Source organism: Curtobacterium sp. ISL-83, assembly GCF_018613895.1.
In the GTDB taxonomy this organism is placed as follows: Bacteria; Actinomycetota; Actinomycetes; order Actinomycetales; family Microbacteriaceae; genus Curtobacterium.
In genome coordinates this window covers 1-56162 of sequence record NZ_JAGGPH010000013.1, presented here as the reverse complement: position 1 = coordinate 56162, position 56162 = coordinate 1, and the positions used below count along the sequence as shown (strand labels likewise).

The window sequence follows — 56162 nt, the reverse complement described above, 5'->3', positions numbered from 1 at the left end:
GATGCTCCTGTCCGTCACGGCAGGCACGCATCACCGGCCGAGACCTCGGCCGATCATCGATCTCGATCAGGAGTGAACGACCATGAACAAGAACGTCTGCAGAGGGCTCTGGTTCGCCCTCTTCGTCGGCGGGCTGACGCTCGGAGGGACGGCTGTCGCGAACGCGGCGACCACCTCCGGCGCGGACGGCATCGCCTCGGGCACACAGGTTGCCCCGTCCGTCACTGCACCGGTCTCCGTCGCGGGCACCGCCCTCGGGGTGGTCGGCAACGCCGTCTCGTCGACGGCTCCGGCCGCCACCGCCCCGGCTCCCTCGCCCACGAGCACGACCGTCCCGACCACGTCCGGGACGGGAGGCACGGCATCCGGCACGCAGGTCGCCCCGGACGTCGTCGCCCCGGTCCGCGTCGCGGGCAACGCGGTCGCCGTCGCGGGTGACGCGACCAGCGCAGCGGCCCCCGCGGCAGCTGCTCCGGCCGCCGCCGCCCCGGCGGCCACGGCGCCGTCGACCTCCGGGACCGGTGGGACCGCCTCCGGCACGCAGGTCGCCGGAGCCGTCAGCGCACCGGTGACCGCGAGCGGCAACGCGATCGCGGCCCTCGGGGACGCGACCTCGTCCTCCAGTGCAGGGTCCGCCGCTGCTCCCACCACCTCCACCCCCGCGGCTGCCGCGCCGAGCACCTCCGGTACGGACGGCACCGCGTCGGGAACGCAGGTCGCGCCGGTCGTGTCCGTCCCCGTGACGGTGGCCGGCAACGGCATCGGCGTCCTGGGTGACGGTGCCGCGACGGGGACCTCGTCCTCGCCGGCGGCGACGCCCACCACCCCGGCTGCCGGGTCGGGGAGCACCTCCGGTGCGGGCGGCCTGCTCGCGGGCACGCAGGTGCTCGGCGGGGTGTCGGTCCCGGTCAGCGTGTCGGGCAACGGGCTCGGTGTCGTCGGTGACGGCACGAGCACGGGTACGACGGGCTCTGGTTCGACTGGTTCTGGTTCGACGGGTTCGGTCCCGGCGGCTGGTGGGACCACGTCGGGTGCGAACGGCACGGGTTCGGGCACGCAGGTGACCCCGGTGGTCAGCGTCCCGGTGACGGTCGGTGGCAACGGCATCGGTGTCCTCGGTGACGGTGCGAGCACCGGCACGGCCGGGTCGACGGGTTCTGGTTCGACTGGTTCTGGTTCGACGGGTTCGGTCCCGGCGGCTGGTGGGACCACGTCGGGTGCGAACGGTACGGCCTCGGGTACGCAGGTGACCCCGGTGGTCAGCGTCCCGGTGACGGTCGGTGGCAACGGCAACGGCATCGGTGTTCTCGGTGACGGTGCGAGCGCCGGCACGGCCGGGTCGACGGGTTCTGGTTCGACTGGGTCTGGTTCGACGGGTTCGGTCCCGGCGGCTGGTGGGACCACGTCGGGTGCGAACGGCACGGGTTCGGGCACGCAGGTGACCCCGGTCGTCGGCGTCCCGGTGACGGTCGGTGGTAACGGCATCGGTGTTCTCGGTGACGGCACGAGCACCGGCACGACCGGTTCGACTGGTTCTGGTTCGACCGGCACCGTCCCGGTGACCGGTGGCACCACGTCCGGTGCCGGCGGGACCGGTTCGGGTACGCAGGTGACCCCGGTCGTCAGCGTCCCGGTCACCATCGGTGGCAACGGCGTCGGAGTGATCGGGAGCGGTGCGACCACCACCCCCGCCGACCCCGGCACGGGCACGACCCCGACCGGCCCGGGCACGGGCACGACCCCGACCGACCCCGGCACGGGCACCACGCCGACCGACCCCGGCACGGGCACCACGCCGACCGACCCCGGCACGGGCACCACGCCGACCGACCCGGGCACGGGCTCGACCCCGACCGACCCCGGCACCGCGCCGTCCGGCTCGGGTGACGGCAGCCTCCCGGTCGTGGTGACCACCCCGACCACCAGCACCGGCGGTGCGGCGGTGACCACGGCCTCCCGTCCGGCGGCCACGGTCACGGCGACTGCCGGCATCGCGACGGTCGCGACCGGCGGCCAGACGGCCGTCGCCGGTTCCACGCAGTCGACGCTCGCCTACACGGGTGCCACCTCCCCGGTGGTCCCGCTGGGGATGGCACTGCTCCTGCTCCTCGCCGGAGCGGGGACGCTGGTCCTGCGTCGTCGAGCCTGACGACCGCGTGACGGAGGGGCACCGCTCGCGGTGCCCCTCCTCACCATGCCCGGCGAGACCGCAGCTGAGATGACGCCGAACGATCCCTGGGAGCGTGCGATGCCGAGCCTGTGAACAGCAGAAGCGGTTCGGGGGGCGGAGGGCAGCGCCGCGGCACCACGATGACACTGTGCTCCACGACCTGCTCCACCTCACCATCACCGGCCGCGACGTCCTCGTGCCGGTGTACGTCATCGCCGGCTTCCTGACGCTGTGGACACTCGCCGGACCGTTGCGTCGCCGTCCCGCGGACCGAGCAGCCCTGTTCGCCGTCCTGGTGCGGCTGGGAGCGCTCGTGGCGGGCGCGGGGATCGGGCTGCTCCTGGTGTGGTGGGTCGGCGACGTGCAGGACGCGTTCGGCGTCGCCTTCACCCCGGTGACCCGCGGGTGGTTCGCGTTCGGGTGCGCCGTGATCGCGATGTGGCTGGTCGTGCTCGTGCAGGGCGGCTGGTCTCGCCGGATCGTGGGCCTGACCGCCGTGTGCGCGGTCGCGCTCTCGGTCGGGCTGGGCATCAACGTGGACTTCGGGTTCTACAAGAACATCCAGCAGGCGATCGCCACGAACCCCTACCCGTCGCGGACGCTCCCGTTGAAGCCGGCCACGGTGCCCGATGGCTCGGTCGTCGAGCCCGCGAGCTGGCACGCCCCGGCCGGCATGCCGACACGGGGCGAGGCGGTCAGCGTCCGCATCCCGGGGACCGTGTCGCACTTCCACGGCCGGAAGGCGGTCGTGTGGCTGCCACCGGCGGCGCGGACCGCGAACCCGCCGACGCTCCCGGTGCTCGTGGCGCTGTCCGGTCAACCCGGTCAGCCGGCGGACCTGTTCCAGACCGGTGCGCTCGACCAGGTCCTGAACCGCTACGCGGCGGCGCACGACGGCCTCGGGCCGATCGTCGTCGCCCCGGACCAGCTGGGAGCGCCCGCTCGGAATCCGATGTGCGTCGACTCGCGGCGCCTCGGTCGAGCGGCTTCGTACGTCATGATCGACACCGTGGACTGGGTGAAGCAGCACTTCCGCGTGGCATCGGGGCCGAACGGCTGGGGGGTCGTCGGCTTCTCCGAGGGTGCGACCTGCGCGATGCAGTTCTCGACCGCTCGACCGGACGTCTTCGGCAGTGCCCTGGCGATCTCGAGCGAGCTCGTGCCGACGAACGGCGACGAGCACCACACGATCGCGGTCGGCTTCGGCGGTTCGGCGGCGGCGTACCGCGCGGCCGCCCCGGTCGCGATCATGCAGCGGCACGGGCGGTACCAGGACCACCTCACCGTGTTCGGGGTCGGTGGAGCCGACGCTCCGTACAAGGTCTCGACCGCGACGCTGCGGGCTGCGGCCGAGCACGCGGGCATGCAGACGGCCCTCGTCGTCTCGCCCGGTTCCGCCCACGACTGGAACACGGTCCGCTACGTGCTGCGCAACGGACTGCCCGCCGTCCTGACCCACATGGGACTCCCCGGAACGGGCGCCACGCGATGACCGAAGCATCCCCGCCGCCGGCGGCACGGTCGATCGAGGACCCGCGCGGACCCGGTCTCGGGGCACGGCTGGGCGAACGCGTGGTGTCCTTCGGGCGGACCGTCCGGCGCCGCCCCGTCACGACCGCCATCCTGCTGCTCGTGCTGGCGACGAGCGTCTTCGCCATCGTGGTCCGCGTCGTGCACGGCACCGGCCCGAGCACGTTCGGGCCCTTCCGGGTGTTCGCCGCGTCGACGGGTGTCCTCGCGCTGCTCTTCACCGTGGCGGGCGTCATCCTGCTGGTCGGGACCGCCGAACGGCTGATGGGCTCGTGGCGCACCGCCGTCGCGTTCGTCGTCACGACCGTCGTCGGCACGGGCATCGGGGCGTTCAGCGCGTTCCTCGACAGCGACGGCAGCAACGTCTCACGGTTGCTGCTCGGTCGCGCGACGAGCTTCGACCCGTGGACCGCGATCGTCGGCACGATCGTCACCGCGAGCGCGTTCGCCGGTCCGCTCTGGCGTCGCCGCATCCGCGTCAACGCGCTCGCAGTGGTCGCAGCGCTCCTGCTCTACGCCGGTCACGCCTCCGACCTGTACGCCGTGCTCGCAGCCGCCACCGGGTGGGTGCTCGGCGAGCTGCTCCGACGGACGCCGAAGCGGCTCGGCTGGATCCGCAGCTCCCACCGCGAGACCCGGGTGCTGCTCGGCACGGTCGTGCTCGTGTCCGCGGTCGGACCGGTCATCGCGCTCGTCTCCCGCGCGCGGGTCGGCATCCTCGCCCCGATCGCCGCCGTGGTGGGCACGGGCCCCGTCAGCTCGGTGTCCGGCTGCCGGACGAACGCCTCCACCGGGGCCTGCCTGCACGGGCTCCTGGCGTACCGGGTGACCGACCCGTGGACCCTGGCCCTCGCCGCCGCACCGCTCCTCGTGCTGGTCGTCGGTGGGCTCGGACTCTTCCGCGGCAGTCGCTTCGCCGTCTGGCTCGTCGTGGCGGTCGACGTGGTCACCGCGATCGCCGCCGCCGTGACGTACGGAGCGGTCCCCGGCCGCGTCGAGCGACTGCACGGCATGGAGGACCAGTTCGTCGTCAGCGTGTCGATCGGCGCCTCGATCGTCGTGCCGCTCGCGACCGCGGTCGTCCTCGTGCTGCTCCGCCGGTCCTTCACGGTCGTGCCGTCCCGTCGTCGGGTCGTCTCGTTCGCGGTCACCACCCTGTCCGCCGCCGTGGTCATCATCGCCGTGATCCTGGTCGTCGCGGCGTCCTCGCCGCGGCACGTCGAGGACCCGCTCCGGCTGGCGGTCGCAGCGCTCGGTCCGCTGTCCCCGGTGACGTACTGGGACCGGCTGCCGTCGCTCGACCCGGTCCTCAGGCTCGTGCTGGGGCTCGCCGGTCCGGCGCTGTGGCTGGTGATCGCACTCGCCGCGGTCCGCCCGACCGGTGCGGTCGAGCCGGACGCCGACACCGACGGCTCCCGCTCGGCCCGGGAACGCGCGCGGGCGCTCCTCGTCGCCGCCGGTGGCGACACCTTCGGCTGGATGACCACGTGGCAGGGCAACGCCTACTGGTTCGCCGCCGACGGTCGCGCCGGCGTGGCCTACCGGCGGAACGGCGGTGTCGCCGTCACCGTCGGTGGTCCGTTCGGCTACCCGGACGCCCGCGAGCAGGCGCTGGTCGACTTCGCCCGGTTCTGCGACGACAACGGCTGGACCGCGGCCTTCTACGGCATCGAGGCCGACACCGCCCGGCACCTGACCGCTCAGGGGTGGGCCACGCTGCCCGTCGCCGAGGACGCCGACTTCGACCCGCGGACCTGGACGACGAGCGGGAAGAAGAAGCAGGACGTCCGCACGTCGGTGAACAAGGCGCGGCGCGAGGGGATCACCGCCACCTGGTCGTCCTGGCACGACCTGCCGGCCTCGACGACCCGCCAGATCGAGGCGATCTCGGAAGAGTGGGTGTCCGAACGCGAACTCCCCGAGATGGGCTTCACACTCGGCGGCGTCGACGAGATGCGCGACCCGGCGGTCCGGACGCTCGTCGCGGAGGACGGCGCGGGCACCGTGCTGGCCGTCACCAGCTGGTTGCCCAGCCACCGCGAGGGCCGCGTGGTCGGGTGGACCCTCGACGTGATGCGTCGGACCGGTGCGGCCCCGAACGGCGTCATGGAGTTCCTGGTCGCGAGCGCGGCCGAACGGATGCGCGAGGACGGCGCGGAGCGGCTGAGCCTGTCCGCCGCGCCCCTCGCCCAGGCTGCCGAGTCCGCACCGTCGAGCGACGGCGTGCAGAACCTGCTCGAACTCGTCGGCGGCGTGCTCGAGCCCGTCTACGGGTTCCGCTCGCTCCTGCGCTTCAAGCTGAAGTTCGGGCCCGATCTGCACCCGCTGGTCCTCGCCTACCCGGATCCCGTGGCACTGCCCGCCATCGGCATCGCGGTCGTCCGGGCGTACCTGCCGGACCTCTCGCTGCGGCAGGCGGTCGCGCTGGCGCGCGGACGCAGCTGACCCGACGGCCGACGGCCCGATGCTCCGCGGCTCTGCGGTGCGCGCAGCACGTGGGGCCGGACGGGAGGCGCGTGGCGGCCCCGCACCGCGCCTCCAGTCCGCCGGTCGGCGGTCGGTGTGACGCGGCGTGTCGTCGGCCGCGCTCGACGGGCGCGACCGCCGTCGGCGTGGGGTATCGTTCCGACTACGCAAGCGCTCCGGGGTCGGTGAAATTCCGAACCGGTGGTGACAGTCCACGAACTGATGACGGGTGCGAACCCGCCAGAGGTTGACCCGGTGGGATTCCGGGACCGACGGTGAGAGTCCGGATGGGAGGAAGCGCTGGCGGGCAGGGCACGTTCCGTGCACCCGTCCGCCGATGCCGACGTCCGTCGAGCACACCCGGAGTCCCGTTGAGAGGACACCAGTGTTCACCGGCATCATCGAGGAACTCGGCACCGTCACCGCCGTCGAGCAGCACGGCGACTCCGTCGCGCTCACCGTCCGCGGCCCCCTCGTGGTCGCCGACGCCCGCCACGGCGACTCGATCGCGACCAGCGGCGTCTGCCTGACCGTCGTCGAGCAGACCCCCGACACCTTCACCGCCTTCGTCATGAAGCAGACGCTCGACATGAGCGCCCACGGCACGCTCACGGTGGGGGACCGGCTGAACCTGGAGCGCGCCGCCTCGGTCGGTGACCGGCTCGGCGGCCACATCGTGCAGGGGCACGTCGACGGCACCGCGACGGTGCTCGCGACCGCGGACGGGGACGGCTGGCGCCGGGTGCGGTTCGCGCTCACACCGGACCTCAGCCCGCTCGTGGTCGACAAGGGCTCGATCGCGATCGACGGTGTCTCGCTGACGGTGAGTGCCGTCTCCACCGAGGACACCGACCCGGCGGACGCCTGGTTCGAGGTCAGCCTGATCCCGGAGACGCTCGAGGCCACGACGCTCGGCGACCGGGTCCCCGGCGACCGCGTCAACATCGAGACCGACGTGCTCGCGCGGCACGTCCGCCGGATGCTCCGGCTGGACGCCGCGGCTGCGTCCGTCGAGGCCGCTGTCGGACAGGAGGCCCGGTGATGGGCACCGAGACGCGCCCCGCCACCGACGTGGTCACCACCGACGTGGCCAACCCCGGCGACGTCGTCACCGGGTTGTCGAGCGTCGAGGACGCCATCGCCGCGATCGCCGCGGGGCGCCCGGTCATCGTCGCGGACGACGAACACCGCGAGAACGAGGGTGACGTCATCCTCGCGGCGGAGCTCGCGTCGCCCGAGTGGATCGCCTGGACCGTCGCACACTCGTCGGGGTTCATCTGCGCACCGGTGAGCGCCGCCATCGCGGACGCACTCGACCTGCCCCCGATGGTGCAGCACAACGAGGACGTCCGCGGGACCGCGTACACGGTGACCGTCGACGCCGCCGTCGGGGTCACCACCGGGATCAGCGCGCACGACCGTGCACGGACGCTCCGGGTGCTCGCCGACCCCGCCTCGGTCCGCGCCGACCTGCACCGACCCGGGCACGTCGTGCCGCTCCGCGCGAAGCCCGGTGGCGTCCGGGAGCGTGCGGGGCACACCGAAGCAGCGATCGACCTCGTCACGGCGGCGGGACTCCGCCCGGCGGCGGCGATCTGCGAGATCGTCGACGAGGACGGCGGCATGATGCGTCTGCCGCGCCTCGTCGAACTGGGGGCGCGCGAGGGCGTGCCCGTCATCACCATCGCCGCGCTCGCCGACTGGCTCGACGCGGCTGACCGGGTGGCGGCAGCGTCCGCGCCCACGGAGGGAACGACACGATGAGCGGTGCTGGTGCAGCGGAGCGCGACCACGTCGACGGCGCGGGCGTCCGGGTGGCGATCGTCGCCGGACAGTGGCACGACGTCATCGCATCCGGCTTGCTCGCCGGTGCGCAGCGCGAGGTCGAGCGGCTCGGTGCGACCGCCGAGGTGATCCCCGTTCCCGGCAGCTTCGAGCTCCCGGTCGTCGCGCGGACCGCGCTCGAGACGGGCTTCGACGCCGCGGTGGCGCTCGGGGTGATCATCCGCGGGGGCACGCCGCACTTCGAGTACGTGTCCGACGCCGCGACGAGCGGACTGACCCGCGTGGCGATCGAGACCGGCAAGCCCGTCGGGTTCGGCGTGCTCACGCTGGACGACGAGCAGCAGGGCATCGACCGCGCCGGGCTGCCGGGGTCGAAGGAGGACAAGGGTGCCGAGGCGGCGCACGCCGCCATCGCGACCGCGGTGACCCTGCGCGGACTGCGCGAGCGTGCCGGGGTCGAGCAGAGCCTCCCGTCCGCCCGGTAGCCGGAACGAGGAACGGCCCCGCACCGGAGGGTGCGGGGCCGTTCGACGTCTGTGGCTGTTCGCCGCCTGCGATCGGTCTTCGGTGACTACCGCTTGCCGAACACGTGGATCGGCAGGAAGAACGAGAGGCTCATGAGGAGCACGCCGGCCATGAAGATGAAGGCCTGGCCCGAGCTCACCTGGAACGCGAAACCGAACAGGTACATCGACACCAGCAGGAGCAAGATCGAGAAGACAGCGGCGAAGATGCGGCCCACGGTGGTACCTCCGGAATCAGCGGGTGGTTCAGAGCACAGTCTATCCCCAGCAGCGGGGCCGGTCGTTCACCGGCCGGGCTTCGTCGCGATCACGCGGTCCACGACGGTGAGCAGTGCCTCCATGTCGATGGTGCTCGGCTTCGGGCTGGTCTGACTCGCCGCACCGAGGGACGCCTGGTGGTACAGGCCGTCGCCGAGCAGCTTGACCGCCTGCGCCGTCGGCACGTCACCGAGGGCGTCGACGAGGGTGACGAGCCACGCGTCCTCGGTCTCGTCGAGGGTGCGACCGGCCTCGTCGTAGCCCGCCTGCTGCAGGCGGCTCGCGGCCAGGAGCGCCAGGTCGAGCTCGCTGCCGACGTACTGGCTGTTCCGCACGAAGTACCGTGCCGCGCCGTCCTCGGCGTCGCGCATGCGGTCGACGTCGAGCGCGGCGAGGTCGGACAGCCGTTCGCAGAGCCCCTCGACCAAGGCCGCCTTGGACCCGAAGTGGTAGAGCAGACCGCCCTTCGAGACACCGGCGCGCGCGGCGACCGCGTCGAGGGTGGCCGGACGCTCGCCCTCCTCGCACACGATGGCGACGAAACTGTCCAGGACGCGATCGCGGGCACTTGCCATGCGCCGAGTCTAGAGAACCGTGCACCCGCTGGTGTACCAACGAGGTCGTGAACGTTCACGAAGTCCTTGTCACGACGACTGTGCGCGGATAGCGTCGCCGTGACCGTGAAGGTTCACGAGACGAACAGGATCCGCATGTCAGCGCAGACCGCGACCACCTCCTCCAGCCCGTCCGACGGCACCGAACGGCCCGGGTGGGCCGTCCTCGGACCCGGGGGGATCGCCCGCCGGTTCCTCTCGCAGCTGCCGTCGAGCGCAGGCACGCTCGTCGCGGCGGGCAGCTCGTCGCCCGAGCGCGCGCAGGCGTTCGCGGACGACGCGGTCGAGCACGGGTTCCCGGACGTCACCGCGGGGACGTACGACCAGGTCCTCGCCGACGCGGACGTCGACGCCGTCTACGTGTCGACGGTCCACACCGGCCACGCAGCGCTGGTGCTCGCCGCGCTCGAAGCAGGCAAGGCCGTCCTCTGCGAGAAGCCGCTCGCCCCGAACCACGGCACCGCGATGGCCCTCGTCGACGCCGCACGCCAGGCCGGCCTGCCGCTCGTCGAGGCCTTCATGTACCGCTTCCACCCGCAGACCGCGGCGCTGCTCGACCTGGTCCGGTACCGCGCTATCGGGGACGTCACCCACGTCGACGCCTCGTTCGCCTTCCGCTCGGGGGAGCGGACCGGGCGGCTGTTCGACGTCGAGACGGCCGGCGGCGGGATCCTCGACGTCGGCGGCTACCCGGTCACGATGGCCGCCGCGATCGTGCAGGCGGCCACCGGCGTCGCGGTCGCGGAACCCACGACGCTCACCGCGACGGGGACGCTGGGGCCGACCGGGGTCGACGAGTGGACCACCGCGCACCTGGAGTACCGCGGCGGCATCACCGCGGCCGTCCGCACCGGCGTGCGCGTGCAGGACGAGAACGCCGTCACCGTGTACGGCTCGCGTGGCCGCATCCTGGTCACGGATCCCTGGACCCTCGGCGACGACCCGACGATCGAGATCCGCACGGTGGACGACGACCCGCGCACGCTCTCCTTCGCCGGGGAGCACCCCTACGCCCGCGAGGCCGACGCGACCACCGAAGCCCTCCGCTCCGGCCGGGTCGACGCCGCGCTCATGACGACGGACGAGACCCTCGCGACCGCGCGGACCCTCGACCGCTGGCGCGCGGCGATCGGTCTCCGGTACCCCTTCGAGGCCGAGACCGCCGACATCCCCACGGTCAGCCGACGCCCGCTGACCGTGCAGCCGGACAACCCGATGCGCTTCGGCGAGATCCCCGGCGTCGGCAAGCGCCTGTCCCGCCTGGTGATGGGCGTCGACAACCAGCCGGACCTGGCGCACGCGAGCGCGATCTTCGACCTGTTCGTCGAGCAGGGCGGCAACGTCTTCGACACCGGCTACATCTACGGCGGCGGGGTGCTCGAGGGCCGGCTCGGCAAGTGGATCCAGAACCGCGGGATCCGCGACGACGTGGTCGTCATCACGAAGGGCGCACACACCCCGTACTGCGACCCGGAGTCCCTGACCCGGCAGCTGCTCGAGAGCCTGGACCGCCAGGGCACCGACCACGCGGACATCTACATGATGCACCGCGACAACCCGGACATCCCGGTGGGGGAGTTCGTCGACGTCCTCGACGAGCACCGTCGCGCCGGCCGGATCCGGGTGTTCGGCGGCTCGAACTGGACCCCTGCTCGCTTCGACGAGGCGAACGCGTGGGCGGCCGCGAACGGCAAGTACGGGTTCGAGGTCCTCAGCAACCACTTCGGTCTCGCCGAGGCGTACGACGTGCCGTGGGACGGGTGCGAGCACGTCACCGATGCCGCATCGAAGGCGTGGTTGGAGGAGCGTCAGGTCCCGCTGCTGCCGTGGTCGTCCCAGGCTCGCGGGTTCTTCACCGGACGGGCCGCCCCGGACGACACCAACGACGCCGAACTCGTGCGCTGCTACTACTCGGACGACAACTTCGAGCGGCTCCGCCGTGCCCGCGAACTCGGCGACCGGTTCGACGTGCCGGCCACGGCGATCGCCCTGGCGTTCGTCCTGCACCAGCCGTTCCCGACGTTCCCGCTGTTCGGGCCTCGCACCATCGCCGAGGCCCGCTCGTCGATGCTCGGGCTCTCCGTCGACCTGACGCCCGAGCAGGTGGCGTGGCTCGACCTGCGCGGCTGACCGCCGTGTCGGCCCAGTCGGGTACGTGTGCGGAGCCGGGGGCGGGGCCTGTGTCGGTCTCCGAGCCGACGGCCGCACCGACCCGCGCCACGATCCACGACGTGGCCGCGGCGGCCGGGGTCTCCCGGCAGACCGTGACCCGCGCGATGAACGGGATGTACGGCATCAGCGTGGCCACGAAGGGGCGGGTCCTGGCGGCGGCAGCGGCGCTCGACTACCGCCCGTCGCGGTTCGGGCGGGGGCTCGTGATGGGCGGCGAGCACCAGCTCGGGCTCGTCGTCAGCGACCTCCGCAACCCGTACTCGCCCGAGCTCGCCGCCGCGGTGCTGCGGCTCGCGGCGGCCAAGGGGTGGAACGTGATGCTCGCCGACGTCGAGCTGTCCGGGGACTCCGACCGCGCGGTGCAGGCGCTGGGTGCGCAGACGGACGTCGTCATCGGGTACCTCGGATCGCGTGCGGCAGAGTGGATCCAGCGGCTCGGGACCGTGCCCGTGGTGGAACTCGACCCGTCCGGCGAGGTCCTCCGTGCAGCCGTCCGGATCGACCCGGGTCCGGCGGTCGAGGACCTCGCCGACCACCTGGTGTCCGTGGGTGTGCGGCACCCCGTGGTCGTCGACGCGTCGGGGGACGGGCGCCCGAGTCAGCGGGGCGTGCTCATGCTCGATGCACTCCGTCGGCGCGGCTACCTGCCGGAGATCGCCGTCGCGCCGTCCGCCACCGCCGAGCACGGCGCAGCCATGACGACCAGGGCGCTCGAGCGGTTCCGCCGACTCGACGCGGTGCTCGCCTTCAACGACGTCACGGCACTCGGGGTACTGGCCGCGTGCCGCCGCGCTGGCGTCGACGTGCCGGGGGCAGTCCGTGTGGTGGGCGTGGACGGGCTGTCGCTCGGCACGCTCGTCGCACCGACGCTGTCGACCCTCGCCGTGGACCTCGACGACGTCGCCCGTCAGGCGCTCGACGTCGCGCTCGGGATGCTGTCGGGAGCGCTCCCGCGGTCCGGCCCGACCGTCCAGCGGACGGTGCACCACCGGCTCCTGCTCCGCGAGTCCGCGTAGCCGTCACCCACCGGCCGGGAGGCGCGTGGCGGATCCCGCCACGCGCCTCCCGGCCGATTCTGTTGCACTTGCAACCATAACCGTCCAGACGGTACACTTACGGAGTCCTGACGGGGCGCGTGCCGACACCGCGTCCCGTCTCGTCTGTCCGCCGTCGACCTGGTCCGGCCCGAACCCCCGGGAGTCACCGTGTCCGCCCTGCTCACCAGCCCCGTCCCCACCAGCTCCGTCCCCATCGGCAGCCGCGCGCGACGGTTCCTGGCCCTCGCCGTGCTGATGCTGCCCGTGCTCCTCATCTCCGTCGACAACACCATCCTGAGCTTCGCGCTGCCGTCGATCACCCGGGCACTCGACCCGAACGCCACCACGCAACTCTGGATCGTCGACGCGTACCCGCTGGTCCTGGCCGGCCTGCTCGTCGTGATGGGCAGCGTGGGGGACCGCATCGGCCGACGTCGCATCCTGGTCATCGGCGCCACCGGCTTCGCGGTCTTCTCGGTCGCCGCGGCCTTCGCCACCGACGCCTGGATGCTCGTCGCCGCGCGCATCGCGATGGGGGTCTTCGGTGCGATGCTCATGCCAGCGACCCTGTCCATCATCCGGAACGTCTTCACCGACGCGCGGGAGCGGCGGATGGCACTCGCCGTCTGGTCCACGATGTTCGCCGCGGGCAACGCCCTCGGGCCGCTGCTCGGCGGGACCCTGCTCGCGCACTTCCACTGGGGCAGCGTGTTCCTCGTCGCCGTCCCGATCCTGGTCCTGATGCTCGTCGGCGTGCCGTTCTGCGTCCCGGAGTCCCGCGACCCCGCGCCCGGCCCCGTCGACGTGCTGAGCATGCTGCTGTCCCTCGGCACGCTCGCCCCGATCGCGTGGGCGATCAAGTCCGTCGTGCACCCCGACGAGCGTGGGCTGGCCCTCGCCATGCTCGCGGTCGGCATCGTGTGCGGCATCGCGTTCGTCCGCCGGCAGCTGCGTTCCCGCACGCCGATGCTCGACCTGCGGTTGTTCCGCACGCGGGCGTTCACCGGCAGCGTGCTCATGAACCTCGCGGCGATGTTCTCGCTCACCGGGTTCCTGTTCTTCATCGCGCAGCACCTGCAGCTCGTCGCCGGTCTCGACCCGTTCATGTCGGGCGTCGTCCTGGTCCCCGGGTCGGTGCTCACCATCGTCGCGGGGCTCGCCGTCGTGCCGATCGTGACCCGGGTCGCGCCGCGGTGGGTCGTCGCCGTCGCGCTGCTGTTCTCGGCCGCGGCCTACGCGATGGTGGCCCTGCTCGGGCACGACGCGACGATCGTGGCGCTCGCCGTGGCGTTCGCGCTGCTCGGCATCGGGATCGGCGCCTCGGAGACGGTCACGAACGACCTCATCATCGCGACGGCGCCGGCGGACAAGGCCGGAGCGGCGTCGGCGCTGTCCGAGACCGCGTACGAGATCGGTGCCGTGCTCGGCACCGCAGTGCTCGGGACGATCCTGGCCACCGCGTACCGGACGCACGTGGTCGTGCCGGACGGGCTCTCGGGCTCGGCGCACACCGCGGCGCAGGAGACCCTCGGTGGTGCGGTGTCCGCCGCGGCGGACCTCGGTGGGTCGGCGGGGCAGGCGCTCCTCGAGTCCGCGCGTGCGGCGTTCGACTCCGGAGTCACGGTGACGTCCGGGGTGGCGGCCATCGTCATGGTCATCACGGCGGTCGGTGCGCTCGTGATGCTGCCGCGGCGTGCCGACGGTGCGCCTCGGCGGTCGGTCCACGAGTCCGCGAGCGGGCACACGGAGTCCTGACGGCCGCGCCGGTCCGCGACGGTCGGCCGTCGGCCGGGCGCGAGCAGCGCGACCAGCGCGACCAGCGCGACCAGCGCGACCAGCGCGACCAGCGCGTCCAGCGCGACCAGCGCGACACGGGAGGCGCGGTGCCAGCCGGCACCGCGCCTCCCGTGTGTGCGGAATGCCGCACCATCCGCGGAACGGCGCGCCCGGGATCGGGTGAACCTGGGAATCGTTGACCTGAACCGGGGTTGAAGTCCTACGTTGGGACATGTCCGCACAGCGGCGGCGCCCCTCTCCCGAAGGAACGACCAGATCCCCATGCCCGACGAAGCACCGGTGAACCTCGCCGACGCGTACAAGGCCGCCTTCCGCGGTCACCCTGCCGGCGTCGCCGTCATCACCGCCGAGGGCCCAGACGGCCCCACCGGCCTGACCGCCTCCAGCGTCGCCAGCGTCGCGGTCGACCCGCCCGTCCTGGTGTTCTCGCTGTCGACGCAGTCCGGGTCGGCGGGCGTCGTGCTCGGCGCGCCCCTGTTCGTCGTGCACCTGGTCGACTCCCTCGGCGTCGCCCTCGCCCGACGGTTCGCCGCGACCGGTAGCCCGGCGGCCGACGACCCGATCTGGTCGACCCTGCCCTCCGGGGACCACTACCTGCCCGGTGCCGCGACGGCCCTGCGCTGCCGTCCGCTCTCCACGACGCCGATCGGTTCGTCGACGGTCGTCGTCGCTGAAGTGCTCGACATCGTCGTCGGCCTCGACCACGGGGAGCCGCTGGTCTACCACAACCGGGAGTTCCACTCCCTGACCGATCGTTCCCGGCTCTCCTGAGCCGCGGAGCCCGTCCCGACCACCGATCGAAAGGAAACTCACATGGCTGAGTACACCCTGCCGGAGCTGCCGTACGACTACGCAGCGCTCGAGCCGCACATCAGCGGCAAGATCATGCAGCTGCACCACGACAAGCACCACCAGGCCTACGTGACCGGTGCGAACACCGCGCTCCAGCAGCTCGGCGAAGCCCGCGAGTCCGGCAACTTCGCGAACGTCAACAAGCTCGAGAAGGACCTCGCGTTCCACCTCGGTGGCCACGTGAACCACTCGATCTTCTGGACCAACCTCGGCCCGGAGACGAAGGTCCCCGAGGGCGAGCTCGCCGCCGCGATCGACGAGTTCTTCGGCTCGTTCGAGAAGTTCCAGGCGCAGTTCGCCGCCGTGGCCAACGGCATCCAGGGCTCCGGCTGGTCGGTCCTGGCGTGGGACGTCGTCGGGCAGAAGCTCAGCACGTTCCAGCTGTTCGACCAGCAGGGCAACATCCCGTTCGGACTCGTCCCGATCTTCATGCTCGACATGTGGGAGCACGCCTTCTACCTCGACTACCTCAACGTCAAGGCGGACTACGTCAAGGCCGTGTGGAACATCGTCGACTGGGAGAACGTCGCGGCGCGCTTCGCGAACGCGCGCTCGCAGAGCTTCGTCACGCTCTGAGCTGACCACTGACGAGCTGACCACTGACACACGGGAGGCGCGGTGCCGGCTGGCACCGCGCCTCCCGTGTGTGCTGCGGCTGCGCTCCTGCTCCTGCTCCCGCTCCCGCTGGTGCTGGTGCTCCCGCTCGTGCGAGGTTGGTGAGTCCGTGCGCGGGATCGACTTCGCACCGAGCGACGATCCCTGCACCACCGAGCGGCTCAGACCAACGCGACCTGGACGCCCGCAGCGAGCCGGTCGGCGATGCGTCGGAGCGCGGGGTCGACGGCCGTCCGCTCCGGTTCGACGATCGCGCCCCACTGCACCCCGCGCGCCGCAAGCACGCCAGCGCGGGCAGCCCGCCGCGCGTCGGACGCGCAGTACCCGTGCGCACGACACCAGGCTGCGAGCAGGGCCACCTGCCGCTGCTGGAACGTGCGCTCCCGATCGTGGCCGTCCAGTGACTCCACGCAGCCGAGCTCGAAGGTCAGCCGCGCCGCGAGTGCTCGTCGTGGGTCGTCGAGGCCGCCGAACACCCGCACCAGGTGGTCGGCCAGCGCGCGGTCGTCACCGTCGGGATCGAGCGTGGAAGCCTCGAGGGGAGTCGTCAGGTGCTCGACGACGGAGTCGATGAGGGCCTCTCGGCTCCCGAAGTGGTACACGATCGGGTAAGCACTGGTGCCGAGCACCCGGCCGAGACTCCGGACGGACACGTCCTCGAGCTTGGTCTCCTGCAGGTGCTCCGCGACCTTCGTCAGGATCGCCGGCTTGAGCGTCGGGTCGGGCTTGCGGGGCATGGCGGTCTCCGAGCAGGTCGAGGGGGACGAGGATCGTGCGGCGATCATGCAGTATGTTACCCACTGTATGCCGCGCCAGCCGACCACGCCACCGCGGGCGGGCGTCGCAGAACCGGAGCATTACTCGGCTACGGGTAGACTGTCCGGTATGTCCGCACCCGCAGAGCCCGCAGCAGCCGCCCCGCGTCCCGTGGGTGCCCGTGCTGACCGGACGGTCGCGGGGCGTCGTCGCGGAGCCGGGAAGCGCTTCCTGGTGGTGGGGGACGTGCTCGACGGCGTGCTCGTGCAGACGACCGCAGCGGAGCCGGGCGACCACGACCCCGCTGCCGTGATCCGGCACCGGCCCGTCGGTGCGGCCGGCAACACCGCGACCTGGCTCGGCTGGCTCGGGGCCGAGGTCGACCTCGTCGCCCGCGTCGGTGTGGACGACCTGTACCGCCACGAGCGGGCCATCGAGGACGCCGGGGTGCGTCCGCACATCCGCTACGACGCCAGGACGGCGACGGGAGCCGTCGTCTCGGTGCGCAACGACACCGGCCGGACCGCGATGAGCGACCCCGCGGCGAGCGGATCCCTGACCGCGGACGACGTCCCGCTCGACCTCGTCGCGCGGGCCGACATCGTGCACCTGACCGGGGCGGCGATGCTCAGCGGTGGAGCGGCACGGATCACCGAGTTCGTCGCGAGGGCACGGTCGGGTCCGGGTCGCATCACCCTCGACCCGTCGTCGGCCGCCGTCGTCCGCGACATCGGGGCCGACGCGTTCCTGGCCGCGATCGACGGGGTGGACGTGCTGTTCCCCGGCATCGACGAGGCCCTCGCGCTGACCGGCGCGACGGATCTGCACCGTGCCGTCCGCGCATTGACCGAGCACGTGCCGCTCGTGGTCGCGACGGCCGGACCCGACGGCGTGGTGGTCGGGCGTGCCGGTCGGAGTCCGCAGCGGGTCCCCGCCACCCCGGCGACGGTGGTCGACACCCTCGGCGCCGGTGACGCCTTCGCTGCCGGGTTCATCCGCGCGTGGGCGACGGACCCGGTGCGCGTGGCCGCGGCCGCGCGCGAGGGGACGCGGGTCGCTGCCCGTGCGCTCGGGTTCGTCGGAGGGCGTCCGCCGGTCTGATGCCAGCGGGTCGGCCTCCGGGCAGCCCGCACCGCGTGCAGCGGCGGCCCGGCGGCAGCGCTTCGGCAGCCCGCTGTGGCCGGGCGTCAGCGCTTCGGCAGCCCGGTGTGGCGTGGCGTCAGCGCTCCACGGGTTCGGCGACCACCGAGAGTGTCTGGACGAGGCCCGCGGCGAGCGGCGCGAGGCGGATCTCGACGCGGAGCCGTCCCGCCGTCCCGGGCAGCCACCACCGCAGGTGCGTCGGGGTCCGGGACTCCTCGGCGATCGGTGCTGCCGACAGGTCCGCACCCACCTCGTCCACCGCGGCCGCGATCGCGCGGCGACGTCGCTCGTACGGCACGTCCATGGCGACGTTCGGCGTGCAGATCCGGTCGGCCAGGTCGTCCTGCCACGCCGCCAGCAGTCGTCCCACTGATTCCTGCGCCGCGCGCGTCGCCGTGACGGCCGGAGCGAGTCCGCGCACCGGGCCGCCACCCTGCTGACGTCCGCCGGCCGGACCCGCTCCGCTCGCCGTCGAGCCCGCCAGCACGAGGTCCAGGGCGCGATCCGCCGCTGCCGACACCTTGGCCTGCGTGGCGTTCTCGAACGCCACGACACCGATGCCGTCCTGCACCGACCACCGCATGTGCGCCGAGAACCCCGGGTAGCCACCGGAGTGCGACACGATCTCCCCGAAGCGGTCGTCCTGCTCGACGAACAGGCCGAACCCGTAGCCCGTGGCGCGGGACGACCCCGGCACCACGGCCGACGGCACGACCCGCATCGACTGCTGCATCAACCGTCGGTCGGCGGGGGACACCGGGCCGGGCTCCGGCGCCGGTCCGGAGGCGGAGGCGAGGTGGGTCGCCCAGCGACTCAGGTCGCGCACGGTCGAGAAGAGCCCGCCGATCGGCGAGAACGCGCCGGGTCCGGTGAGCGCCAGTGGCTCCCACCCGTCATCACCCGGTCGGAAGCCGGTGACGACGTGGCCGCGCGCCTCGGCGGCGCTGAAGACGGAGTCCGCCAGCCCGAGCGGCTCCAGCACCGTCTCGGTCGCCACAGCGGTGTACGGCCGTCCGGTGACGGCGGTGATGACCCGCCCGAGCAGGGCGTAGCCGAGGTTCGAGTAGGCGAACCGTGTGCCGGGGACGGAGTCGAACAGCAGACCGGCCCGGAGCACCGCGTCGAGGTCGTCGTCGGTGATCGATTCCTGGCGGTCGGCCCACGGGTCGTCGGTGGGGAATCCCGCGGCCATCGTCAGCAGCATCCCGAGCGTGGGGACGGGGGAGTCCGGCGTCGGCAGGGCGACCTCCGCGAAGGCCGGGACAAAGTCGGTGACGGGCGCGTCGAGCGCGACGCGGCCGGCGGACACCAGACCGAGGAGGGCGGCAGCCGTGACGCTCTTCGTGCAGGACGCGATGCGGTAGACGGTGTCAGCGTCGGGGGCGAGGCCGTCCCCGCGGTCACCGTGCCCGCCGGAGGCCACCAGCCCCGACCGGTCGAACACGCCCCACACGCTGCTCGGGGCGAGTCCGCGCTCCACGCGCTCGCGGAACACCGCGTCGACCGTCGCGTGCAGGGCGGGATCGACCGAGGTCACGAGTTGCGCATCCGGTCGTACGCGGCGAGTGCGCGCTGCCGGGTCACCTTGAGGTCGAGCATCGGCTCCGGCCGGAGTTCGTCCGACGGCACCCAGCGGTGCACGTACTCGCGGTGCGGGTCGAAGCGCTCGAGCTGCCGGTCCGGGTTGAACACGCGGAAGTACGGTGCCGCGTCGAACCCGGACCCTGCGACCCACTGCCAGTTCGCCGCGTTGTTGGCGGAGTCGGCGTCGACGAGGGTGTCCCAGAACCACTGCTCGCCCACGCGCCAGTCCACGAGCATGTTCTTCACGAGGAAGCTCGCCGTGGCCAGCCGGACGCGGTTGTGCATCGCGCCGGAGTGCCAGAGTTCCCGCATGCCCGCGTCGACGAGGTCGAAGCCGGTCGTGCCGGTACGCCAGCGGTCGATCTCGGCGTCGGAGGCGTCACCCCACGGGAAGGCGTCGAACTCCCGGCGCACGTTCACGGTGGTGATGTCCTCGCAGTGGAAGTACTCGTTCCAGTTGAACTCGCGCCACGCCAGCTGCCGGAGGAACGCCGCGGCGTGCTGCCGTTGCTCGGGCTCGAGTCGTCCGTGCAGCCGGTGCCACACCTGGTACGGGCTGACCTCTCCCCATCGCAGGTGGGGGGACAGGTCGCTCGTCGCTGCCATCGCCGGCTCGTCGCGGCGGTCGTAGTCCTCGAGGCCCTCGGCCACGAAGTGCTCGAGGCGCTCGTGCGCGCCGTGCTCGCCGGGCTGCCACGCGTCGCGCAGGCCGCCCGCCCAGTCCGGGTGCGTCGGGAGGAGTTCCCAGGCGTCGAGGTCGTCGCTCGCGACCCGGGGCGCGGCGGGCAGGTCACGCGGCGACGGCAGCGGGTGCCGGGGCTCGGGCATCGCCTGGACCGCACGCCAGAACGGCGTGAACACCTTGTACGGCTCGCCCTGTCCGGTGAGGACCGTCCACGGTTCCCAGAGCAGGTTGGCGGCGAAGCTGTGCGCCGCGATCCCGCGTTCGGTCAGCCCGGTCTTGATGCCGGCGTCGAGATCGCGCTCGGCACGCCCGTAGCGCCGGTTCCAGAACACGGCGTCCGCGTCCGCGTCGGCGACGAGGTGGTCGATCGCCGCCGCTGCCGGTCCGCGTCGCAGGACGAGGTGCGACCCGCGCTCGCGGAGGTCGGCGTCGAGCGCGACGAGCGACTGGTGCAACCACCACCGGCTCGCGGCTCCGAGCGGTCGGATGCCGGCGGACTCGTCGTCGAGCACGTACACCACGGTCAGGGGGCCGCCGTGGTCGATCCCGGCCCGGAGTGCCGGGTTGTCCGCGAGCCGCAGGTCGTCGCGGAGCCAGACGAGCGCGCCGGTCACGCCGTCGCCGTGTCGGGGACGACGGGCGCCGGGCGGTGGTGCGAGGTCGTGCTGGCCGCGGCCACCCGGAGCTTCGTGCAGAGCTCGGCGAGGGTGCGGAGCTCTGCATCGTCGAGGCCGGCTCCGACCTGTTCGGCGATGGTCGAGGCATGCTGCACGGCGACCTGCCGGTAGACGTCGAACCCGTGCGCGGTCAATGCGACGATCACCCCGCGGGCGTCCGTCGGGTCGGGCTGCTTCTCGACGATGCCGCGCGACGCCAACCGTTCGACCAGTCGACTCACGCTCGGCTGGGTGAGCAGCAGGTGCCCGGTGAGCTCGCGCATCCGGCAGCGCCGCCCGGGCTGGGTCGACAGGTTGAAGCAGACGTCGTACTCGTTGAACGAGATCTCACCGCCCGGGAAGTCGGCGTTCAGGTTGCGCATCACCGTGACCTGGGCGCGGAACAGCGCTTCCCAGGCGGCCACGGCGGCGGCTCGGTCGTTGCGGCGTGACTCGCTCACGGACGCGCTCCCTCCGGTCAGCGGTCCGACCACACTACCGACGGCCGACGACACCGGGCTGCGCTCTGGCCGCGCACCGCTCGCAACGGTCCGCACGGGGAGGACGCCGGACGTGACGAAGGCCGGTCACCCGACTGGGTGACCGGCCTTCTCCCTTGCACCAAGAGTGTCCTGCAATCACATTCCGCAGCCGGTGCCACAGCAAACACCGTCTGCACGCATGACTGTATAACGAAGAGGTAACGGCGCGCTAGCGCTGATCGAGTTCGGTCGCTGGAAGTTCACCAAGAGCACCCGGTGCGCTGCCGGAGTGCGGTCGGCCGGTGCGGCATCCGGGCCGAGCGTGTCTCAGAAGAGGTCGGGCGACGGCGTCGACGCGTAGCGGACCGCGACGTCCGCGTGCCGGTCGAACCGGTAGCCCACACCGCGCACGGTGCGGACGATCTCCTCGAACGCGCCGAGCTTCGAGCGCAGTCGTCGCACGTGCACGTCGATGGTGCGCTCGTTCGGGGTCTCGTCCTCGCCGTCCGACCACAGTCCGTCGATGATCGCCGCACGGTCGACCGTCTGGCCCTCCCGCAGCACGAGGAACTGCAGGAGCTCGAACTCCTTGTACGTCAGGGGAGCAGCCTCGCCGTCGAGGGTGACGCGCTTCCGCGAGATGTCGATGACGACACCGGTCTCCTCGGGCACGGGCTTCTCGGCCTGCTTGCGCGCGGCGACGGCCGAACGGTCCTGCAGCGCGAGGCGCACCACGTCCACGTCACGGCCACCGGAGTGCTCCGCGGCGACGGCGACCGCGGCGTAGGTCTCGGACGTCGGCACCAGCTGCGCGGTCAGGGCCTTCAACTGCTCGACCACGGCCGCGAGGGTCGTCCCGGCGGCGGCGGCCTTCGCCTCGTCGATGCCGACGTACAGCGCGAACCCGCGGGCCTCGGTGCCCTCGGGGAGCGCACGGTTCCGCGGCGGGGCGACGACCGGGCTGGTGGGGACGGTGCCGGCGACGGGCGTCGCCGGAGCCTGGCGACGGGGTCGGATGGGGGTGACGGTGCCGAGGTCGGTCGGCACGGGGGTGCTGGTGCGGAGCGCGGTGCGGGGCTGGGCGATGGTGAGCGACATGGCGGTTCTCCGGGCGGTGTGGCCGCTGCGCGGTGTGGTGCGCGACGGCCGGTGTCGAATGCGTCGACCCGGGTACGGCGGAAGCCGTGGTGCCCTGCGGTCCTGCTGCGGACCGGGGCCGACCCGGGGGATACAGGAGACAGACCTCGTGGCGTGGTGCGCGTCGCCGACGGTGTCCGTCACCCGGGGATCACTCGCGCGCGACGGGGGTGGTGTCGCGGGGGATCCAGCTGGAACGGGTGCCGATCAGGCACACATTCGACAACGCATGACGGCGGTGGCCGGCATCATCATGCCGACGGTCCCCTGGGCCTCGACGAGGACGCGGGCGGACACGGTTGCAGTCATGCCATGAGTATCAGCGGTATACCAAGCGTGTGTCAACCGTCCGGGCGGACGGTTCCGGATGCGGGGCGACCCGCAACGGACGGGAGGCGCGTTGCGGGCTCGCAACGCGCCTCCCGTCCGGCGGGTGGACGGGTCTACTCGGCCAGCCCGTAGAGACGGTCGCCCGCGTCGCCGAGGCCGGGCACGATGTAGCCGTTCTCGTCGAGCTTCTCGTCGAGCGCCCCGAGGACGATCGAGACGTTGCGGTCACCGACGGCGCGTTCCACCATCGCGAGGCCCTCGGGCGCGCCGAGGATGCACACGCACGTGACCTCCTGCGCCCCACGGGCGAACAGGAAGTCGATCGCGGCCGCGAGCGTGCCCCCGGTCGCGAGCATCGGGTCGAGCACGAAGCACTGCCGCCCGGACAGGTCGTCCGGCAGGCGCTCCGCGTACGTCTGCGGTTCGAGCGTCTGCTCGTTGCGCGCCATGCCGAGGAACCCGACCTCTGCCGTGGGGACGAGCTTCACCATCCCCTCGAGCATGCCGAGACCGGCGCGGAGGATCGGCACCACGAGGGGCCGCGGCTTCGCGATCGAGACGCCCATGGTGTGTGCGACTGGCGTGTCGATCGGTGTCGCCGTCACGCGCACGTTCCGGGTCGCCTCGTACGCCAGCAGCGTCACCAGTTCTTCGGTGAGGGCACGGAACGTGGGGGAGGGCGTCGTACGGTCGCGGAGCACCGAGAGCTTGTGGGTGATGAGCGGGTGGTCGGCGACGTGGACTCGCATAGGGTCGAGCGTACCGTGCCGCGTGCCGACCGGCGGTCGCGGGCGTCCCCGACGTGGTCGGCGAGGAGCCGTCCCGTGGAAGAGCCAGCAGCCCGCCCGTTCGTCCCCGCGATGCGGCTCGCGCTCGACGAGGCCCGTGCGTGTCTGGACACCGGGGACGTGCCGGTGGGCGCCGTCGTGCTCGACCGGTCGGGGGCCGTCGTCGCCCTGGGGCGGAACGAGCGTGAGGCACGACAGGACCCGACCGCGCACGCGGAGGTCCTGGCGCTCCGCGCGGCCGCCGCCGTGACGGGCGACTGGCACCTGTCAGAGCACACGCTCGTCGTGACGCTCGAGCCGTGCCCCATGTGCGCGGGCGCGATCCTCGCAGCCCGGGTCCCGCGCGTGGTGTTCGCGGCGTGGGACCCGAAGGCCGGGGCGTCCGGGAGCGTCTACGACATCAGCCGGGACCGGCGGCTGCCCCACCGGTCCGAGGTCCTCGGGGGTGTGCTGGAGCAGGAGAGCGCCGCGCTGTTGGACGCGTTCTTCGCCGCGCGTCGCTGACGCGACCGACCGACGGACGGGAGGCACGTGGCGGCGTCGCCACGTGCCTCCCGTCCGGTGCTGGTGCGGTTCAGTGCCAGAGCACCGCGATGAGGACGTTGACGATGGCCAGCGCGCCCGCCGAGTGGAAGAACGGCAGGGCGGCCGCAGGTTTCGCCTCGCCCCGGTCGGCCTTCCGCTGCCGGGCGCGTGCGACCAGCGCGAGGACCAGGGCGACGACGGCGATCACGAGCTTCACGCCGAGCTTCGCGTGGTTCGCGCCGGTCTCCGTCGTGGCGTCGAGGATCCCCAGCATCCCCAGGCCGGTCACGAGCTGCGTGATCAGACCGGTGATGGTCCAGAAGGTGTCGAAGTGCTCCTTGCGCCGCATCTGCACCAGGAACGCGCCGATCACCGCCGCGAGGCCGATGAAGTGCAGGATGAGCAGGACGTCGAAGAGCACGGTCATGGGCCCATCCTGGAGCATCCGCTCGGCGTGCTGCCACCAAGGGGAGCCTCACCCGGGGGCGTCCGAGGGGGCGCCCGAGCGGGTCAGTCGGCGGCGCGGATGACGATCGCCTCGGTCGGCGGGCGGGGGCCGGTCCGGAGCACGTCCGGTTCGACGTAGATCACGCGGGCGATCGGGACCGCCGTGCGGACCCGCTGCTCGAGCGTGTCGATGCCCGCGGCGACGTCCCCGAGACGTCGGTCGCCGTCGACCGCGACCTTGACCCCGACCATGAGCTCGTCCGGGCCGAGGTACAGGGTCTTGATGTGGATGATCGAGTCGACCTCGGGACCGTCGAGGACCGCGTGCTTGATCCGCTCCACGTCGGCGGCGGTCGCGCCCTCGCCGACGAGCAGGCTCTTCGTCTCGATGCCGAGCACGACGGCCACGGCGATCAGGAGCGCGGCGATCAGGATCGTGCCGATCGCGTCGAACAGGCCGTTGCCGGTCAGGGCGGTGAGCCCGACGCCGAACAGCGCGAACACGAGGCCCAGGAGCGCCGCCGTGTCCTCGAGCATCACGACGGGGAGCTCCGGTGCCTTGGCGCGACGGACGAACTGCACCCAGGACTGGCCGCCCTTCTGCGGTGCGGCTTCCCTCAGCGCCGTGCGGAGCGAGAAGCCCTCGAGCCCGATGGCGATGAGGAGCACGACGACGGGCAACCACCAGTTGTCGAGCGGGTGCGGGTGGGACAGTTTCTCGATGCCCTCGTAGAGCGAGAACACACCGCCGACCGAGAACAGGATGATCGACACGACGAAGGCGTAGACGTAGCGTTCGCGGCCGTAGCCGAACGGGTGCTCCTCGTCGGCGGCGCGACGGGCCTGACGACCGCCGAGCAGCAGGAGCAGCTGGTTCGCGGAGTCGGCGAGGGAGTGCACGCCCTCGGCCAGCATCGACGCGGAACCGCTGATCGCGGCCGCGATGAACTTCACGATCGCGATGCCGACGTTCGCGCCGAGTGCGGCGAAGATCGCCTTCGTGCCTCCGGATGCGCTCACTGCTGGTCCCCTCCTCCTGGCCGACGGCACGGGACTGCTGTCGGCCTGACCCCCGATCCTAGGCGGTGGATAGGGTCGGGGGCATGACCATCGCACTGCCCCGCACCGCGCTGCTCGGCGTCGGCTCCATGTCCGGAGCGGTCCTCGACGGACTGCTCGCCGCCGGCCTCGACCCGGCCGTCGTGACCCTGACGACGAAGTCCGAGGCGTCGGCCGCCGCACACCGCGAGCGCGGGCTCGACGCGCACGCGAGCGACACCGAACCGGACGCGAACCGGGTCGCCGTCCGGGGCGCCGGGCTCGTCGTGCTGGGGGTGAAGCCGTACGCGATCGGGGACCTGCTCGCCGAGGTCGCGGCCGACCTCGAGCCCGGGGCGGTGGTCGTGAGCGTCGCCGTCGGCACGACGATCGCCAGCATGGAGGCCGTGGTCCCGGCCGGCGTCCGGGTGGTGCGGGCGCTGCCGAACACCCCGATCGGGGTCGGGCGTGGCGTGACCGGCATCAGCGCGGGGGACTCGGCTGACGCGGGCGCGGTCGCCCTCGCGTCGTCGGTGTTCGCGGTGTCCGGCGTGGTGATCGAGGTCCCCGAGCAGCAGCTCGACGCGCTGTCCGCCGTGTCCGGATCGGGTCCGGCGTACGTCTTCCTGCTCATCGAGCAGTGGCAGCAGGCTGCGGAGTCCCTCGGTTTCACGCACGAGCAGGCCGAGGCGATGGTGCAGGGCACGCTACGCGGCGCGGTGGAGCTGCTCGCCGCATCGGGCCGGGAGCCCGCGGACCTCCGACGAGCCGTCACGAGTCCCGGGGGGACCACCGAGCGTGCGATCGCGGTGCTGCAGGACGCCGACCTCGACGGCGTGTTCCGCTCGGCGTCGGCGGCCGCGATCGCCCGGGCCGAGGAGCTCGCTGCCGGCTGACCCGCCGACTGACCGTGCCGGGCGTGGCGGTCGTCGTCACTCGACGGCGGCGAAGCGCTCCAGGTCGGCCGTCGCTCCGGACACGATGATGACGTCGTCCTCGCCGATCACGCTCTCCGCGGTCGCCGGGGTGAAGACCTGACCGGGGGTCTTCACGCCGAGCACCGTCAGCCCGAACCGGGTGCGGATCACGGTCGTCGCGAGGTCCTTCCCGCGCACCGACCGCGGCGGGAACATCTTGACCACGGCGAAGTCGTCGTCGAACTGGATGAAGTCGAGCATCCGGCCGGACACCAGGTGGGCCGTCCGCTCACCTGCCTCGCGCTCCGGGTAGACCACGTGGTTCGCGCCGATCCGCGACAGGATCGTGCCGTGCGAGCGGCTGATGGCCTTCGCCCAGATCTGCGGGATGCCGAGGTCGACCAGGTTCGCGGTGATCAGCACGCTCGACTCCAGGTCGCTGCCCGTCCCGACGACGGCGATCGGGAAGTCCTGCGCCCCGATCTGGCGCAGGGCGTCGATGTCCGTCGCGTCGGCCTGCACCGCGTGGGTCACGCGGTCCGACCACTTCTGCACCAGGGCGGCGTCGGTGTCGACGACCAGGACCTCGCGGTCCTGTCGCTCGAGCTGCCCGGCGGTGGCGGCGCCGAAGCGGCCGAGGCCGATGACGAGCACGGGCGCGTCGTGGCTGACGGCGCCGAGCGGGTGCGGCGTACGGGTGCGGTCAGCCAACGATCGGCCTCTCCTCGGGACGGCGGAACAACTGCCGGCTCTGGCTTGCGGCCAGGGCAGCGGCGATCGTCACTGTACCGACCCGACCGAGGAACATGGTGGCGGCCAGGACGTACTTGCCCGACTCCGGCAGGTCCGCCGACACCCCGGAGGACAGGCCGCACGTCGCGAACGCCGAGATCACCTCGAAGAGCACCCGGTCGAGCGAGTCATCGGTGATCTGCAGGAGCACGATCGTCGCGACCGCGACGATCGTGGCGCCCCACAGGACCACGGCGACCGCGACCCGGAGCACGTCCCCGGGGATGCGGCGGCCGAACGCCTCCATGCTCTGCCGCCCCCTGGCCTCGGCGACCGCCGCCAGGAAGAGCACCGCGAGCGTCGTCACCTTGATGCCGCCCGCCGTCGAGGCCGAGCCGCCGCCGATGAACATGAGCATGTCGGTCAGGAGCAGGCTCGACCCGTGCAGCTGGTCGAAGTCGACGAGCGAGAAACCTCCTGATCGGGTCATCGCCGACAGGAACAGGGCCTGGAACGCGGTCCGTCCGGCCCCCTCGTCCCCGAAGGTCCGCGGGTTCGCGGCCTCGAGCGCGATGTACACCACGGCGCCGCCCACCAGGAGGACGGCGCTCGTCGTCAGGGTGAGCTTCACGTGGATCGGCCAGCGGCGCGGGGCGCGGAGCTGCTTCGTCAGCGCGCGGATGACCGGGAAGCCGATGGAGCCGGCGATGACGCCGATCATCAGGAGCGTCAGGAACCAGTAGTCGTGGGCGAAGGGCTCGAGGCCGGTGGCGTTGGGGGCGAAGCCGGTGTTCGTGAAGGCCATCGCCGCGTAGTAGAACGAGTCGCCGACGGCGTCCCAGAACGGGATGCCGAGCACCAGGACGCTCGGCAGCAGCAGGACGCCGAGCACGATCTCGATCGTCAGGGTGCTCACCGCGACGGTCGCGAGCAGCGTGCCGACCTCGCCCAGCCGGACCGCCTGGCCCTCCGGGACCGCACCGTGGTGGGTCCGCAAGGGGTTCGAGTCGCCCGCCGCCATCAGCTTCGCGCGGAGCCCGAGCTTGCGGGTCACGAACAACCCGAGGATCGACGCGAAGGTGAGGACGCCGACGGCACCGATCTGGGTGCCGATCACGACGAGCGTCTTCCCGAACACCGACCAGTGCGTCGCCATGTCGACGGTCGCGAGCCCGGTGACGCAGACCACCGACGCCGCGGTGAACAGCGCGTCCGCGAAGTGCGTCGTCCGCCCGTCCGCGGCGGCCCACGGTGTCATGAACAGCGACGTGAACAAGAAGACCAGTGCGATGAACACCAGGATCGCGAGTCGCGACGGTGAGGAGCGCAGGATCCCTGCGATCTGGCCACCCCGGCGACGCCGCGACCCGGTCGACGTGGTCAACGGCTCCGTGCTGTCGAGCATCGTATGCCTCCGAGGACATGGGCGGGACGGTTCGCATGGTACATCGGCGACGGCGCGGCTAGCCTTGCCCCATGGCCGACATCTTCTCCGTCGTGGCGGATCCCACCAGGCGTGAGTTGCTCGGTGCACTCCTCACCGCGTACGGGTCGGACATGACCGGTGGGGAGCTCAGCGTGGGGCAGCTCGTCGAGAAGCTCGGCGTCAGCCAGCCGACCGTGTCGAAGCACCTGCGGGTCCTCCGCGACAACGGGCTCGTGACGACTCGTGAAGAGGGCCAGCACCGCTACTACCGGCTCGACCCGGAACCCCTCCTGCGCGTGGAGGACTGGGTCATGCCCTTCACGAGCGCCGTCGACGCGGACGGGACCCCGGCGACGACCTCGTGGACCCTGGACGGGCAGCCGGTGTCCTTCCGTCGGAAGGGCGCGTCGGGCAAGGCATCGGTCGAGGTCGGTACGGAGCTCGGCCGGGTGATGGCCGAGGCGTCCCACCGCGCGACGAGTGCGTTCTCCGGGGCGCAGCAGGGCTGGGAACGCGTCGTCGACCGGAGCCGGAAGCGCTTCGGGCGCCGTGGCGACGAGGACTGACCGGATCGAGACCCCAGGCCTGTGGACAGCGATCCCACCGGCCCCTACAGTGTCCAGTGACCACACAGGTCACATCGATCCCGCGCGGCCGGTCCGATCCGGTCCGGCGCGAGTGAGCCATGAAGGCGGACCATGACCGGCAGTTTCGACGACGTGCGCTTCCTCACCGTCGCTGAGGTCGCCGAGATGATGCGGGTCTCCAAGATGACCGTCTACCGCATGGTCCACGCCGGAGAGCTGCCCGCGATCCGGTTCGGTCGCTCGTTCCGCGTGCCGGAGTCCGCCGTCGCCGAGGTGCTGCGCGGCGGCATCGCGGACGTCGGCTGACACGCGCGGCTCGTCCCGGTCCGTTCGACATCGCGTTCCGGCTCCGCTAGACTCGGCGGGGTTGTTTTTCCGCGGTCTCGTTGGCCCGGTGTCCACACAACATCAGTCCGAGTGAGGTCCGTATGGGTTCTGTCATCAAGAAGCGCCGTAAGCGCATGGCGAAGAAGAAGCACCGCAAGCTGCTTCGCAAGACGCGTCACCAGCGCCGCAACAAGAAGTAGGTCCCAGACCTCAGCGTCAAAGCCCCGGTTCGCCGGGGCTTTCGCTGTTTCCGGGGGCGGTACGGGCGTGGCTAGCATGGGGGTATGCCCGCCGTGACGCTCCTGACGAAACCCGGATGCCACCTCTGCGACGACGCCCGCCCCATCGTGGAGCGCGTGGTCGCAGAACACCCGGGTGTCACGTTCGAGGAACGATCGATCCTCGACGACGACGCCCTGCGCGAGGAGTACGCGGAGGACATCCCGGTCGTCCTGGTCGACGGGCGAGTCCACAGCAACTGGCACGTGGACGCCGACCGGCTCCTCCGTGCTCTCGAGAAGGCCGAGGCCCGCGCATGATCACCCACGTCGTCTCCTGGACGGTCCGAGCGGACCTCGACCGCGCCGCGACCATCTCCCGCATCCGCGAGCTGCTGGTCGGGCTCGTCGGCGTGGTCGACACGATCCGGTCCCTCGAGGTCGTCGGCAACGTCGCGTACCCGGGGAAGAACCAGGACGTCGCCGTCGTCGCGACCTTCGACGACCTCGCCGGCCTCGACGCGTACGTCGTCCACCCCGACCACCAAGCTGCGGCAGCGCAGATCCGCGAACTCGTCACGGGGCGGGCGGCCATCGACTGGGAATCGTGAGTCGCGCCTCCAGGCTGGAGCACAGCGGCCCCCTTCCGGACGGAAGGGGGCCGCTGTCGTCAGTGGATACCGTGCCTACGGCGTTGAGAGGACACCGTGCCTACGGCGTGAGGCGCGTGGGGCCGCGGAACAGGTAGGTGACCTCGCGGATGGACGGCTCGTGCAGCGCGAGCATCAGCACGCGAGCGAGCCCCATGCCGAAGCCGCCGTGCGGCGGGACGCCGTACCGGAAGAAGTCCAGGTACCAGCCGAGCTCCGCCGGGTCGAGGCCCTTCTCGACCGCCTGGGCCTCGAGGACGTCGACGCGGTGCTCGCGCTGCGCGCCGGTCGAGATCTCGGCACCGTTGAACAGCAGGTCGTAGCTGTTCGTGAGCGTCGGGTCGTCGGCGTGGCGCATGTGGTAGTACGGCCGGATCGAGGCGTCGTAGTCGGTGACGAACACGAACTCGGAACCGTGGTGCTCCTTCGCCCAGGCGCTCACCCGGCGCTCGCCCTCGGGGTCCAGGTCACCGTCGGCACGGACGACCTCGTACCCGCTGTCGGCCACGATCTTCCGCGCTTCGGCGAGGGTCACCCGGGGGAACGGGGCGGTCGGGACGACGAACTCGAACCCGAAGACCTCCTCGATGTCCTTGCCGTGCTTCTCCTTGACCGCGGTGAACCCGGCGACGAGGAGTTCCTCGTGCATGGCCATGACGTCCGCGTGGGACTCGACCCACGAGAACTCGGCGTCGATGCTCGTGAACTCCGTGGCGTGCCGGCTCGTGAAGGACGGGTCGGCGCGGAAGGCGTCCGCGATCTCGAAGACGGCACCGAACCCGGCGGGCTGGGCCATCTGCTTGAAGTTCTGCGGCGACTGGGCCAGGTACGCGGTCGTCTCGAAGTACTCGAGCTGGAACAGCTCGGCGCGCGACTCGGACGCCGACGCCATCAGCTTCGGCGTGTGGAGCTCGATGTAGTCCCGCTCGACCCAGTAGGTGCGGAACGCGTGCTCCAGCGTCGTCTGGATCCGGAAGATCAGGTTCTGCTTGCGGTTGCGGAGGTCCAGGAAGCGCCAGTCGAGCCGCTTGTCCAGCGAGGAGTCGTCGGCGATCGGCGTCTCGGGGATCGCGGCGCTGACGACCTCGAGCGAGGAGACCTTGACCTCGAGGCCACCGAGCTTGACGCGCTCGTCGTGCTTCAGGGTGCCGCGGACGTGCACGAAGGTGCCGTGTGCGAGACCGGAGATCTCGTTGGTGATGGCGAGGGCTGCCTGCGCGGCGTCGTCACCGTCCTCGGCCTCCCGCGTGGCGGGGTTCACGAGCTGGGTGGCGCCGGTCTCGTCGCGGAGGACGACGAACTGCACCTTCTTCTGGTCTCGGACGGTCTCCACCCATCCTGCGACGGACACGGGGCCGTCGGGGAGTGCGGCGAGGTCGGCGATGCGGGTGCGTTCGATCACGGTCGTCGAGTCTAACCGTCTCCTCCACAGGGACGCTCCGGTCCGCGTTCTCCACCGACCAGGACGGGAGGCCCGTGGCGCCTCCCGCGGATCCGTAGCGTCGTTCCCGTGGCCGGCGTGCGAGTGGAAGGGGCCCGGGTGACGACGGGGACGGAGGGGTTCGGCGGGTGGCCGCCTGCGGCGGTGGCGACGGTCGTCGCGGCACTGCTGACCGCCGCGCTCACGTTGGCGGCCGCCGGCGCCGGCACGCTCTGGGCGATCGTGCGCTGGAGACGCGACGTGTCCAGGGAGCAACGCGACCGGGCGTGGTCTCGGTTCGTGTGGGCGGTCGACCACGTCGCGGACGGGGACGTGGGCAGGGCGGAGATCGGGCGGGTCGCGGCGCGGGCGATGTACAACATGCAGATTCTTCGCGATGACGACGAGGAGATCGGCACCCTCGTCCTCGAACTCATCACGGGAGAGGAACGGACATGACGGAAGTGGATCCGGTGCGGGCCCTGTTCGCGCGCCGGCACGAGGAGTGGAAGGAGAACGTCCGGCGACGGCACCGCTTCCGTCCGTGGCGAGCTCGTCGGATCATCGCTGAGCGTGATCGCCTCCGTGAGATGATGCGCGAGATGGACGAGGCCTTCCGTGAACGCGCCCGCCTCGCTGCGGGTGGGCCGGACACACGGTCAGGGGAGCGTCGCGCCGAGTGAGCCCAGCGTCTCGATGAACTCCTCGGCCATGCCGGCCCGTTCGACGAGCGTGGCATGGCGTGCACGGGCGTCGTCCACGAACTCGTCGAGCCGCGCCGCCAGCACGGCCGAGTCGGATGCGCCAGCGGTCCGCAGGCCGTCGACCACGCGGAGCAGCTCGGCCATCTCGTCGAGCGTGAAGCCGAGCGGCTTCATGCGCCGGATCACGAGCAGGCGCTCGAGGTCCTGCTCGGTGTAGACCCGGAACCCGCCGGCGGTCCGGCCGCTCGGGACGAGCAGGCCCACCTCGTCGTAGTGCCGGATGGTGCGGAGGGACATCCCGGCCCGCTCGGCCAGCTCGCCGATGTGCATCGTGTCCGTGGTGCTCACGCGACGAGACTCTACCCTCACGTGAGGGTAGAGTCTCGTTCCGATGTCCGTGATCACGCATGCCCCGACCCCGACCCGGGTCCTCGATGCCCTCCGCTCGCCTCGACTCCTCACGCGAGAGGTCCTCGCGGGCATCGTCACGGCGCTCGCCCTGATCCCCGAGGCGATCTCGTTCTCGGTCGTCGCCGGCGTCGACCCCGCAGTCGGGCTGTTCTCGAGCGTCGTCATCGCGATCGTGATCTCGATCGTCGGTGGCCGGCCCGCGATGATCTCCGCGGCAGCCGGCTCGGTGGCGTTGGTGATCGCCCCACTCGTCCGCGAGCACGGCATCGCGTACCTCGTGCCGACCATCCTGCTCGGAGGCGTGATCCAGATCGTGCTCGGCTTCCTCGGCGTCGCGCGCCTGATGCGGTTCATCCCGCGGAGCGTCAACGTCGCGTTCGTGAACGCCCTCGCGATCCTGATCTTCACCGCGCAACTGCCGAACCTGTTCGGCCGCGACGTCCCCGTCATCGTGTGGCCGCTCACGGCGCTCGGCGTCGCGATCATCGTCGGGTTCCCGTTCGTGACGAAGGCGATCCCCGCGCCGCTCATCGCGGTCGCCGTGATCACGGTGCTCACCGTCGTGTTCAGCATCGCGGTGCCGACGGTCGGGGACGAGGGCGCGCTGCCGACGGCGCTGCCCGGGTTCAACGGTGTGACCACCCCGTTCAGCGTCGCGACGCTCCAGCTGATCGCGCCGTACGCGTTCGGGGTCGCGATCGTCGGCCTGATCGAGACGCTCCTGACGGCGCAGCTCGTCGACGCGGTGACCGAGACCCGGTCGAGCGCGTGGCGCGAGTCGTGGGGCCAGGGCATCGCGAACGTCGTGTCGGCGTTCTTCGGCGGGACCGGGGGCTGCGCGATGATCGGGCAGACCGTCATCAACGTGAAGACCGCCGGTGCCCGGACCCGCGTGTCGACGTTCGTCGCGGGCGCGTCCATCCTGGTGCTCACCATCCTGTTGCACGACGTCGTCGCCGCGATCCCGATGGCGGCGCTCACCGCGGTGATGCTCATGGTGTGCGTGGCCACCTTCGACTGGCACAGCATCCGTCCGCGCACGCTCCGCCGGATGCCGCTCGGGGAGACCGCGGTGATGGTCGTCACGGTCCTGGTCGTGGTCCTGACGAACAACCTCGCGACGGGGGTGATCATCGGCGTGGTCGTCGCGTCGCTGGTGTTCGCCCGTCGGGTCGCCCACGTGGTGACGGTCGAGCGGGAGCCGATCGACGAGCACACGGTCCGGTACCGGGTGCGGGGTGCGCTGTTCTTCGCGTCGTCGAACGACCTCGTCACGCGGTTCTCCTACGCGGAGGACCCCGAGCACGTCGTGATCGACATGTCGGACGCGCACGTCTACGACGCGAGCACGGTCGCCGCCCTCGACGGGGTCGAGCAGCGGTTCGCCCAACACGGGTCCACGGTCGAGGTGGTGAACCTCAACACCGCGTCGACGGCGCTCCACGGTCGGCTCTCGGGCGAGCTCGGCTGAGCGGGTCTGCATCCGGTGAATCCCCTGAGCGGCCGGTGGGAAGCACGGAGCGACCTACACTGGAACCCGTGCCCGCGACCCGAATTCACCTCGTGCGACACGGCGAGGTGTACAACCCGGACCGTGTGCTCTACGGGCGTCTGCCGGGCTTCGGCCTGAGCGACCTCGGCAAGCGCATGGCTGCCGCGTCTGCCACCGCGTGGAAGGACGCGGGCGTCGACGTCCGCCGCATCATCGCCTCCCCGCTCCAGCGCACGCAGGAGTCCGCGGCGCCGTGGGCGGCGGCGTACGGCCTCGACGTCGTCCTCGACGAACGGCTGATCGAGCCGACGAACCGCTACGAAGGGCAGCCCCCCGGCTTCACCCGCCGGTCGCTCGGCCGCCCGGCCGAGTGGCCCTGGATCGCCAACCCGCTCCGGCCGAGCTGGGGCGAGGCGTACGAGTCGATCGCGAACCGGATGCTCGCCGCGATCACGACCGCGTGGAACAGCGTCGACGAGGGCGACGTCGTCCTCGTCAGCCACCAGCTGCCCATCTGGACCGTCCACCGACGTCTCGCGGGAGAGCCCTTGTGGCACGACCCGCGCAAGCGCCGGTGCGACCTCTCGAGCATCACGACCATCGAGCGCGTCCCCGCCACGCCGTCCGGTCGCTTCACCGAAGTCGGGTACGCGGACCCCGCGCAGGAACTCCGGGCGTCCGCCGTCGACGAAGGAGCAGTGTGATCCCCGCAACCACCAGACGTCGTCTCGTCGCAGCCGGGGCGGCCGCGGTCGTGGCCGCGCTCGCACTGACGGGCTGCACCTCGGGCAACGACTCGCTGTCGAAGCAGTACGGCAGTGGGACGACCCAGAACTACATCTCCGGCGACGGCGCGGTGACCGAGGTCGCCGTCGACAAGCGCAGCGACCCGGTGTCGTTCGACGTCAAGGACAGCGACGGGAACGCGGTGTCGTCCAAGGCGCTCCGCGGCAAAGTCGTCGTGCTGAACTTCTGGTACGCGGGGTGCCCCCCGTGCCGTGCCGAGGCGAAGTCCCTGAACAAGGTGCACGACGACAACGCCGGCAAGGACGTGGCGTTCGTCGGCGTCAACGTCCGCGACGAGGCCGGCACCGCCAAGGCGTTCGAGCGCACGTTCCACGTCGACTACCCGACGGTGCTCGACTCCGGGACCGGCACCATGCAGCTCGCGCTCTCCGGGCAGATCGCGCCGAACGCGGTCCCCGCGACGATCGTCCTCGACAAGCAGGGTCGGGTAGCCGCGCGTGTGCTCGGTGCTGTCGACGGGCCGAGCATCCTGGGCACGCTCGTCTCCGACGAGTTGGCCGGCAAGGCCTCCTGACCCGTGACCAGCAACCCCTTCGCCGACGCGATCCTGAGCGGCCAGATGGCCGTCGCGCTGCCCGTGGCGGCGCTCGCCGGACTCGTGTCGTTCCTCTCGCCGTGCGTGCTGCCCCTCGTGCCGGGCTACCTCGGCTACGTCGGTGGCATCGCCGAGGGCGGGCAGCGTCGGGGGCGCGTGGTCCTGGGCGTCGTGCTCTTCATCCTCGGGTTCACCGCGGTCTTCGTCGCCTACACGACGGTCTTCGGTGCGCTGGGGTTCTGGCTCGTCCGGTGGCGTGACCTCATCACGCAGGTGCTCGGCGTCGTCGTGATCCTGATGGGCCTGGTGTTCGTCGGGCAGTTCACGTTCCTCCAGCGCACGATCAAGCCGTCCTGGACCCCGGCGACGGGACTCGTGGGCGCGCCGCTGCTGGGCATCGTGTTCGGCCTCGGCTGGACGCCGTGCCTCGGCCCGACGCTCGCCGCGATCAACCTGCTGAGCGTCCAGTCGGGCAGCGCCTGGCAGGGCATGTGGCTCGGCGTCGCGTACTGCCTGGGCCTCGGCATCCCGTTCGTGCTCGTCGCACTGGGGGCCCGTTGGGCCGCCGGGGCGATCCGGGCCGTGAAGCGTCACATGCGCCTCGTCAACATCATCGGAGGAGCGATCCTGATCGTCATCGGTCTGCTCATGGTCACCGGCATCTGGTCGGCCGTCATGTCGAGCGTCGGGGCGGTGATCCAGAGCTATGTCCCGGCAGTCTGATCCCGACACGAGCACCGGCGAAGCGCTCGGTGACCGCACGCCCGACGACCGCGCGCCCGACGACCGCGCGCCTGACGACCGCGCGCACGACGAGCGCATCACGGACGACCGCACGCCCGATGACAGCAGCGGCACGAACGCCGCGTCCGACCCGCAGCGCCCGTCCGACCACATGGACTCGGCCCCGCCGAGCACCGACGACCAGGGCTCGGTGAACCAGCCCCAGCTCGGCGCCGTCGGCTACCTGCGCTTCTTCTGGCGGCAGCTCACGAGCATGCGCACCGCACTGTTCCTGCTCATGCTGCTCGCGCTCGCTGCGATCCCCGGGTCGCTGGTGCCGCAGCGCACGGCCGACCCCAACGGCGTCGTCCAGTACAAGGCAGACCACCCGCAGCTGTTCCCGGTGCTCGACAAGCTCCAGGTCTTCGACACCTACACCTCGGTGTGGTTCTCGGCGATCTACCTGCTGCTGTTCGTCTCGCTGATCGGCTGCATCATCCCGCGCACCCGGCACCACTGGCAGGCGCTCCGGACCCGCCCGCCGAGGACGCCCGTTCGCCTGACGCGACTGGCCGGGTACCAGAAGGTCACCGTGGGACCCGACGCCCTGGCGGACGGTGCCTCCGCGGCGGACGCGGCCACGGGCCTCCCGTCCGTGGAGCACGCGGTCACGCGCGCCATGGCGATCCTCAAGCGGTCCGGCTACCGGGTCGAACGGTTCGGCGACTCCGTCAGCGCGGAGCGCGGATACCTGCGCGAGACCGGCAACCTGGTCTTCCACGCGGCGCTCGTCGGCGTCCTCGTCGCCGTCGGCATCGGGGGCGGGTTCGGGTACACCGGTCAGCGCCTGCTCGTCGAGGGCCAGACGTTCTCGAACGTGCTCGGGTCGTACGACTCGTTCAACCCGGGTCGCTGGTTCCGGCAGACGGACCTCAAGGGTTACAACCTGCGGCTCGATAAGTTCAAGACCACGTACGAGGAGAAGAACCTCCACGCGCTCGGGCAGGCACTCGACTACTCGGCGACCGTGACGAGCACCGAGAAGGGCTCGGCACCGAAGACGACGCGCCTCGGCGTCAACGACCCGCTGTCCGTGGGCGGTACCAACGTGTACCTGCTCGGCAACGGGTACGCCATGCAGGTGACGGTCCGCGACGGCCAGGGGAAGGTGGCGTTCCAGGACGTCGTCCCGTTCCTGCCGGAGGACGCCAACTACACCTCGCTCGGCGTCATCAAGGTGCCGGACGCGCAGCCCGACCAGCTCGGCATCCAGGGGTTCTTCTACCCGACGGCGTCGAAGCTGTCGACCGGCGCGTTCACCAGCGCGTACCCGGACACCGAGAACCCGCTGCTGAGCCTGCAGGTCTACACGGGTGACCTCGGGCTCGACACCGGCGTGCCGCAGAGCGTCTACACGCTCGACACGAGCGGGCTCAAGCAGATCGCGGGCCGACAGGCGAAGGCCGCGAGCATCGAACTCAAGCCGGGGCAGACCAAGACCCTGCCGGCCGGTGCTGGCTCGATCACGTTCGACGGCGTCAAGCGCTACGTCTCGCTCGACGTGCACCACGACCCGTCGCAGCTCTGGGTCGGCGGGTTCGCGGCGCTGTCGGTGCTCGGCCTGCTGACGTCGCTCTTCGTCCCGCGCCGGCGTGTGTGGGTCAAGGCTGTCCGGCGTACGGACCAGGCGCACGACGAGTACGACCTCGAGTACGCGGGTCTGGCCCGCGGCGAGGACCCCAATCTCGAGCGTGCCGTCGCCGAGATCGCGCAACGGCACACGTCGGACCTCGGAGTTAGGATGCCCCAGTGAACATGACGACGACCCTCGCGACCTACTCGGTCGTGCTGACGTACTCCGCGATGGCGGTCTACGTCGTCGCGTTCATCGCGTTCGCGCTGGACATGGCGAAGCGCGCGGGCGACGTGACCGCGGCGACCACCGGTTCGGCGAACGCCGGCTCGGGCGCTGCCGCGGCGGCGAAGACGGTCGCGACGGTCCGCGGCGGCACCGTCGTGCTCGAACGCGTCGACGCCCCGACGACCCCGGGCCCCGGCCGACGCGGCTCGAAGTTCGAGCGCGTGGGCATGGCGATGACGGTGCTCGGGCTCGTGCTGCACATCGGTTCGGACGTCCTCAGGGGCATCGCAGCCGACCGTGTGCCGTGGGGCAACATGTTCGAGTTCTCGTTGACCGGCACCGCGCTGATCATCCTGATCTTCCTGCTCGTGCAGTTCTGGCAGAACCTGCGGTTCCTCGGGGTCTTCATCACCGGGCTGACGATCATCCTGCTCGGCATCGCGACGGTGAACTACTACGTGCCCGTCGTGCCGCTGCAGCCCGCGTTGCAGTCCTACTGGCTGGTCATCCACGTGTTCGTCGCGATCTCCGGGACCGGGTTCTTCGCCCTCGGCGCAGGCCTGGCCGTGTCGCAGCTCGTGCAGACCTACCGGCAGGGTCGCCCGGCGTCGAAGCAGCTCCGGTTCATGGAGACGCTGCCGGACGCCGACCGGCTCGAGGTCCTGACGTACCGCGTGATCCTCGTCGGCTTCGTGCTCTGGACGTTCACCCTCATCGCGGGTGCGATCTGGGCCGAGCGTGCCTGGGGTCGCTACTGGGGGTGGGACACCAAGGAGGTCTGGACCTTCATCATCTGGGTCGTCTACGCCGGGTACATCCACGCCCGCGCCACGCGCGGCTGGCGCGGAGCCCGGTCGTCCTGGCTGGCGCTCATCGGCTTCGGTGCGGTGATGTTCAACTTCTCCGTCGTGAACGTGTTCTTCAAGGGGCTGCACAGCTACTCCGGGCTGTGAGTTCGACGCTGGTGGGTCGCTGACGCGACCGACGGCGGACGGGAGGCGCGGTGCCAGCTGGCACCGCGCCTCCCGTCCGTGCGGGGTGCGTCCGTCCCCTGGGTCGTGCTGGGAGTGACGGGGCAGGTCTCGGCGCGCCCCGGGTGGTTCGTCGAGGGTGCACATTCTGTCGCGCTCGACCCCGTCAGGCGACAGTTCGTGCACACTCGGCGAACGCGAGCGGCGTGTCCTGCCCGCTCGCCCGGCCGCCCGGCCTGCACGTCTCCCCTCTCGCCCGGACGACCCGCTCGCGCGGACGCCCCGCTTGCCCGACGGCCCCGCGTGCCCGACGGCCCGGGCGCCCGCGGGGCGCCGTGTCAGACGCCGAGCAGCGCGTGCACCCGGCGCACCCGGTCGAGCCACCAGGCCGACCGCTCCGGCGCAGCCGCGTTCCGAACCAGGGCCTCCCGGGACACGGACACCCGACGCACCGGGATCCGACCACCGACGGGGAGGAGCGGCGCCTCCGTCACGTCCGCCGTGAACATCGCCGCCGTGCCGAGCCCCGCCGCGTACCCCGGCGACATCGCCCGCGCCGCCAGGAACGCCCCCATCCCCAGCCCGACCGACGTGTCGAGCGCGCTGGACACCACGCAGGGCAACCCCGCCTCGGCGATGATCGCCCCCGCCGCGGTCACCCCGCCGAGCGGCTGCGCCTTCACGACGAGCACGTCGGCCGCCCCGGCACGTGCGACGGCGAGGGGGTCGGCGGCCTTCCGGACGCTCTCGTCAGCCGCGATGGGCACGCCGAGGCCGGCGATCCGCGACCGGAGCGCGACGAGTTCGTCGACGGTCGCGACGGGCTGTTCCGCGTACTGCAGCTCGAACGGTGCCAGGCGCTCGAGCGCGCGCGCGGCCTGCTCGACGGACCACAGCCCGTTCGCGTCGACCCGGACGGCGGCGTCCGGGCCCATCACCCGCCGGACCTCGGCGACCCGGGCGACGTCGTCGTCGATCGTGGTGCCGGGTTCGGCGACCTTCACCTTGGCGGTGGTGCACCCCGCGTACCGCGCGAGCAGCGGGGCGACGGCGTCGGGGGTGACGGCCGGGACGGTGGCGTTCACGGGCACCGTGTCGGCGGCGGGTTCGTGGGCCGTCCAGCCGAAGTCGATCGTCGCGCGGAGCCAGGCGGCGGCCTCGGCGTCGTCGTACTCGACGAACGGCGAGAACTCGGTCCACCCGTGCGGACCGCGCAGGACGACGGCCTCGCGGACGGTGATGCCGCGGAACCGGACCCGCATCGGCAGTGCGACGACGTGCGCGTCGGCGAGGACTTCGGAGAGGTCGGTGAGCACCCGATCATCTTCCCAGCGGAGCCCGGCTGGCTCCCGGTTCGTTGGGAGGGGACCGCCAGGGCGGGGCATTAGCATGCACCGGTCGGCAACGGTCGGCGGAGACCTTGAGATGGAGGGCCGGTGGCGTCCGAACCGCAGCAGCGCGCATCGCGACGCTCGGCCCCGACCGGGGGAGCAGCCGCGCGGAAGCCCGCGGGTGCAGCCGCTCGGACCTCGGCGACCGCGCGGAACCCGGGCGCCGCGGCGGCGCGGAACCCGTCCGGCGCAGCCGCGCGGAACCCGTCCGGCGCAGCCGCCCGGAACACCGACGAGTTCGCCCGGCTCATGCAGCGGAACACGGTCGACACCCGGCAGCAGTCGCAGGCCGCGCGGCGTCGGAACCCGATCGTCGGCAAGATCGCGCTCGGCCTCGCCGTCGTGTCGGCTGCGGTGGACGCGAGCGCCTTCGCCGTCTACATGGGCGGCGACACCACGTTCGCGTTCGGCATCTGCTTCGTCGTCGTGTTCCTCACCCTGATCGCGGCGGTGCTCGGGTTCATCGCGGCCGTCGGGTCGTTCGGTCGCTGGTACGGGGCGATCGGTGTCGTCGTGGCGTTCGTCGCGAACCCGGTGATCCTCATCGTCCTGGTCGTCTTCGTGGCGCCCGAGGTCCTGACCGACATGGGCGGCTGACTCAGCCCCGCGCCTGCAGTACCGCGGCCGACCGCACCAGCGCCGCCGACCAGCGCCCCTGACCAGCAACGACCAGCAACGAGCAGCGACGACCACCGCAACCCTGGCGGTACCGTGGGGACATGCCCGCTCCCGTCTCCGACCTGTTCGATCCCGACGTCTGGACCGCGGCCCCCGTCGCGGAGCACTTCACGGACATCACGTACCACAAGCACGTCTCGAAGGGCATCGTCCGCGTCGCGTTCGACCGTCCGGAGGTCCGCAACGCGTTCCGCCCGCGGACCGTCGACGAGCTGTACCGCGCACTCGACGACGCCCGCCAGGACCCCCGCGTCGGCGTCGTCCTGCTCACCGGCAACGGCCCGAGCCCGAAGGACGGCGGCTGGGCGTTCTGCTCCGGCGGCGACCAGCGGATCCGCGGCCGGAGCGGGTACCAGTACGTCGGTGACGAGGGCGCCCCGCCCGAGGGTGTCGACCCCGCCGCAGCGCAGGCGTCGATGGGGCGCCTCCACATCCTCGAGGTGCAGCGCCTCATCCGGATGATGCCGAAGGTCGTCATCGCGGTCGTGCCCGGCTGGGCGGCCGGCGGCGGACACTCCCTGCACGCGGTCTGCGACCTCACGATCGCGAGCGCCGAGCACGGGCGTTTCAAGCAGACCGACGCCGACGTCGGCTCCTTCGACGGCGGGTACGGGAGCGCGTACTACGCCCGGCAGATCGGGCAGAAGCTCGCGCGCGAGGTCTTCTTCCTGGCGCAGGAGTACTCGGCGCAGCGGGCGTACGAGATGGGCGCCGTGAACGCCGTCATCCCGCACGAGGACCTCGAGCGGGAGGCGATCCGGTGGGGCGAGATCATCCTCGGCAAGTCGCCCACGGCGATCCGGATGCTCAAGTTCGCGTTCAACGCGGTGGACGACGGCATGGTCGGCCAGCAGGTCTTCGCGGGCGAGGCCACCCGGCTCGCGTACGCCTCGGACGAAGCCGTCGAGGGCCGCGACGCCTTCCTCGAGAAGCGACCGCCGGAGTGGACGTCGTTCCCGTGGCACTACTGAGCGGCGGAACACCGCGATGACCCGGCGGCTGGTCACCACCGCCACGTCGGACCCGATGGTCGTGCTCCGCGGTCTGGAGGTTGCACTCGCCGGCGGCGACGCGCTGCTCCCCGTCGCGGATGACGCTCCCGCCCTCCCGACGCCCGCTCCGTCCCACGTCGAGCAGCGGGTCGCCCTGGTGGTCGAGACGAGCGGGTCGACCGGCACCGGCAAGCGCGTCGCGCTGTCGGCCGACGCGCTCCTCGCCGGGGCGGCGGCCGCCGACGCGGCCCTCGGCGGCCCGGGGGGCTGGGTGCTGGCGTTGCCGACCCACTACATCGCGGGCCTCAACGTCCTGACGCGGTCGATCGCGGCCGGCACCGCTCCGTCGATCGTCCCCGGCGGCCACTTCGAGGCAGCGGCCTTCGCGGACGCGGTCGATCGGCTCGACGCCGGTCCGGGGGCGCCTCGCCGGTACACGTCGCTCGTCCCGGTGCAGCTCGCCCGGATCCTCGACGACGCGCGTGCACGGGCAGCCCTCGCGCGGTTCGACGCGGTCCTCGTCGGTGGCCAGGCGACCCCGGCGCCCCTCCGGCAGCGGGCCCTGGACGCGGGCGTCCGGGTCGTGACGACCTACGGGGCGAGCGAGACCAGCGGCGGCTGCGTGTACGACGGCATGCCGTTCGGCACGGTCCGCGCGGAGGTCGTGGCGGGTGAGCTCCACCTGGCGGGTCCGATGCTCGCGGAGGGGTACGTCGGCGACCCGGAGCGCACCGCGGCGGCCTTCACGGACCGGGACGGGCTCCGCTGGTACCGCACGGGTGACGCCGCGACGGTCGAGCACGGGACCGTGCGGGTGCTCGGCCGACTGGACGACGTGGTGATCTCCGGGGGCGAGAAGGTGCCGCTCGGCGGTGTCGAGCGGCTGGTGCGGGAGCTCCCGGGGCAGGAGGGCGCGGTCGTGACGCGTCGCGCGTCGGGGGAGTGGGGCGAGGTGCCGGTCGTGGTGACCGACCACGCGGTCGGACTCACCACCGTGCGGGACCACGTCGGCGCTGCCCTGGGCCGAGCCGCCCGGCCCGCTGCGGTCGTCGTGGTGGACCGGATGCCGATGCTCCCGTCCGGCAAGCCGGACCGTCGGACGATCCGCGCGCTCGCCGACCCCGACGCGTGACCTGACGCCGCGAACCACGGGACGGGACGGGACGGCACGGCACGGCACGTCACGAGTGCGTCGTCTCGACTGTCACGAGTGGGGCGCGCACACGACCGACGGCTGGCGCCGATACGATTGGCGGTCGTGGCACGAGCGAAGAACACGACCCCGGCGAAGCGCCGATCCGGCAACCCGGCGAAGGCCGCGGCTGCGGCACCGGCGAAGCGTCGTGCGACGGCGAGTGACTGGATCGGCGGGGCCCGACTCCGCACGCTGACCCTCGGGGTCGTCCCCGTGGTCATGGGCACCGCGGTCGCCTTCGTGGACAGCCGGTTCTCCGGCGACTTCGGCGGCTACCTCGGGAAGGACCACCACCTCGCGCTGGCCCTGCTCGCGCTCGCGGTCGCGCTGTTCCTGCAGATCGGCGTCAACTACAGCAACGACTACTCGGACGGGGTCCGCGGGACGGACGAGTTCCGCGTCGGCCCGCCACGGCTCACCGGTGCGGGGCTCGCGAAGCCCCGGACGGTCCTGACCGTCGCCCTGACGTTCTTCGGTCTCGCCGCGGTCGCCGGCATCGTCATCGTGGTGCTCACCCAGCTGTGGTGGTTGCTCCTGGTGGGTGCCGTCGCGATCGCCGCGGCGTGGTTCTACACCGGCGGCAAGCGCCCCTACGGGTACAACGCCCTAGGCGAGGTCTTCGTGTTCGTCTTCTTCGGGCTCGTCGCGGTGCTCGGCACGGAGTACATCCAGATCGGGCAGGTCACCGCGAGCGGGTGGGCGGCGGCCGTCGCCGCGGGCTTCTTCGCCTGCGCGGTGCTCATGGTGAACAACATCCGTGACATCGACGAGGACCGGCTCGCCGGCAAGCGCACCCTCGCCGTCGTGGTCGGTCGCCCGGTGGCCCGCGTCCTGTTCGGCCTGTTCCTGATGCTGCCGTACGTGGTGCTGCTGTGGTTCGTGGTGCTCTACTTCCGCACCGGGTTCACGTACTTCTCGCTGCTGCTCGCACTGCCGGCGCTCCTGATCGGGGTGTCGTCACGGAAGCCGCGGGAGCTCATCACCGCGCTCCAGCTGTCGTCGTTCGCCTCGCTGGCGTTCGGGGTCGTGCTGGCCGTCACGCTGGCCCTGGAACCGTAGGACGCAGCGCGACCGGACGGCCAGCGACCAGCGCGACCGGACGGCCAGTGCGACCGGACGGCCAGTGCGACCGGACGGCCAGTGCGACCGGACGGCCTGTGCGACCGGACGGCCTGTGCCGCAGCGCGGCCGCACGGAGCACCAGCGAATGCAGCGCCCGCGTGCTCAGTCCTCGTCGCGCCGCAGCTCGGCGGCGGACCGGTGTCGCTCGGCGTCCGAGACCGGCGGCGCCACGGACCCACCGGTGCCCGGCGCCGGGGTGTCCGCCGCGTCGACGAAGTCGTCCTCGAAGTCGCTGTCCTCGTCACGCTCCGGGACGACCCGGCGGTTCGCCAGGCTCGACGCGACGTCGGCACGGAGCTTCGGCAGCGCGATGTACGACACGAGCAGGCCGACGAGGGCCGCGACGATCGTCGCCCAGTACCACGGGAACCCGATCACCAGGAAGACGGCCAGGGCCACGGCGAAGATGCCGAGCCGGGCGGCGGTGTAGATCAGCCACGCTTTCACCCGGCAAGTCTACGGATCCGTGACCGGCAGGACGGTCACAGGGGCGAGTCCTACACTCCCCGGCATGGTTCGCCTCTGGCTCGTCGTCGCCGTCGCCGCCGTGGCGTTCACGGTGTACGCGGCCATCGACTGCGCGACCATGCCGCGGGAGCGCATCCGCTCGCTGCGGCGGGCGGTGTGGGTGCTGCTCGTGATCGTGCTGCCCGTCCTCGGCGCGGTGCTGTGGTTCCTGCTCGGCCGGGCCCCTGCGTCCGCCGGTGACGGTCGGTCCCGGTACCGTGGACCCGAAGACGACCCGGACTTCCTCGGCGGTGACCGACCGCGGGGTCCCCGCACGGACAAGGACCAGGACGACGCCACCCTCCGAGACCTCGAAGACCAGTTCCACGACCGCGACGACGACGGCCACGCCGAACACTGACGCGGTGCTCGGTTCCGGCAGCCCCGCGACGGACTTCGCGCTCATGCTCCTGCAGGAACTCGCGCGGGCAGGCGTGTCGGACGTGGTCGTCAGCCCGGGTTCGCGGTCGCAGGCCCTCGCGCTCGCCGCGGTGGCACTCGAGCGCGCCGGTGGCGTCACCGTGCACGTGCGACTCGACGAGCGGACGGCGGGCTTCTTCGCCCTCGGGCTCGCCGTCGAGAGCGGGCGTCCCGCGGCCGTCGTGACGACGTCGGGCACCGCGGTGGCGAACCTCCACCCGGCCGTGCTCGAGGCGCACCACTCCGGTGTGCCGATGATCGTGCTGAGCGCCGACCGTCCGAGGGAGCTCCGCGGCATCGGGAGCAACCAGACCACCGTGCAACCGGGCATGTTCGGGACGGCGGTGTCCTTCGTGCGCGACGTCCCGGCGCCGACCGCGGGGAACACGGACGCGACCACGCGCGACGCCGTCCGGACCCTGGCGCGGCAGGCCGTCGCCGCGGCCGCCGGGCACGAGGGGCAGCCCGGCCCGGTCCAGCTGAACACCGCCTTCCGCGAGCCCCTGTCCGCCGGACTCGGCGACGCGGCGGTCGTCGGCGTGCCGGACGCCGAGGTCGACCTCGCCTTCGCCACCCGTCGGGTACGGTCAGGGCTCCCGATCGCTGAACTCGCGCCCGATGACGACCCCGCGACCGTCGTGATCGCCGGACACGACGCCGGTGACGACGCCGAGCGCATCGCCTGGGAGCTCGGTGCGCCACTGCTGGCCGAGGTGTCGAGCGGTGCGCGCTTCGGGCGCAACCTCGTCGTCGCCTACCGCGAGCTCCTGCGCGACCCGGCGTTCGGTGGCGCCGTCCGGCGGGCCGTCGTCCTCGGGCACCCGACCCTCAGTCGCGAGATCCCGGCCCTGCTGCAGCGCGGCGACGTCGAGACGATCGTGGTCCGCGGCGCCGGAGCGGACGTCTACGACCCGGCCCGAGCCGCGCACCCCGACGCGCCGACGACCGTCGTGTCGGACGTCCGGGTGGCGGGACGGACCCGGCCCGAGCACCGTGCCTGGGTCGGTCGCTGGGTCGTGGCGAGCCGTGCTCTCCTCGGCGCGGGCGACGCCGGGCCCGACCTGCAGGCGAAGCGGTCCGAGGACCGCGCCGAGCGCAACCGGTTCCTCCGCGACGAGGTCGCGCTGCGTCGCCGTCCCGTGGACCGCGCCATGCTCGCCGAGGCCGTCTGGGGAGCCACCTGGCCACACGACCGACTGGTCCTCGGCGCGTCGCAGATCATCCGCGTGGCGGACGGTCGTGTCCTCGGCAAGAAGCTCCGGGTCCACGCGAACCGCGGGCTCGCTGGGATCGACGGCACGGTGTCCACGGCGCTCGGGATCGCGGCCGCCCTCGAACAGACCAGCGCCGGCGTCGGCACGACACGCGTTCTCCTCGGGGACCTCACGTTGTTGCACGACCTGGGCGCGTTCGTCACGGGGACCGAGGAACGCACGCACCGGGTGCAGGTCGTCGTCGGTAACGACGGCGGGGGCGCGATCTTCCGCGGTCTCGAGGTCGCCGCCACCACGCCGGAGCAGGACATGCGCCGCATGATGACGACGCCGCAGCACGTCGACATCGAACGTGTCGTCACCGGGCTCGGGTGGGAGTACCGACGGGCTGCGACGTGGGGCGACCTCGAGCGCGTGCTCACCGACCCGGCGGAGCGCGTCGTGATCGAGGTCCCGCTGGCCGACTGAACGACGCGGGTCGGCCCGAGGGGCGGGCCACCGGACGGGAGGCGCGGTGCCGGCTGGCACCGCGCCTCCCGTCCGCCCGTTCCGCGTCGCGTCAGGTGACGCGGTGCGGTCCAGGCGATGCGCGGCGGTTCAGGCGACGCGCGGCGGTTCAGGCCAGGGCGTCGGTGATCGGACGGAACTTGAGGGCCGTCTCGGCGACCTCCCGAGTCGGGTCCGACCCGGCGACGATGCCCGCACCGGCCCACGCCCGGACGATCCCGTCGTCCGTGAGCTGCGCGCTCCGGAGCGCCAGCATCCACTCGCCGTCGCCGTTCGCGCCGAACCACCCGACCGGCCCCGCGTAGCGACCGCGGTCGACCCCCTCGAGCTCGGCGACCAGCCGCACGGCGACATCGGTCGGGGTGCCCGCCACGGCCGCGGTGGGGTGCAGGACGTCGGCGACGTCCAGGGAGGTCGTGCCGAGCGGCAGCGTCGCCTGCACGTCGGTCGCGAGGTGCCAGAGGTTCGGCAGCTGCAGGCGGAAGGGCTCCGGGTCGGCGCGCAGGTCGGTCGCGAGGGGCGCGAGGGCGTCCAGCAGGCTCTCGAGTGCGTAGGCGTGCTCCTGGACGTCCTTCGTGCTCGCTGCGAGGGCCTCGGCGGCCGCACGGTCGGACGCGGGGTCGGTGCCGCGGGCCGCGCTCCCGGCCAGCACGCGCGCGGTGAGCCGGGTGCCGTCGGTCCGGGCCAGGGTCTCCGGGGTGGCGCCGATCAACCCGTCGACCGCGAACGTGACGCACTGCGGGTACGCCTGGGCGAGGTCGAGCAGGATCGCACGACGATCGGCGTCCGCGGGCAGGTGCCCGACCAGGTCCCGCGCGAGCACCACCTTGCGGGCGTCACCCGCGGCGATGCGCCGGACCGCCTCGGTGACGTTCGCGCCGTACGTGGCCTCGTCGACCGCCCCCGGTCCGAGGGCGACGGTGACGTGCGGACCGACCCGCGGCACCGGCACCGACGTGCGGGTGAAGGCCAGGAACGCGGGGTCGGTCGTGGTGTCGATCGCGGTCAACCACGCCTTGCCGCGACGGCGCCCGATCACGACGCGCGGGACGATGAGCACGCTCGTGTCGTCGGAGGCGTCCGCGAAGGTGAAGGACCCGAACGCGACGAGCCCGGTCCCGCGGAGCTGCACCGGGTCGTCCACGACCGCCGAGGCGACCACGGTGCGCCAGACCGCAGCGGCGTCGCGCATCCGCTCGGGCCCGGAGAAGGTGAAGCGGAGCGCCTCCCCGATGCCGACGATGCCGTCGCCGTTCCGGACGAAGGCGAGCGGGCTGTCCCGGAGGGTGTGTCGGAGGACGGCGCCCGGGTCGTCGAGGATCCGGGTCGAGACCGTCAGCGGCGGGGCCGCCGTCGTGGTGCGGGTCACGAACCGATGCTACGCGCAGGAAGCACCGGGGAATGATCGGGTCCGGCCCTCTAGGATTGGTCAGGTGAGCAGAGCGGACCTGAACAAGCGGCCGGACGAGGTGGCGGCCATGTTCGACGACGTCGCCGCGAAGTACGACCTCACGAACGACATCCTCTCGGCGGGCAACGCTCCGCTGTGGCGGGTCGCGACGGTCCGTGCGGTCGACCCGCAGCCGGGGGAGAAGGTGCTGGACATCGCTGCCGGCACCGGCACCAGTGCTGCGGCCTTCGCGAAGAAGGGTGCCGAGGTGACCGCGCTCGACCTGTCGGCGGGCATGATTGCCGTCGGGCGCGAGCGGCACCCGGAGATCACCTTCGTCGAGGGCGACGCCGAGCAGCTGCCCTTCGACGACGACTCCTTCGACGCGGTCTCGATCTCGTTCGGACTCCGCAACGTCAACGACCCGATGCTGGCGCTCGGCGAGATGCTCCGGGTGCTCAAGCCCGGCGGCCGCGTCGTCATCTGCGAGTTCTCCACGCCGCCGATCGCCCTGCTCCGCTTCGGGTACGGCACGTACCTCAAGCGGGTCCTGCCCGGCGTCGCGAAGTTGTCGAGCAGCAACCCGGCGGCCTACCGCTACCTCGCCGAGTCGATCGAGGCCTGGCCCGAGCAGCAGGTGCTCAGCCAGTGGCTCCGTGGCGTCGGCTTCACGATGGTCGCCTACCGCAACCTCACGGCCGGGATCGTCGCACTCCACCGCGGCCGGAAGCCCGTCGAGGGCACGGTCCGCGAGTCCGCCGCCCGTCGTGCGAAGGCGCGCCGCGAGCACCAGACCACCGGCGAGCAGCCGCGCGTCGAGCCGTCGGGCTCCGGCGACCGCGACGACTGACCGGCCCTCCCCGAGTACGGAGCAGCACTTGAATCCGAGCGTCCCGGTCGCACGTCGCGCACCGAGTCTCCGCGCATCGCTGGGCATCGGCGAGCGGTTGTTCGCGACCCCGGCCGAGCGGCGGTTCATCGCTGCGGTCGACGACGGCCTCGAACTCGTCGAACGCGGGCTCGAGGACGCCATGCGGTCGGCCGACACGCTCGCCGACACCACCAGCCGGTACCTGCTGTCCGCGGGCGGCAAGCGCATCCGGCCCACCCTCACCCTGCTCATCGCCCAGCTCGGGCGCGGTGTGACCGATGCCGTGGTGAAGGCCGCCGTCAGCATCGAGACCACGCACCTCGCGTCGCTGTACCACGACGACGTGATGGACGAGGCCCCGGTGCGCCGCGGTGTCCCGGCTGCGCACGTGACCTACGGCAACAACGTCGCGATCCTGACCGGTGACATCCTGTTCGCCCGCGCGAGCCTCATCACCGCCGACCTCGGTCCAGAGGGCATCCGGATGCAGGCCGAGACCTTCCAGCGGCTCTGCATGGGGCAGCTGCACGAGACCACGGGCCCGCAGCCCGGGGACGACCCGGTCGAGCACTACATCCAGGTGCTCAGCGACAAGACGGGGTCGCTCATCGCCACCGCGGCCCGCGCCGGCATCATGTTCTCCGGTGCCGACCGTGCCTGGCTCGATGCCGTCGGGACCTTCGGTGAGAAGGTCGGCGTGGCCTTCCAGCTCGTCGACGACGTCATCGACCTCGCTCCGGCGACGGACCGGACCGGCAAGATCGCCGGCAACGACATGCGCGCCGGGGTCGACACGCTGCCCCTGCTGCAGCTCCGTCGCCTGGCCGCCGCCGGAGCCCCTGACGCCGTGGCGCTCGTGGAACGCATCGAGCGCGACGTGAACGGCGCACCGGACGACGCCGTCGGGACGGCCGCGTACCAGTCCGCCGTGGCTGCCCTCCACGACCACGAGGCCACCGCGACGACCCGTGCCCTCGCGGTCCGCTGGTCGGAAGAAGCCGTCGACGCCCTCCGACCCCTGCCCGCCGGCACGGTGAAGCGGGCGCTCACCCGCTTCGCCGAGTCGGTCGTCGAACGCAGCCGCTGAGCCGGCGCGCCCGCCGCTCGTCGTGACGCGGCCGGCGGACCCCGCGGCGGACAACACGGCGCACCCCACGGCGCACCCCATCCGAACGAACTGGAGACGATCAGTGCCCACCCTCCGACTCGCCATCGTCGGCGCCGGCCCCGCCGGCATCTACGCCGCGGACATCCTGCTGCGCGAAGCCCACGGCTACGACGTGTCGATCGATCTGTTCGAGCAACTCCCGGCACCGTACGGCCTCGTGCGGTACGGCGTCGCGCCCGACCACCCCCGGATCAAGGGCATCATCAACGCGCTCCGCGACGTGCTCGACCGCGGGGTCGTCCGGCTCTTCGGCAACGTGCGCTTCGGCGAGGACATCACCCTCGACGACCTCAAGAAGCACTACCACGCCGTCGTGTTCTCGACCGGGGCGATCAAGGACGCCGACCTCGACATCCCCGGGGTCGACCTCGACGGGTCGTACGGTGCCGCCGAGTTCGTGAGCTGGTTCGACGGGCACCCCGACGTCCCGCGCACGTGGCCGCTCACCGCCTCGAGCGTCGCGGTGATCGGCAACGGCAACGTCGCCCTCGACGTCTCGCGCATCCTCGCCAAGCACGCGGACGACCTGCTGCCGACCGAGATCCCCGCGAACGTCCACGAGGGGCTGAAGGCCTCGCCCGTGACCGACGTGCACGTGTTCGGTCGCCGTGGTCCCGCGCAGGTGAAGTTCACGCCGCTCGAGCTCCGCGAACTCGGCGAGCTCCGCGACGTCGACATGATCGTCTACGACGAGGACTTCGACCACGACGAAGCGTCGAAGACCGCCATCGCGACGAACAAGCAGATCATGGTGATGAACCGGGTGCTCGAGCAGTGGCGCACCCGCGAGACCGGGCAGGCGAGCCGCCGACTGCACCTGCACTTCTACGCGAAGCCGCTCGAGTTGGTCGGCGACGACCAGGGCAAGGTCACCGCGATCCGCTACGAGCGCACGCGGCCGAACGGCCAGGGCGGGGTCGAGGGCACCGGCGAGATCCGCGAGATCCCGATCCAGGCCGCGTACCGCGCCGTCGGTTACTTCGGGTCGCCCGTCCCCGGCGTGCCGTTCGACGAGCGCCACGGCGTCATCCCGAACCACGAGGGCAAGGTCCTCGACGACGACAACCAGCAGATCCCAGGCGTCTACGCCACCGGGTGGATCAAGCGCGGACCGGTCGGCCTGATCGGCCACACGAAGTCCGACGCGATGGAGACCGTGCAGCACATCGTGAACGACCAGGCGAGCTGGTGGACGCCCGAGGACCCCTCAGACGAGGCGATCCCGGCCCTCCTCCGCGAGCGCGGGGTCACGTACACGGACCTCGACGGCTGGCACAACCTCGACGCGCACGAGCTCGCACTCGGCGCGGCAGCGGGGCGCGAGCGGATCAAGGTCGTCCCGCGCGACGAGATGGTCGACGTCTCCCTCGGCCGGACCGCCGCGCCCACGAGCTGACCAGCCGCCGCCACGGCGGACCGAGCACCGCGGTGCCGGACCGCGGCCCGCACGCCCGAGGCAGCACCACACGCCCCGCACCGCTCCTGAGCGGTGCGGGGCGTGTTGGTTACCGGACCGCACGTGCTCCCGCAGGGTGCACGCACGAGCCGCCCCGTGCCTCCTGGCCGACGCGCGTTACTGCAGGGCCGCCGTGAGCCGCGCGACGTTGTCGAGCACCTTGGACCGACGCGGCCGGTCCACCCACTCGTCGAGCGTCAGCTCGAAGCTGTGCCGCTTGTAGGCGTCCTGCACCTCGCGCAGCGCCTGGACGAACCGGCGGCCACGGACCATCACGGACACCTCGAGGTTCAGGCTGAAGGAGCGCATGTCCATGTTGCTCGAGCCGATGACCGAGACCTCGTCGTCGATCGTGAAGTGCTTCGCGTGCAGGATCGTCGGCGCCCGGTACAGCCAGATCTTGACCCCGGCGCGCAGGAGTTCCTCGTAGTACGACCGTTGGGCGTGCCACGTCATCGCGTGGTCGCCCATCTCGCCGACGAACAGCTCGACCTCGACCCCGCGCTGCGCCGTGGTCGTGATCGCGTAGAGCATCGAGTCGTCCGGCACGAAGTACGGCGACGTGATCGACACCTTCTGCTGCGCTGAGTAGAGCAGGGCGTTGAAGAGGCGCAGGTTGTTCTCACCGTCGAAGCCCGGACCGGACGGCACCACCTGGCAGTCCAGGGCGTCGCCGCGGTCGGCGCGCTGGACCGGGTCGCTCTCGCGCAACAGCAGCTCGTCGGTCTCGCTGTACCAGTCGGTGACGAACAGGGCGTTGAGCCCGGCGACGACGGGGCCCTCGAACCGAGCGAACAGGTCCTTGTAGACCATGCCGCGCTCGATGTGGGACTTCAGGTCGTAGGACTCGTCGATCAGGTTCTGGGACCCGGTGAACGCGATCGAGCCGTCGATCACCATGATCTTCCGGTGGTTGCGGAGGTCCGGGCGCTGGAACTTCCCCTGCAGCGGCAGGAGCGGGAGCATCAGGTGCCACTCGATGTTCGCGCGGTCCATGAACGCGAGCGTGTCCTTGTACCCGGGGTACCCACGGCTCGCCCAGTGGTCGAGCAGGAAGCGGACGGTGACCCCGCGGGCCTGGGCCTTCGCGAGCGCCTCGAAGAACGGCCGCGTGGTGTCGTCGAGCGTGGCGATGTAGAACTCGACGTGGATGAACCGTCGGGACTGGTCGATCGCGTGGGTCATCTCCGCGATCGCCTCAGCGGAGTCTGGGTACAGCTCGGCGGAGTTGCCGCCGACGAGGGGCATCGCGCCGAGCTTCCGGTTCAGCGCGGTGACGCTCTCCAACCAGAGCGGCCAGGGGTGGTCGCGACGCACGCGCTCGATGCCCTCGGTCTGCTCGAGGATGTACGCGTTGATCTCGGTCTGCTTCTCACGGCGCGACGCCGGGAGCTTCGTCGACCCGAGCAGCAGGAAGACGATGAAGCCGATGTAGGGGATGAGGAAGATCGCGAGCAACCACGCGGTCGCGGTCTGCGGCTTGCGGTTGATCGGGACGAAGATGATCGAGAAGACGCGGATGCCGAGGTCCAACAGGACGAGCAGGACGGTGATCGCGACGGTGAGCCAGTGCTGCACGGGGTGCCGGAGTCGGGTTCGGGAACGGGGGCGTCGGCCGGGGTGCCGGGCGTCAGCGGAAGTTGATGAACTGCAGGGGCACGTCGAACTCCTGGCCCTTGAGCAGCTGGATCGTGTTCTGCAGGTCGTCGCGGCTCTTCGACGAGACGCGGAGCTCGTCGCCCTGGATCTGGCTCTTCACGCTCTTCGGTGCCTCGGCACGCAGGAACGCACCGATCTTCTTCGCGACGTCCTGCTCGATGCCGTTCTTGAACGACACCTCGATCCGGTATTCCTTGCCCGAGGGGTACGGGTCACCGGCGTCGAGGCTCTTCAGGCTGATGTTCCGCTTGATGGCCTTGCTCTGCAGCACGTCGAGGACGGCCTTCGCCCGCTCCTCGGAGTTCGCCTTGATCAGGACGTCTTCACCGCTGAAGGCGATCGACGCCCCGGCGCCCTTGAAGTCGTAGCGTTGCTCGATCTCCTTCGCGGCCTGGTTGAGGGCGTTCTCCGCCTCCATCTTGTCGACCTTGCTGACCACGTCGAAGGAGCTGTCTGCCATGGGACACAGCATATCGGCGGACCGGCTCCCCGGCGCCGGTCCGCGCGACCGGGTCGGTGGGCGTCCGGACCGTGCCGAACGGGAGGCTCGGGGCGGGTCCGCAGGACCGGCTCGCCGTGGTCACGACCACGGTCGCGGATCGGCTATGCTTCTGTGCGCGCCTTCGGTTGGTGATCACACGGGCCGAGCGCGCACCTGGCAAGTTACCCAAGCGGCCAAAGGGATCTGACTGTAAATCAGCCGGCGTAGCCTTCGGGGGTTCGAATCCCTCACTTGCCACGGAACGAGCGACACTTCGGTGTCCGCTCATCGAACGGCCTCGTCGAGAGACGGGGCCGTTTTCGTCGTTCAGGGCAGTGTCGTTCCCGGCAGTGTCGTTCCGGGCCGCGTCGTTCGTTCCGGTTCCTGCCATGCCATGCCGCTGGTGCTGGTGCTGGTGCTGGTGCTGGCGGTGGCACTGGTGTGGACGCGGGTGTCGTCGGGCTCGGCGTCGGGCTCGGCGTCGGGCACGGGCAGCGACGGGCAGGATGGGCCCATGAGCGCAGCCACGCCGTCCGCCTCCACTCCATCCGTGCCGTCCGCCGTGCCGTCCGCGGCGCCGTCCGACGGGCGGGCGCCCGAACCCGATGCCTCCGCGTTCGCCGACCTGGCCGAGTCCATCGCCCGCGAGGCGGCCGCGCTCGCCGCACGCCGGCGCACCGAGGGGGTCGAGGTCGCAGACCGGAAGTCGAGCATCGCGGACGTCGTGACCGCGGCCGATCGCGAGGTCGAGGCCCTCATCCGGAGCCGCATCGCCGACGCCCGGCCCGATGACGCGTTCCACGGCGAGGAGTCCGGTTCCGCCTCGGGCGCGACGGGCATCACGTGGGTGGTGGACCCGATCGACGGGACCGTCAACTACCTCTACGGGAGCACCGAGTACGGCGTCAGCATCGGCGTCGTCCGGGGCGGTCCTGACCCGGTGTCGTGGCAGCCGATCGCGGGCGTGGTCGTCGCCCCCGCCACCGGGGTCCTCTTCCGGGCGGTCGCGGGCGCGGGCGCGACGCGGGACGCCGTCCCCCTCACCGTGAGTGCCCCGCGATCCCTGGCCGAGACGCTCGTCGCGACCGGGTTCGGGTACACGGCCGACCGTCGCCGTGAGCAGGTCCGCGTCCTCGCTGGCCTGATCGGCGAGGTGCGCGACATCCGCCGTGGGGGAGCGGCGTCGCTCGACTGCTGCGCCGTCGGCACCGGGGTCGTCGACGCCTACTACGAGCGCGGCATCAACCCGTGGGACATGGCCGCCGGGTCGATCGTGGCGGCCGAGGCCGGTGCGGCGACCCGCATCTGGGAGGCCGGTGGCACGCGGTCGTTCCTGTTCGCGAGCCCCGCGGTGGTCGACGAGCTCGAGGAACTCGTCCGCCGTCTGGAGGCGGAGGCGCTCACCAGCTGATCGGTCGGGACCGTGGGTCCGGGCGTGGGCCCGGGTGCGGTCGGCCCCTCGGTCTGGGGCGTCCGCGGGACGTGTCCAGGACTGGCGACCCTGGGCGGCCTTTGCTACCGTTCAGGAGTCCCGTTATCTGCTCGTTACCAACGAGCCCCGCTTCTTCGATCAGGATCGTCGCCGCACGCATGCCCCACGCCCCACTCCAGTCCGCATCCACTGACGGTTCCGCCGACGCACCCGCCCCGGTCGTCCACCTGACCCGACGAGCGCGGATCGAGGCGGAGCGATCCGCGGGTGGAGGGAAGGGTGTCGCGCGCGACCACACGGTCCGCGCGACAGCCCCCAGGTCCGTGCGTCCGGCCTCCCGTCCGTCGACGGCCGACCTCGCCAGTCCGGTCACCCCGGCGGCCCCGGCGTCGCCGATCGACCTGGCGCCCGCGTCGCCGGCGATGCCGCCGTCGAGCGCCGGGCCGGTCACGCCGCCGGCTCCGTCGTCGCCGGTCGTCGGCCTGCCGTCGGCGCACCGCGTCGCCC

56 protein-coding genes, 1 tRNA gene, 1 pseudogene and 1 riboswitch are annotated in these 56162 nt (G+C 71.9%); of the genes and pseudogenes, 39 read left to right on the top strand and 19 right to left on the bottom strand.

Annotation, left to right across the window (positions count from 1 at the left end; genetic code table 11):
- Positions 1-82: 82 nt before the first annotated feature.
- The 6 genes from J7E22_RS12860 to ribH all read left to right on the top strand — a co-directional run bounded on the left by J7E22_RS12860 (position 83) and on the right by ribH (position 8436).
- Positions 83-2149: a hypothetical protein gene (locus J7E22_RS12860; RefSeq protein ID WP_214982183.1), complete on the top strand. Its 2067-nt coding sequence runs from the start codon at positions 83-85 to the stop codon at positions 2147-2149.
- 169 nt (positions 2150-2318) lie between these two features.
- Positions 2319-3662 carry an esterase family protein gene (locus J7E22_RS18280; RefSeq protein WP_214982181.1) on the top strand — a complete coding sequence of 448 codons (1344 nt, stop codon included), beginning with the start codon at positions 2319-2321 and terminating at the stop codon, positions 3660-3662.
- On the top strand, positions 3659-6145 hold the full coding sequence (locus J7E22_RS12850) for a bifunctional lysylphosphatidylglycerol flippase/synthetase MprF (RefSeq protein ID WP_214982179.1): 2487 nt from the start codon (positions 3659-3661) through the stop codon (positions 6143-6145). Before J7E22_RS18280 ends, J7E22_RS12850 begins: the two co-directional genes overlap by 4 nt.
- Positions 6146-6335: 190 nt before the next feature.
- Positions 6336-6469, top strand: a riboswitch (FMN riboswitch).
- 82 nt (positions 6470-6551) lie between these two features.
- The gene (locus J7E22_RS12845) at positions 6552-7208 is read left to right on the top strand and encodes a riboflavin synthase (protein WP_214982178.1); all 657 of its coding nucleotides are present in this window, start codon (positions 6552-6554) and stop codon (positions 7206-7208) included.
- Entirely contained in the window at positions 7208-7930 is a 723-nt protein-coding gene (gene ribB, locus J7E22_RS12840; protein WP_308159251.1) for a 3,4-dihydroxy-2-butanone-4-phosphate synthase, read from the top strand. The genes J7E22_RS12845 and ribB overlap by 1 nt, the downstream gene beginning before the upstream one ends.
- Positions 7927-8436, top strand: a complete 510-nt coding sequence (gene ribH, locus J7E22_RS12835; protein ID WP_214982176.1) for a 6,7-dimethyl-8-ribityllumazine synthase — start codon at positions 7927-7929, stop codon at positions 8434-8436. The genes ribB and ribH overlap by 4 nt, the downstream gene beginning before the upstream one ends.
- A gap of 86 nt (positions 8437-8522) precedes the next feature.
- Here the strand turns inward: ribH and J7E22_RS12830 are convergent, their stop codons facing one another.
- Positions 8523-8693, bottom strand: coding sequence for a hypothetical protein (locus J7E22_RS12830; RefSeq protein WP_214982174.1), 171 nt, complete (start codon positions 8691-8693; stop codon positions 8523-8525).
- Between the two features lie 66 nt (positions 8694-8759).
- The gene (locus J7E22_RS12825) at positions 8760-9308 is read right to left on the bottom strand and encodes a TetR/AcrR family transcriptional regulator (RefSeq protein WP_214982172.1); all 549 of its coding nucleotides are present in this window, start codon (positions 9306-9308) and stop codon (positions 8760-8762) included.
- Between the two features lie 135 nt (positions 9309-9443).
- Here J7E22_RS12825 and J7E22_RS12820 point away from each other — a divergent pair, with 135 nt between their 5' ends.
- The 5 genes from J7E22_RS12820 to J7E22_RS12800 all read left to right on the top strand — a co-directional run bounded on the left by J7E22_RS12820 (position 9444) and on the right by J7E22_RS12800 (position 15781).
- The gene (locus tag J7E22_RS12820; protein WP_214982170.1) at positions 9444-11477 is read left to right on the top strand and encodes an aldo/keto reductase; all 2034 of its coding nucleotides are present in this window, start codon (positions 9444-9446) and stop codon (positions 11475-11477) included.
- A gap of 50 nt (positions 11478-11527) precedes the next feature.
- Complete coding sequence (locus J7E22_RS12815; RefSeq protein ID WP_308159250.1) at positions 11528-12535, top strand: LacI family DNA-binding transcriptional regulator; 1008 nt, start codon at positions 11528-11530, stop codon at positions 12533-12535.
- Positions 12536-12724: 189 nt separating this feature from the next.
- Positions 12725-14311, top strand: coding sequence for an MFS transporter (locus J7E22_RS12810; protein WP_308159249.1), 1587 nt, complete (start codon positions 12725-12727; stop codon positions 14309-14311).
- A 303-nt stretch (positions 14312-14614) separates the two neighbouring features.
- Positions 14615-15124: a flavin reductase family protein gene (locus tag J7E22_RS12805; RefSeq protein ID WP_214982169.1), complete on the top strand. Its 510-nt coding sequence runs from the start codon at positions 14615-14617 to the stop codon at positions 15122-15124.
- Positions 15125-15166: 42 nt separating this feature from the next.
- The gene (locus J7E22_RS12800; protein ID WP_214982167.1) at positions 15167-15781 is read left to right on the top strand and encodes a superoxide dismutase; all 615 of its coding nucleotides are present in this window, start codon (positions 15167-15169) and stop codon (positions 15779-15781) included.
- Positions 15782-15981: 200 nt separating this feature from the next.
- Here the strand turns inward: J7E22_RS12800 and J7E22_RS12795 are convergent, their stop codons facing one another.
- Positions 15982-16557, bottom strand: coding sequence for a TetR/AcrR family transcriptional regulator (locus J7E22_RS12795; RefSeq protein WP_214982165.1), 576 nt, complete (start codon positions 16555-16557; stop codon positions 15982-15984).
- 148 nt (positions 16558-16705) lie between these two features.
- On the opposite strand from J7E22_RS12795, the gene J7E22_RS12790 reads away from it, so the two are divergent.
- Entirely contained in the window at positions 16706-17677 is a 972-nt protein-coding gene (locus tag J7E22_RS12790) for a carbohydrate kinase family protein (RefSeq protein ID WP_214982163.1), read from the top strand.
- Between the two features lie 118 nt (positions 17678-17795).
- Here J7E22_RS12790 and J7E22_RS12785 read toward each other — a convergent pair whose 3' ends face one another.
- The 5 genes from J7E22_RS12785 to upp all read right to left on the bottom strand — a co-directional run bounded on the left by J7E22_RS12785 (position 17796) and on the right by upp (position 23342).
- Positions 17796-19256 (bottom strand): serine hydrolase, encoded by a 1461-nt coding sequence (locus J7E22_RS12785; protein ID WP_214982161.1) that lies wholly within the window; start codon positions 19254-19256, stop codon positions 17796-17798.
- The gene (locus J7E22_RS12780; RefSeq protein WP_214982159.1) at positions 19253-20602 is read right to left on the bottom strand and encodes a deoxyribodipyrimidine photo-lyase; all 1350 of its coding nucleotides are present in this window, start codon (positions 20600-20602) and stop codon (positions 19253-19255) included. The genes J7E22_RS12785 and J7E22_RS12780 overlap by 4 nt, the downstream gene beginning before the upstream one ends.
- The gene (locus J7E22_RS12775) at positions 20599-21105 is read right to left on the bottom strand and encodes a MarR family winged helix-turn-helix transcriptional regulator (RefSeq protein ID WP_374193277.1); all 507 of its coding nucleotides are present in this window, start codon (positions 21103-21105) and stop codon (positions 20599-20601) included. The genes J7E22_RS12780 and J7E22_RS12775 overlap by 4 nt, the downstream gene beginning before the upstream one ends.
- A 348-nt stretch (positions 21106-21453) precedes the next feature.
- Positions 21454-22224: a winged helix-turn-helix domain-containing protein gene (locus tag J7E22_RS12770; protein WP_214982155.1), complete on the bottom strand. Its 771-nt coding sequence runs from the start codon at positions 22222-22224 to the stop codon at positions 21454-21456.
- Positions 22225-22706: 482 nt separating this feature from the next.
- Positions 22707-23342 (bottom strand): uracil phosphoribosyltransferase, encoded by a 636-nt coding sequence (upp, locus tag J7E22_RS12765; protein WP_214982153.1) that lies wholly within the window; start codon positions 23340-23342, stop codon positions 22707-22709.
- Between the two features lie 111 nt (positions 23343-23453).
- On the opposite strand from upp, the gene J7E22_RS12760 reads away from it, so the two are divergent.
- Positions 23454-23885 carry a nucleoside deaminase gene (locus tag J7E22_RS12760; RefSeq protein WP_214982459.1) on the top strand — a complete coding sequence of 144 codons (432 nt, stop codon included), beginning with the start codon at positions 23454-23456 and terminating at the stop codon, positions 23883-23885.
- Between the two features lie 70 nt (positions 23886-23955).
- Here the strand turns inward: J7E22_RS12760 and J7E22_RS12755 are convergent, their stop codons facing one another.
- Positions 23956-24333, bottom strand: a complete 378-nt coding sequence (locus tag J7E22_RS12755) for a hypothetical protein (RefSeq protein WP_214982151.1) — start codon at positions 24331-24333, stop codon at positions 23956-23958.
- 83 nt (positions 24334-24416) lie between these two features.
- Positions 24417-25373, bottom strand: coding sequence for a cation diffusion facilitator family transporter (locus tag J7E22_RS12750; RefSeq protein WP_214982149.1), 957 nt, complete (start codon positions 25371-25373; stop codon positions 24417-24419).
- Positions 25374-25456: 83 nt separating this feature from the next.
- Between J7E22_RS12750 and proC the strand changes: the two genes are divergently transcribed.
- A complete protein-coding gene (gene proC, locus J7E22_RS12745; protein ID WP_214982147.1) occupies positions 25457-26287 on the top strand; it encodes a pyrroline-5-carboxylate reductase in 831 nt (276 codons plus the stop codon).
- A gap of 36 nt (positions 26288-26323) precedes the next feature.
- Here the strand turns inward: proC and J7E22_RS12740 are convergent, their stop codons facing one another.
- Both J7E22_RS12740 and J7E22_RS12735 read right to left on the bottom strand, forming a co-directional pair.
- Positions 26324-27019: a TrkA family potassium uptake protein gene (locus J7E22_RS12740; protein ID WP_214982145.1), complete on the bottom strand. Its 696-nt coding sequence runs from the start codon at positions 27017-27019 to the stop codon at positions 26324-26326.
- The gene (locus J7E22_RS12735; protein WP_214982143.1) at positions 27012-28445 is read right to left on the bottom strand and encodes a TrkH family potassium uptake protein; all 1434 of its coding nucleotides are present in this window, start codon (positions 28443-28445) and stop codon (positions 27012-27014) included. The genes J7E22_RS12740 and J7E22_RS12735 overlap by 8 nt, the downstream gene beginning before the upstream one ends.
- 71 nt (positions 28446-28516) lie before the next feature.
- Between J7E22_RS12735 and J7E22_RS12730 the strand changes: the two genes are divergently transcribed.
- From J7E22_RS12730 to J7E22_RS12710, 5 genes are all read left to right on the top strand, one after another.
- A complete protein-coding gene (locus J7E22_RS12730; protein ID WP_214982141.1) occupies positions 28517-29032 on the top strand; it encodes a helix-turn-helix transcriptional regulator in 516 nt (171 codons plus the stop codon).
- Positions 29033-29164: 132 nt separating this feature from the next.
- On the top strand, positions 29165-29359 hold the full coding sequence (locus J7E22_RS12725) for a helix-turn-helix domain-containing protein (RefSeq protein ID WP_111080648.1): 195 nt from the start codon (positions 29165-29167) through the stop codon (positions 29357-29359).
- A 122-nt stretch (positions 29360-29481) separates the two neighbouring features.
- Positions 29482-29580 (top strand): 30S ribosomal protein bS22, encoded by a 99-nt coding sequence (locus tag J7E22_RS12720; protein ID WP_003792170.1) that lies wholly within the window; start codon positions 29482-29484, stop codon positions 29578-29580.
- 84 nt (positions 29581-29664) lie between these two features.
- The gene (locus J7E22_RS12715; RefSeq protein WP_214982139.1) at positions 29665-29919 is read left to right on the top strand and encodes a glutaredoxin family protein; all 255 of its coding nucleotides are present in this window, start codon (positions 29665-29667) and stop codon (positions 29917-29919) included.
- Positions 29916-30209, top strand: coding sequence for a Dabb family protein (locus J7E22_RS12710; RefSeq protein ID WP_214982137.1), 294 nt, complete (start codon positions 29916-29918; stop codon positions 30207-30209). Before J7E22_RS12715 ends, J7E22_RS12710 begins: the two co-directional genes overlap by 4 nt.
- Positions 30210-30309: 100 nt before the next feature.
- On the opposite strand, the gene aspS is transcribed toward J7E22_RS12710, so the two are convergent.
- On the bottom strand, positions 30310-31650 hold the full coding sequence (gene aspS, locus J7E22_RS12705) for an aspartate--tRNA(Asn) ligase (RefSeq protein ID WP_214982135.1): 1341 nt from the start codon (positions 31648-31650) through the stop codon (positions 30310-30312).
- Positions 31651-31758: 108 nt separating this feature from the next.
- Here aspS and J7E22_RS12700 point away from each other — a divergent pair, with 108 nt between their 5' ends.
- Positions 31759-32127 carry a hypothetical protein gene (locus tag J7E22_RS12700; RefSeq protein WP_214982133.1) on the top strand — a complete coding sequence of 123 codons (369 nt, stop codon included), beginning with the start codon at positions 31759-31761 and terminating at the stop codon, positions 32125-32127.
- Positions 32124-32351, top strand: a complete 228-nt coding sequence (locus tag J7E22_RS12695) for a hypothetical protein (protein ID WP_214982132.1) — start codon at positions 32124-32126, stop codon at positions 32349-32351. Before J7E22_RS12700 ends, J7E22_RS12695 begins: the two co-directional genes overlap by 4 nt.
- Here J7E22_RS12695 and J7E22_RS12690 read toward each other — a convergent pair.
- Positions 32328-32702: a MerR family transcriptional regulator gene (locus tag J7E22_RS12690; protein ID WP_214982458.1), complete on the bottom strand. Its 375-nt coding sequence runs from the start codon at positions 32700-32702 to the stop codon at positions 32328-32330. The two genes, J7E22_RS12695 and J7E22_RS12690, sit on opposite strands and share 24 nt — an antisense overlap.
- A 61-nt stretch (positions 32703-32763) precedes the next feature.
- Between J7E22_RS12690 and J7E22_RS12685 the strand changes: the two genes are divergently transcribed.
- The 6 genes from J7E22_RS12685 to ccsB all read left to right on the top strand — a co-directional run bounded on the left by J7E22_RS12685 (position 32764) and on the right by ccsB (position 39154).
- Positions 32764-34254 carry a SulP family inorganic anion transporter gene (locus J7E22_RS12685; RefSeq protein WP_214982130.1) on the top strand — a complete coding sequence of 497 codons (1491 nt, stop codon included), beginning with the start codon at positions 32764-32766 and terminating at the stop codon, positions 34252-34254.
- A gap of 68 nt (positions 34255-34322) precedes the next feature.
- Complete coding sequence (locus tag J7E22_RS12680; RefSeq protein WP_214982129.1) at positions 34323-34979, top strand: histidine phosphatase family protein; 657 nt, start codon at positions 34323-34325, stop codon at positions 34977-34979.
- The gene (locus J7E22_RS12675; protein WP_214982127.1) at positions 34976-35596 is read left to right on the top strand and encodes a TlpA disulfide reductase family protein; all 621 of its coding nucleotides are present in this window, start codon (positions 34976-34978) and stop codon (positions 35594-35596) included. The genes J7E22_RS12680 and J7E22_RS12675 overlap by 4 nt, the downstream gene beginning before the upstream one ends.
- Before the next feature lie 45 nt (positions 35597-35641).
- On the top strand, positions 35642-36340 hold the full coding sequence (locus J7E22_RS12670) for a cytochrome c biogenesis CcdA family protein (protein ID WP_214982457.1): 699 nt from the start codon (positions 35642-35644) through the stop codon (positions 36338-36340).
- 172 nt (positions 36341-36512) lie between these two features.
- Positions 36513-38153, top strand: a complete 1641-nt coding sequence (locus J7E22_RS12665; protein WP_214982456.1) for a cytochrome c biogenesis protein ResB — start codon at positions 36513-36515, stop codon at positions 38151-38153.
- Between the two features lie 2 nt (positions 38154-38155).
- Complete coding sequence (gene ccsB / locus J7E22_RS12660; protein WP_214982125.1) at positions 38156-39154, top strand: c-type cytochrome biogenesis protein CcsB; 999 nt, start codon at positions 38156-38158, stop codon at positions 39152-39154.
- Positions 39155-39510: 356 nt separating this feature from the next.
- On the opposite strand, the gene J7E22_RS12655 is transcribed toward ccsB, so the two are convergent.
- Entirely contained in the window at positions 39511-40488 is a 978-nt protein-coding gene (locus tag J7E22_RS12655; RefSeq protein ID WP_308159248.1) for an o-succinylbenzoate synthase, read from the bottom strand.
- Positions 40489-40608: 120 nt separating this feature from the next.
- Between J7E22_RS12655 and J7E22_RS12650 the strand changes: the two genes are divergently transcribed.
- From J7E22_RS12650 to J7E22_RS12635, 4 genes are all read left to right on the top strand, one after another.
- Entirely contained in the window at positions 40609-41160 is a 552-nt protein-coding gene (locus tag J7E22_RS12650; protein WP_214982124.1) for a hypothetical protein, read from the top strand.
- 122 nt (positions 41161-41282) lie between these two features.
- Complete coding sequence (locus J7E22_RS12645) at positions 41283-42212, top strand: 1,4-dihydroxy-2-naphthoyl-CoA synthase (protein WP_214982122.1); 930 nt, start codon at positions 41283-41285, stop codon at positions 42210-42212.
- 16 nt (positions 42213-42228) lie between these two features.
- Positions 42229-43365 (top strand): AMP-binding protein, encoded by a 1137-nt coding sequence (locus tag J7E22_RS12640; RefSeq protein ID WP_214982120.1) that lies wholly within the window; start codon positions 42229-42231, stop codon positions 43363-43365.
- A gap of 117 nt (positions 43366-43482) precedes the next feature.
- Complete coding sequence (locus tag J7E22_RS12635; protein ID WP_214982118.1) at positions 43483-44487, top strand: 1,4-dihydroxy-2-naphthoate polyprenyltransferase; 1005 nt, start codon at positions 43483-43485, stop codon at positions 44485-44487.
- Positions 44488-44652: 165 nt separating this feature from the next.
- Here J7E22_RS12635 and J7E22_RS12630 read toward each other — a convergent pair whose 3' ends face one another.
- On the bottom strand, positions 44653-44997 hold the full coding sequence (locus J7E22_RS12630; RefSeq protein WP_214982117.1) for a DUF4229 domain-containing protein: 345 nt from the start codon (positions 44995-44997) through the stop codon (positions 44653-44655).
- 64 nt (positions 44998-45061) lie between these two features.
- Here J7E22_RS12630 and J7E22_RS12625 point away from each other — a divergent pair, with 64 nt between their 5' ends.
- Positions 45062-45418, top strand: coding sequence for a PLDc N-terminal domain-containing protein (locus J7E22_RS12625; protein ID WP_214982115.1), 357 nt, complete (start codon positions 45062-45064; stop codon positions 45416-45418).
- A gap of 43 nt (positions 45419-45461) precedes the next feature.
- Positions 45462-47159: a 2-succinyl-5-enolpyruvyl-6-hydroxy-3-cyclohexene-1-carboxylic-acid synthase gene (menD, locus tag J7E22_RS12620; RefSeq protein ID WP_214982454.1), complete on the top strand. Its 1698-nt coding sequence runs from the start codon at positions 45462-45464 to the stop codon at positions 47157-47159.
- Positions 47160-47307: 148 nt separating this feature from the next.
- Here menD and J7E22_RS12615 read toward each other — a convergent pair whose 3' ends face one another.
- The gene (locus J7E22_RS12615) at positions 47308-48567 is read right to left on the bottom strand and encodes an isochorismate synthase MenF (protein ID WP_214982113.1); all 1260 of its coding nucleotides are present in this window, start codon (positions 48565-48567) and stop codon (positions 47308-47310) included.
- A 64-nt stretch (positions 48568-48631) separates the two neighbouring features.
- On the opposite strand from J7E22_RS12615, the gene J7E22_RS12610 reads away from it, so the two are divergent.
- From J7E22_RS12610 to J7E22_RS12600, 3 genes are all read left to right on the top strand, one after another.
- Positions 48632-49438: a demethylmenaquinone methyltransferase gene (locus J7E22_RS12610; RefSeq protein ID WP_214982111.1), complete on the top strand. Its 807-nt coding sequence runs from the start codon at positions 48632-48634 to the stop codon at positions 49436-49438.
- Positions 49439-49466: 28 nt separating this feature from the next.
- Entirely contained in the window at positions 49467-50546 is a 1080-nt protein-coding gene (locus J7E22_RS12605; RefSeq protein WP_214982108.1) for a polyprenyl synthetase family protein, read from the top strand.
- Between the two features lie 103 nt (positions 50547-50649).
- Complete coding sequence (locus J7E22_RS12600; protein ID WP_214982106.1) at positions 50650-52023, top strand: FAD-dependent oxidoreductase; 1374 nt, start codon at positions 50650-50652, stop codon at positions 52021-52023.
- A 177-nt stretch (positions 52024-52200) separates the two neighbouring features.
- On the opposite strand, the gene cls is transcribed toward J7E22_RS12600, so the two are convergent.
- Together cls and J7E22_RS12590 are read right to left on the bottom strand one after the other, a co-directional pair.
- Positions 52201-53661, bottom strand: coding sequence for a cardiolipin synthase (gene cls, locus J7E22_RS12595; protein WP_214982104.1), 1461 nt, complete (start codon positions 53659-53661; stop codon positions 52201-52203).
- Between the two features lie 52 nt (positions 53662-53713).
- Entirely contained in the window at positions 53714-54202 is a 489-nt protein-coding gene (locus J7E22_RS12590; RefSeq protein WP_214982102.1) for a YajQ family cyclic di-GMP-binding protein, read from the bottom strand.
- A gap of 197 nt (positions 54203-54399) precedes the next feature.
- Here J7E22_RS12590 and J7E22_RS12585 point away from each other — a divergent pair.
- From J7E22_RS12585 to J7E22_RS12575, 3 genes and pseudogenes are all read left to right on the top strand, one after another.
- A tRNA-Tyr gene (locus tag J7E22_RS12585) sits at positions 54400-54481 on the top strand.
- A 256-nt stretch (positions 54482-54737) separates the two neighbouring features.
- The gene (locus J7E22_RS12580) at positions 54738-55634 is read left to right on the top strand and encodes an inositol monophosphatase family protein (RefSeq protein ID WP_214982101.1); all 897 of its coding nucleotides are present in this window, start codon (positions 54738-54740) and stop codon (positions 55632-55634) included.
- Between the two features lie 179 nt (positions 55635-55813).
- Positions 55814-56162 (top strand): annotated as a pseudogene (locus J7E22_RS12575) (hypothetical protein); the annotation flags it as partial.

Bases quoted from the DNA above. Each gene is read 5' to 3' on its own strand.
- J7E22_RS12860 (WP_214982183.1), top strand. From the start codon at position 83: ATGAACAAGAACGTCTGCAGAGGGCTCTGGTTCGCCCTCTTCGTCGGC.
- J7E22_RS12850 (WP_214982179.1), top strand. From the start codon at position 3,659: ATGACCGAAGCATCCCCGCCGCCGGCGGCACGGTCGATCGAGGACCCG.
- ribB (WP_308159251.1), top strand. From the start codon at position 7,208: ATGGGCACCGAGACGCGCCCCGCCACCGACGTGGTCACCACCGACGTG.
- ribH (WP_214982176.1), top strand. From the start codon at position 7,927: ATGAGCGGTGCTGGTGCAGCGGAGCGCGACCACGTCGACGGCGCGGGC.
- J7E22_RS12825 (WP_214982172.1), bottom strand. From the start codon at position 9,308: ATGGCAAGTGCCCGCGATCGCGTCCTGGACAGTTTCGTCGCCATCGTG.
- J7E22_RS12820 (WP_214982170.1), top strand. From the start codon at position 9,444: ATGTCAGCGCAGACCGCGACCACCTCCTCCAGCCCGTCCGACGGCACC.
- J7E22_RS12805 (WP_214982169.1), top strand. From the start codon at position 14,615: ATGCCCGACGAAGCACCGGTGAACCTCGCCGACGCGTACAAGGCCGCC.
- J7E22_RS12800 (WP_214982167.1), top strand. From the start codon at position 15,167: ATGGCTGAGTACACCCTGCCGGAGCTGCCGTACGACTACGCAGCGCTC.
- J7E22_RS12795 (WP_214982165.1), bottom strand. From the start codon at position 16,557: ATGCCCCGCAAGCCCGACCCGACGCTCAAGCCGGCGATCCTGACGAAG.
- J7E22_RS12790 (WP_214982163.1), top strand. From the start codon at position 16,706: ATGTCCGCACCCGCAGAGCCCGCAGCAGCCGCCCCGCGTCCCGTGGGT.
- J7E22_RS12770 (WP_214982155.1), bottom strand. From the start codon at position 22,224: ATGTCGCTCACCATCGCCCAGCCCCGCACCGCGCTCCGCACCAGCACC.
- upp (WP_214982153.1), bottom strand. From the start codon at position 23,342: ATGCGAGTCCACGTCGCCGACCACCCGCTCATCACCCACAAGCTCTCG.
- J7E22_RS12760 (WP_214982459.1), top strand. From the start codon at position 23,454: ATGCGGCTCGCGCTCGACGAGGCCCGTGCGTGTCTGGACACCGGGGAC.
- J7E22_RS12755 (WP_214982151.1), bottom strand. From the start codon at position 24,333: ATGACCGTGCTCTTCGACGTCCTGCTCATCCTGCACTTCATCGGCCTC.
- proC (WP_214982147.1), top strand. From the start codon at position 25,457: ATGACCATCGCACTGCCCCGCACCGCGCTGCTCGGCGTCGGCTCCATG.
- J7E22_RS12735 (WP_214982143.1), bottom strand. From the start codon at position 28,445: ATGCTCGACAGCACGGAGCCGTTGACCACGTCGACCGGGTCGCGGCGT.
- J7E22_RS12730 (WP_214982141.1), top strand. From the start codon at position 28,517: ATGGCCGACATCTTCTCCGTCGTGGCGGATCCCACCAGGCGTGAGTTG.
- J7E22_RS12725 (WP_111080648.1), top strand. From the start codon at position 29,165: ATGACCGGCAGTTTCGACGACGTGCGCTTCCTCACCGTCGCTGAGGTC.
- J7E22_RS12720 (WP_003792170.1), top strand. From the start codon at position 29,482: ATGGGTTCTGTCATCAAGAAGCGCCGTAAGCGCATGGCGAAGAAGAAG.
- J7E22_RS12715 (WP_214982139.1), top strand. From the start codon at position 29,665: ATGCCCGCCGTGACGCTCCTGACGAAACCCGGATGCCACCTCTGCGAC.
- J7E22_RS12710 (WP_214982137.1), top strand. From the start codon at position 29,916: ATGATCACCCACGTCGTCTCCTGGACGGTCCGAGCGGACCTCGACCGC.
- J7E22_RS12695 (WP_214982132.1), top strand. From the start codon at position 32,124: ATGACGGAAGTGGATCCGGTGCGGGCCCTGTTCGCGCGCCGGCACGAG.
- J7E22_RS12690 (WP_214982458.1), bottom strand. From the start codon at position 32,702: ATGCACATCGGCGAGCTGGCCGAGCGGGCCGGGATGTCCCTCCGCACC.
- J7E22_RS12685 (WP_214982130.1), top strand. From the start codon at position 32,764: ATGTCCGTGATCACGCATGCCCCGACCCCGACCCGGGTCCTCGATGCC.
- J7E22_RS12670 (WP_214982457.1), top strand. From the start codon at position 35,642: ATGGCCGTCGCGCTGCCCGTGGCGGCGCTCGCCGGACTCGTGTCGTTC.
- J7E22_RS12665 (WP_214982456.1), top strand. From the start codon at position 36,513: ATGGACTCGGCCCCGCCGAGCACCGACGACCAGGGCTCGGTGAACCAG.
- ccsB (WP_214982125.1), top strand. From the start codon at position 38,156: ATGACGACGACCCTCGCGACCTACTCGGTCGTGCTGACGTACTCCGCG.
- J7E22_RS12645 (WP_214982122.1), top strand. From the start codon at position 41,283: ATGCCCGCTCCCGTCTCCGACCTGTTCGATCCCGACGTCTGGACCGCG.
- J7E22_RS12640 (WP_214982120.1), top strand. From the start codon at position 42,229: ATGACCCGGCGGCTGGTCACCACCGCCACGTCGGACCCGATGGTCGTG.
- J7E22_RS12625 (WP_214982115.1), top strand. From the start codon at position 45,062: ATGGTTCGCCTCTGGCTCGTCGTCGCCGTCGCCGCCGTGGCGTTCACG.
- menD (WP_214982454.1), top strand. From the start codon at position 45,462: ATGCTCCTGCAGGAACTCGCGCGGGCAGGCGTGTCGGACGTGGTCGTC.
- J7E22_RS12590 (WP_214982102.1), bottom strand. From the start codon at position 54,202: ATGGCAGACAGCTCCTTCGACGTGGTCAGCAAGGTCGACAAGATGGAG.
- J7E22_RS12580 (WP_214982101.1), top strand. From the start codon at position 54,738: ATGAGCGCAGCCACGCCGTCCGCCTCCACTCCATCCGTGCCGTCCGCC.